Raw genomic sequence first — 57671 nt, 5'->3', positions numbered from 1 at the left:
GCGCGGTGTGAGGGCCCAAACCCATCAATGCGCCAGTGAATATTGCGGTGATAGCTATATTTTTCATGGCGTCCCTCAGTCCTTGGCCAGCGTGTACTGCACCAGGTCGATGTTGCCCATCGCAAACGCCGCCTCGCAGTACGCCAGGTAGAACTCCCAGATGTGCAGGAAGCGCTCATCGAACCCCAGCTGCAGGATCTGTGCGCGCTGCGCCAGAAAGCGCTCGCGCCAGCGCTTGAGGGTTTCGGCGTAGTCCTGGCCAAAGGCAAACTCGTCCACCACGCGCAGGCCCGCGGCCTCGGCCTCGCGGCGGAACTCGCGTGGGCAGGGCAGGCAGCCGCCGGGGAAGATGTACTGCTGGATGAAGTCCGTGGAGCTGATGTAGCGTGCAAACAGGCTGTCGTCGATGACGATGCTCTGGATGCAGGCCTTGCCGCCGGGCTTGAGCAGGCGGTTTACCGACTCGAAATAGGTGGGCCAGTATTCGCGGCCCACGGCCTCGACCATCTCGATGGAGCAGATGGCGTCGTACGGGCCGTCCTGGATGTCGCGGTAGTCCTGCAGGCGCAGGTCGGCCTTGTCTGCGACATCATGCTGCGCCATGCGCTGCTGCGCAAACGCGAGTTGTTCGGTGGACAGCGTCACGCCGGTGAGGGACGCGCCGAATTCGGTGGTCGCCATCTCGGCCAGCGCGCCCCAGCCGCAGCCGATTTCCAGCACACGGTCACCCGCCTGCACGCCCGCCATGCGCAGCGCGCGGCGCACCTTGGCGTGCTGGGCGGTGCGCAGGTCGCCGCCCGCGTCACCCTCGAACCAGGCGGACGAATAGTTCATGGTGTCGTCCAGCCACAGTTCGTAGAACGCATTGCCCAGGTCGTAATGGGCGTGGATGTTCTTCTGGCTGTTGGCGCGCGTGTTGCGATGGAGCAGGTGCTTGATGCGGTACAGCAGGCGGCCCGCCCAGGTGCCGTAGATCACGCCTTCGACCTGCTGGCGGTTGGCGATGAAGAGCTTGAGCAGGTCGGTGAGGTGCGGCGTGGTCCAGTCGCCCGCGATGTAGCTCTCGGCAAAGCCGATGTCGCCCGACTTGAGCGCGGCGCTGCACACCTTCCAGTTCTTGAACGTGATGGCGGCCGACGGACCGTTGCCATGCCCGAAGTGCTGCAGCGTGCCGTCTGGCAGCTGGACCGTGAGGTGGCCATGCTGCAGCCGCTGCAGGAGCCTGAGCGCCGTGCGCGCGGCAGCGGGCGTGCCGGCAGGCAGCGTCTGTGCGGATCGTGGGGCGGTGCGGGGCGCGGTGGTGGAGTTCATGGCGGCAGTCTCGTTGTGCAGGGAGGTCAACGGGTCACGGCGGCGGCAGGCGCCTCGGGCTTGCGATGGAAGCGCACGCGCTTGAGCCACAGCCGCAGCGCGTGCCAGTGGATGCGGACAATGATGGCCAGCGTCATGGCGGGGTAGCCCCAGAGCGCGCGGCGCAATGTCTGTGCGGTGATGGCGTGCAAGGTGCCGCTCACGCTGGTCTGGATCAGCGGGCCGGTGTCGTCGTCGTGGTCGATGCGCACCACGGTTCGGCCCGCGTCCTGTGCGCTGGCCTCGGTGCGCATGAAGCGAAAGCGGTAGCTGCCGCTCACCTCGCAGAACGGCGACACGTGGAACACCTTGCGCGCCTGCTGCTCCACGCCATATTGCGGCGCATCCAGCAGGTAGCAGTGGCGCTCGCCAAAGGTGTTATTCACCTCGACCACGATGGCGCGCAGGCGGCCGTCCGCACGGTGGCAGTACCAGAAGCTCACGGGCTTGAAGGTGTAGCCCAGCACGCGCGGGTAGCAGTGCAGCCAGGCCTCGCCCGTAGCGTCGGTGATGCCTTCGGTGCGCAGCAGCTCGTCCAGCCAGGCGAGCGCACCGCCCTGCGCGGCGCCGCGGCCGTCGCCATGGTCCACGTCATGAAAGCTGATGGCGCCCGCCCGGTTCACGGCCAGTGCGCCCCGCACTTTGGTCAGGCTGCGCATGGGCAGCATCAGGAAAAACGTGGGGTAGGCAAACGCATGCCACGTCGGCCGCAGCCGTGTGTGGCGCACCTGGCCGAAGCCGATCAGGGGCGCTGCGGGTGGGGCCGGGGCGTGGCTCACGCGGCCTCCGCCAGAGGTGTGGGCAGGGCCGTCCGCAATTGCTCGGCCACGGCCAGGCCGGACTTGAGGCCATCCTCGTGGAAGCCATAGCCCGTCCAGGCGCCGCAGAACCAGGTGTGCTGCTGCCCCTGCAGTTGGCCCACCTGCTGCTGCGCGCGGATGGCGGCCAGGTCGAACACCGGGTGGGCGTACTCGTAGCTACCGATCACGTGTTCGGGCGCAATGTCGCGCACCGGGTTCAGCGACACCACCACGGGCTGGGCAAACGGCACGGGCTGCAGCTGGTTGATGAGGTAGTGCAGGCACACGCGGGCCGACTCGCGGCTGCGCTGCCGGGCACGCTCGTAGTTCCACGCAGCCCAGGCGGCACGGCGCGCGGGCAGCACCGAGGTGTCGGTGTGCAGCACGGCGCGGTTGGCCTGGTAGCGGATGGCACCGAGCACCGCACGCTCTTGCAGGGTGGGCTGGGCCAGCAGCGCGAGCGACTGGTCGGAGTGCGTGGCCAGCACCAACTTGTCAAAGTGTTCTGTGTGGCCTGCCGTCACCACGCGCACACCGGCCGCGTCGCGCTCGATGCGGCGCACGGGGGTGTTCAGGCGCTTGTCGGCAATGCCTGCCACGATCTTGTCAACGTAGTGGCGCGCGCCACCGGACACCGTCCACCATTGCGGGCGGTGGCTCACCTGGATCAGGCCATGGTTGTGGCAGAACCGGATCATGGTGGCCACGGGGAACTTCAGCATCTGGTCGGTAGGGCAGCTCCAGATGCAACCCAGCATGGGCAGGAAGTACCAGTCGCGAAACGCCTCACCAAAGCGGTGCTCCTGGAGGAAATCACCCAGCGGCTGCATCAGCGCTGCCTCGGCCTGCTGCTCGGCAATGCGCGTGCACAGTTGGTTGAAGCGCAGCAGGTCGCGCAGCATGCCCAGAAAGCGCGGGTTGACCAGGTTGGAACGCTGGGCAAACACGGTGCTCAGGCTGGTGCCGCTCCACTCCAGCGTGCGCCCACGGCGCAGGGCGCCCGGCACCTGCACAGAAAACGACATGTCGGACTTTGCCGTCTCGACACCCAGCTCGGTCAGCAGACGGATGAGATGGGGGTAGGTGCGCTCGTTGAAAACCAGAAAACCGGTGTCCACGCCATGCGTGACGGATCGACCCGACGCATCGGGCAGCATGACGTCCACCGTGTGGGTGTGGCCACCAAAGTAGTCACCCGCCTCATACAGGGTGATGGCCGCCTGGCCGCGCAATTCGTGCGCTACGGACAGTCCGGAGATGCCGGAGCCGATGATGGCGACTTTCATGGCCGGCCCCCTCTGGCCGGCGCCTGGAATAAAAAAGTTGCGAAGCGTCCCGAAACGAATAAGAGAGGGAGGGAGGAGAAGCGCTCCAGGAGGTCAGTCGGAACCCGGGGGCCCGAAAGGCTTCGCAACGTCAAACTGGTAAGGCGCCCAATGCGCTCTTGCAATCTACTGAGTGGAGTTATACCGCCAAAGTTCCAGCCCGTGGCGTAAAAAAAAACAGCCGTGCGTAACGAAGTCATGGAAATCACCGGAGTTCGGGCGTGGCCAGTTGCTGTTCGATGGCGCGCACCAGACCCTTGCTGCCGGGTGCCGTCAGGCTGGAGTAGCTGTCCACCAGCTGCCCGTTGCGCCCGAGCAGGTATTTGTGAAAGTTCCAGCGGGGTGCACCGCCCGAGAGCTGCGCCAGCTGGCGAAACAAGGGCGATGCCTCCGGGCCCTTGACGCTGCTCTTGGCGAACATCGGAAACTTCACACCGAAGGTGTTTTCGCAGAATTCGGCAATCTGCTGGTTGCTGCCGCTTTCCTGGGAGAAATCGTTGGACGGGAAACCGAGCACCACCAGCCCCTGGTCCTTGTAGCGGGCATAGAGTTCTTCGAGCCCCTTGTATTGCCCCGTGAACCCGCAATAGCTGGCGGTGTTGACGATCAGCACCACCTTGCCGCTGTACTGGCACAGCGACTGCGGCTTTTCATCCTGCAGCCGGTCAAAGGTGTGCTGCAGGGTTGGCGGGCAGGCCTGCGCCTCGCCAGAGTGCGCCGCCGCGCCCGACAGCATCGCTGCCCCGGCCAGGCCCACTGTGCAAAGGATTCTCGTGCAGCGAGACAAGGGTTTTTCGGTGCATTTCATGGAGACTCTCCTGGAATTTGACCATCTCATCATATTTTACACCACTTGGTATTTATTTATACCAAATAGTATTTTTCACAGATACCACTGCGTGCATTGGCCGACACCACCGGTTCTGGCGCAGGGTATGGGACACCTTTCACCACGGTGAAAGCGCAAGGCCACCCCAAGGGCGGCGCAATGGCCGGAGATCGGCCTTGCAGGCTGAGCGCCGTGGAACGCCGCCGCCGATGGCAGGGACCTTGCGTTCAGGGCAGTTTCAGCGAGGCAAGGGAAAAGAAGCGGCCTTTGGACCCACTGCGCAACCCGCGCGGCTTGCACTACACCAGGGCCAGCAAACGGGCCAGGGGCCATTGCGCCCTGACGTCCCGGCAGGCCACCACGCCGGCAATCTTCCAGGCGGCGTGGGAGGTATCACGCGGAATCATCTCGCCCGCGGGCATGCCTTCGCGGTCCATCACCACGGCCACACGGGGCGTCGTGGCCGTTGCGCCGCGCTGCAGCACCACCGCCACTTCCTGGTTGGCCAGCCGGACAAAAGCCCCGGGCGGGTACACGCCCAGTGTCTTTACCAGCGCCGCGCCGGCCTCGTCCACCTGGTGCGCTTCGTCGTAGTAACTGGCCTGCAGGGCGGCAGTGACCGGCATGGGAGAGCGCGCCACGCGGGGGGCCAGCCGGGCGCCAAAGATGTCGGCGCGCTGCAGCAGGCGCGCCATCTGCCGGGCCTCGGATCTTTTGGCCAGCGGGCCTGGCGTGCGCTGGTGATGGCAGAGCACCGCTTCCAGCCACGCAGGGTCTGCAACACCCAGCCTGCGCAGCAACTGCTCGGAGCGGCTGGAGTGGTCTTGCACCGCCTCGATCTGCTGCGAGGTGAGCGGCTGGGACTGCTGGGCCAGCTGATCCTGCAGCTCAGTCATGGCGATATTCATGGTGAGCGCAGCGCTGCCCAGCTGTCGCACCCGCTCGTCGGGCCAGTGCAGCATTTCGCGCGCCACCACCATGCACACGCAGCACACCAGCATGGCGTGGGTGGCGCTGTACATGCGGGTTTCCTGCGCCGAAAGATAGATCAGCGCCAACAGCGTGGCATCGGGCGTTTGCTCGCAGTGACGGGCCAGTTCACTGTGCAAGGACTGAAAGCGCCCATCGAAATCACCCGCCAGCGGCGCGCGCAGCAGCTGGGTGGCGCGCAACTGCCATTCCGGCCAATCGGGCACATATTTGCCGCCGCGTTCGCCGCCGGACTGCGCACCTGCCTGGATCTTCAGCGCGGCAATCTGCCCCAGGGAGGTTTCGGACAGCCGCATTTTTTGCAGCGGGGCGAGGTACGCACGGTGGCTGTCGTCCGATTCGTCCGTGTCCACGCAGAGCCTCAGGCCGCGCGCCACCAGCGCATCGAGTTCGGCGCGGGTGCGAATGGCATCGCCTTTTTGCGCCAGCAAAGCGCCATCCGCGCCACGCAGCTCAAAAGGCAGGGGCTGACCCAACGGGATGGACTCGATGTTCAGGGCAACAAGGCGCATGGTCCTCGTTACATTATCTAACAATCATCCCGTTGGCAAGGACTATGAACGCGCAACGCCGCACGCCGCTCCAAGGTCCCATCTGCGGGGGAAGCCGGTTTTCTGCCCCACCCCGGACTGGATGCCGTCACCGGCGAGGCGGCTCGTGGACGCTCTGCGCAATGGATGCGCCAGTGCACCGGGGTTTCCCCAACGATGAGGCGCTGGCCTTTCACACGGCCGGAAGAATCGGAGCCTCGCCAAAAACCGCATGCCAGAGCGCCAGCACCGCGCTCTGTTCAGCCTGCAGCGCTGGGGGCGTGACCTCGGTGGGCACCTCGTCCAGCCGCGCGCGGTGCTGGACACGCCGCAGTTCGCGGTAAGCGTCGGCGGCGGCGTGCCCCACCCCGGCGGGCAGCAGCCCCACCTGCTCGGCGCGCTGCAGCAACGCGATGTTGCCCACGTTGCCCACCAGTTCAGGGTGCCTGGCGGAATGTGCCAGCACCAGGTACTGCACCGCAAACTCGGCGTCCACCATGCCGCCCGGGCTGTGCTTCACATCGAACTGCCCGTCGCGCGTGCGATGGGCCGAACGCACACGCTCGCGCATGGTCACGATCTCTGCCTTCAACGCAACCGGGTCACGCGGGGAGGTGACCACGGCTTCGCGCACGGCATCAAACCGGGCCTGCAAGGCCGCACTGCCCAGCACAAAGCGCGCCCGCGTCATGGCCTGGTGTTCCCAGGTCCATGCCGTGTTGCTGCCGCGTTGCTGCTGGTAGGCCGCGTAGGCATTGAAACTGGTGACCAACAGGCCGGAGTTGCCATTGGGGCGCAGTGCCGTGTCGATTTCGTACAGATCGCCCTCGCCGGTCTTCACGGTAAGCCAGTTGATGAGCTTGCGCACAAAGGCCGCATAGATCTCGGGGGCACGTTCGTCGTCGTCATCGAATACGAAAACGATGTCGAGATCGCTCCCGTAGCCCAGCTCCTTGCCCCCGAGCTTGCCGTAGCCAATGATCGCGAATTGCGGGGTTTCGCGGTGCCGGTTCTTGAGGCGGCTCCAGCACCACTGCGCGGAAATGCGCAGCACGCTGTCGGCCAGGGCGCTGAGGTCATCGGCCACCTGCTCGACCGTGATCCGGTGCTCCACATCGCGGGCCAGCGTGCGGAAGGTTTCCGCATGCTGCGCGCGGCGCAGCAGATTCAGCAGGGTTTCGTCGTCGTCCTCACCGGTGGACCGCAGCGATGCCAGCCGCAGGGCAAGCTCGCGCTCAAAATCGGCCACGACAAAACGTTCGGCCAGCAGCGTGTCGCCCACCAGCTCATCGATGACACCGGGGTGCTGCACCAGGTAGCGTGCGGGCCATCGGGCAGCGCCCAGCAGGTGCAGCAACTGCTCATGCACCGAGGGGCGCTCCAGCAGCAGGGCCAGATAGCTTTCGCGGCGCAGCAGGGGCTCCAGCCAGTTAACAAGCCGCACGGCGGCTTCCCCGGTGACGCGCCCTTCACCCAGCCACTGGGCCGTGCGCTGGATCAGCCGGAACAGCCGGGCGCGCGCTTCGTCGCGCAGCGCAGTCACGCGGGGATGGGTGCGCCATTCGGCCACGCGTTCCCGAAAACCGGCGGGCAGCTGCTCAAGCAGCCCTTCCAGTTCGGGTGGTGGTGCAGCAACCGCACGCGGCCCGCCGCATCCGCCGCCATTGCACTCCCTCTTGCCATTGCCGCCGAGCAGGGTGTCGAACTCCTGTGCCACCAGTTCACGGTGGGCGTCGAGTTCATGCAGAAAGCCGCAGCAATCGCCGTGGCCCATGGTGCGGGCAATCCAGGCCAGGTCGTCGTCGCGCGTGGGCAGGACATGGGTCTGCTGGTCATCCAGGTACTGGATGCGGTGCTCCACGCGGCGCAGGAACACATAGGCCCGCGCCAGCGCATCGGCCGTTCCCTGGGGCATGAGCCCGGCCTGGGCGAGGCGTTGCAGCGCATCCAGCGTGGGCCGACGGCGCAATTCGGGAAACTGCCCGCCGCGCACCACCTGCAGCAGCTGCACGGTGAATTCGATTTCGCGGATGCCGCCGCGGGACAGTTTCACATCGTTGGCGCGCTCGGGGTGCCCGGCGCTGCGCCGGGAAGCATGTTCGCGGATCTGCCGGTGCAAGGTGCGCAGCGCGTCAAACACGCTGTAGTCCAGGTAACGGCGGAACACGAACGGCAGCACCACGCTGCGCAGCGCCAGCACTTCGGCACTGCCGATGCAGCTGTATGGCGCCACCACCCGGCTCTTGAGCCAGGCAAAACGCTCCCACTCGCGTCCCTGCACCTGCAGGTAGTCCTCCAGTGCCGCCAGCGACACGGCGGCGGGGCCGGAGTTGCCATGGGGACGCAGGGCAAGGTCCACCCGGAAGACGAAACCGTGCTCGGTGGTATCGCCCACCAGGCTGTAGATGATCTTCACCGCATGGGCGAAATATTCATGGTTGGAGATGCGGCCACGCCCCTCGGCGTTGCCGGCCGTTTCGCCGTCCTGCGCGTACACATAGATCAGGTCGATGTCGCTGGATACATTGAGCTCCCGCGCGCCGAGCTTGCCCATGCCGATCACCCACAGGGGCACGGGCTGGCCGTCGGGCCCCTGTGGTGCACCATGGCGGTTGTCGAGTTCGCGGCGGGCCTGGAGGCAGGACTGATCCAGCGCGAATTCGGCCAGCTCGGTGACGGCGCGGGTGATGTCTGCCAGCGGCGCCTGGGCGTCGCAATCGAGCCGGATCAACCGCTCCATGACCAGTTGGCGCAGCACACGCAGGGCGGTGGCGGTGTCGCACCCCCTGGCCTGCAGTGCAGCAAAGGCCTGCGCCATGGTGCCTTTGTGCGGTGCTCCTGCCGGTAGCAAGGCCAGGTCTTGTGCATAGCGCCGGTGCAGGCGCTGGAAGAAGCGGGAGTATTCGGCCAGGTCGGCAGGGGCAGCCGTGCTGCCGTCAGAAAACTCAGAGGAAGAAGTTGACATGGTGGGTCACGCGGGGGGCCGCTGCATACATAAGAACCTGTTCAAAGGACACCGGTTTTCACTGAACCCACCCTGCGGTCGCGGGTCATAATTCCTGCCACATTCAACCCCACCAATGATCGATCCATCCAATCGCCCCACACGCCTGCTGCGATTCGTCGCCGGGTTCGCGCGATGGTCGCTGGGCTGCCTGCTGACCTTGTGGCTGCTGCTGGCCGTGGCGTGGGGTGCACTGCATGGCTGGATTGTGCCGCGTATTGGTGAGTTTCGCCCGCAACTTGAGGCGCAGGCCGCGCGGGCGCTAGGGGTACCGGTGCGCATCGGGTCGATCGCGGCGCGCTCGGAAGGTTGGCTCCCTTCGATAGAGCTGCTGGATGTGGCGCTGCTGGATGCCCAGGGGCGGGCCGCGCTGCAACTGCCGCGCGTGGTGGTGGCCCTGTCTCCGCGCTCGCTGCTGAACCGGGGTTTCGAGCAGCTCTACATTGAGCAGCCCGATCTCGACATCCGCAGGCAGCCAGACGGCCGCATTGTGGTGGCGGGCCTGCGCTTCTCCGAGACCCCGGGCGAGAGCAGCGAGGCGGCAGACTGGCTGTTTTCCCAGGGGGAAGTCATCATCCGGGGTGGCACCCTGCGCTGGACCGATGAGCAGCGCGGCGCGCCCGAGCTGGCGCTGGAAAATGTCGATGTGCTGCTGCGCAACAGCAACTGGCAGCACCACATGCGCATTGCCGCCACGCCGCCGGCCGCCTGGGGCGACCGGTTCACGCTGACCGGGCGGTTTCGCGCGCCGCTGCTGCGCGTACGCGACGGCAACTGGCAGCACTGGAGCGGCCAGCTCTTTGCCGATTTTTCGCGCGTGGATGTGTCCCGCCTGCGCCACCACGCCGACCTGGGCGTCGAGGTGGCACAAGGCCGGGGCGCCGTTCGCGCATGGGCCGACGTACAGCGCGGCCAGATCGTGGGTGGCACGGCCGACCTGGCGCTGACCGACGTCCATGCCACGCTGGGGCCGCAGCTCAAGGCGCTGGCGCTGCCATCCATCGCAGGCCGACTGGGAGCCCGACGGCTGGAAGGGGGTTTGGAGCTCCATACGCAGGGGTTGCAGTTCGAGACCGATGATGGCCTGGTGTGGCCCGGCGGAAACCTGCACCTGCAATACACAGAGGCCGCAGGCAAGGCGCCCGCCCAGGGCGAGCTGCGTGCAGACCGCCTGGACCTTGCCGCCCTGGCCCAGATTGGCAGCCGGCTGCCCATCGGTGCCACCGCCCACACTGCGCTGCAAACCTACGCTCCCCGGGGACTGGTCGACGAAGTGCAAGCCACCTGGCGCGGTCCGTTGGAGGCCTTGCAGCAATACCAGGTGCGCGGCAAGGTCACCGGACTGGCCCTGGCGGCTGGCGAGCGCGAGGCGGGCAACACCATTCCCGGCCTGCGCGGCGCCAGCATGGACATCGACATGAACCACACGGGCGGCAAGGCCAGCCTGACCATCGCGTCGGGCGCCCTGGTCCTGCCCGGGGCGTTTGAAGAACCGGTCCTGCCGCTGGACCAGTTGAGCGCAGAGCTGCGCTGGCAGGTGGAGGGGCAGCGCCTGGCGGTGCAGGCGAGCAATGTACGGTTTGCCAACGCGGACGCGCAGGGTGAGTTGCGCGCCAGCTGGCATACCAGCGATGCCAGCCAGGGCCCCCACTTTTCGCGCTTTCCCGGCGTGATGGACCTTACGGGAACGCTGGTGCGCGCCGACGGCACCCGCGTGCACCGCTATCTGCCCCTGTCCATCCCGGCCGAATCACGCCACTATGTGCGCGATGCCATCCAGGCCGGCAGTGCCAGCAACGTGCAGTTCCGCATCAAGGGCGACCTGAACCATCTTCCCTTCAACGATCCCCGCCAGGGAGATTTCCGCATTGCAGCCCGCGTCAAGGATGTGACCTATGCCTATGTTCCACCCCGGCTGCAACCCCGCGATGCACTGCCCTGGCCAGCACTGACGCAACTGTCGGGCGAACTGGTTTTCGAGCGTTCGTCCATGCAGGTGCGGGGCGCCACCGGGGGTTTTGCCGGCACACCGGGCGTGCGGCTGGCCAAGGTGGAAGCGCAGATTCCCGATCTGTCCCACACCGTGGTCGCCGTCAACGCCGATGCCCGCGGGCCGCTGGCCGAACTGCTGACCATCCTGCGCACCTCTCCGCTGGCGCGCATGACGGGCCACGCCCTCGACCAGGCCAGCGGCACGGGTCAGGCCGATTTGCAGCTGCGGTTGAGCCTGCCGATCTCCGACATCGACCAATCGAAGGTGCAAGGCAGCGTGGTGCTCGCGGGCAATGACGTGCATATCACCCCCGAAACACCGCCGCTGTCGCGCGCACGCGGCACCGTGCAATTTACCGATACCGGCTTTTCCGTGAACGGAGTACAAGCGCACGCACTGGGCGGCGACCTGCGCCTGGAAGGCGGCATGCGTGCGCTGCCTGCCAGTGCCGCCCCGACGGAGTCCGCCATACAGCTGCGGGCGCAAGGCACCGCCACCGCCGAGGGGCTGCAGCAGGCACGGCAGCTGGGCATGCTTTCGCAACTGGCCCGCAGCGCCACCGGCAGCACGCCCTACACGCTGGCGCTGGCATTTCGCAGGGGCATCCCCGAGATTCTGGTCACCACCAGCTTGCAGGGACTGGGGCTGGCGCTGCCCGCGCCGCTGGCCAAGACCGCCGATGCCACGCTGCCGGTGCGCTTTGAGACCCAGGTCGCCCGGGAATCCCTGGGCGCGGTTCCCACAGGCACGGCCATGCCGCCAGTGCGTGACCAGCTCACATTGGACCTCGGCCCGCTGGGATCGGCCAGCTACCTGCGCGAGCACCAGGGCAACCAGACGCGCGTGGTGCGTGGCGCCATCGGCATCGGTCTGGCGGCGGGCGAAACCGCGCCCATGCCGGCGGACGGTGTGGCGGCCAACATCCATTCAGCACTGTTGGATGTGGACGCCTGGGACAAAGTGCTGACCCAGGCGACCACCACCGACGCCGCCACCCCGGCAGCCGGCAGCGCCGGCAGCGCGGCACCGGACTATCTGCCCACCACCTTCGCCGTGCGTGCGCAGACGCTCACCGCGCAAGGGCGCACGCTGCACAACCTGGTGGTGGGCGGCTCGCGGGAGAACTCCACCTGGCGTGCCAACCTCGACGCCGATGAGCTCAATGGCTATGTCGAATACCGGCCTGCGGGCGCCCGGGACAACCCGGCGGGCCGCATCTTTGCCCGCCTGGCGCGCATGAAGCTGCCGCAGAGCGCCGCCACGCAGTTCGAGGCGCTGCTGGATGAGCAACCCGGCACGATACCCGCGCTGGATATCGTGGTGGACGATTTTGATCTGCGGGGCCGCAAACTCGGCCGCGTGGAGATCGAAGCGCAGAACCGGGGGGAAGCGGCCCAGCGCGAGTGGCGGCTGAACAAGTTCAACATCTCGACGCCCGAAGCCAGCTTCACCGGCAGCGGCAACTGGGCGGTGCAGGCCGGTGGCGAGCGCGCGCTGCGCCGCCGCACAGTGATGGATTTCCAGCTCGACATCCGCGACTCCGGCGATCTGCTCGCCCGTTTCGGCATGGAAAACGTGGTGCGCCACGGCAAGGGCCGCATGCAGGGGCAGGTGGCCTGGATCGGTGCACCCATGAGCCCGGACTACCGCTCCATGACCGGGCAGATCAACCTGAACGTGGAGTCTGGCCAGTTTCTCAAGGCAGATCCGGGGCTGGCCAAGCTGCTCGGTGTGCTGAGCCTGCAGGCCCTGCCGCGCCGCCTGACGCTGGATTTTCGCGACGTGTTCAGCGAGGGTTTCGCGTTCGATTTCGTGCGGGGCGACGTACGCATCGAGCAAGGCGTCGCCATCACCAACAACCTGCAGATGAAGGGCGTCAACGCGGCGGTACTCATGGAGGGCAAAGCCGACATCGGCCACGAAACGCAGGACCTGCATGTGGTGGTGGTGCCTGAAATCAATGCCATGACCGCCTCGCTGGTCGCCACGGCCATCAACCCGGTCATTGGACTGGGCAGTTTTCTCGCCCAGGTGTTTCTGCGCGGCCCCCTGATCGAGGCGGCCACCCAGGAATTCCGGATCGATGGCACCTGGACCGACCCGAACATCGTGCGCATTGCCCGGCGTGGCCGGGAGTCTGGCAGCGCCGCCGTGCCTCCGGGTACCGCACAAGGACCCAAGGCGCCTGCCGCGCCTGCAGGAGAGCCCTCATGAAAGTCGCAGCACTGCAGATGGTCTCCGGCACGCAGCGCAGCGACAACCTGGCCATGGCCCGCCGCCTGCTGGAGCACGCCGCAGCCGCAGGGGCCGAACTGGCCGTGCTGCCCGAGTATTTTTGTGCCATGGGGTTGCGCGACATCGACAAGCTGGCGTTGCGCGAAACCCCGGGCGAAGGGGTGGTGCAGGCGTTTCTTGCCCGCGCTGCACAGGAGTTGCAGATGTGGGTGGTGGGCGGCACCCTGCCCATGCAGACCGGTGATCCGGCGCGCGTGCGCAACACCACGCTGGCGTATGCCCCGTCGGGCCAATGCGCTGCGCGCTACGACAAGATCCACCTTTTTCGGTTTGACAACGGGCGTGAGCATTTTGACGAGAGCCGGGTGATCGAGGCGGGGGCTGCACCGGTGCACTTTGACCTGACAGCACGCACGGGCCACACCTGGCGCGTTGGCCTGAGCGTTTGCTACGACCTGCGCTTTCCCGAGCTGTACCGCCTATACGCCCATGCCGGGGCCGACCTGCTGCTGGTACCCAGCGCCTTCACCCACACCACGGGACAGGCCCACTGGGAACTGCTGCTGCGGGCGCGGGCGGTGGAAAACCTGGCCTACGTGCTGGCCCCCGCGCAGGGCGGAGTGCACGAAAACGGCCGCCAGACCTGGGGGCACAGCATGCTGGTGGACCCCTGGGGCCAGATCGTCAACACACTGGCGCAAGGCCCGGGCGTGGTGCTGGGCGACCTGGATGCCGGGCGCGTGCGCCAGGTGCGCACGCAGTTGCCAGCGCTGGAGCACCGCGCCCTGTGACGCTGCCGCCACGCACCCGTACACCCTGGCAGCGCTGGCGCAGCGCCTGGCGCCGGTGGTCGCTCTGGACCCTGCTGGTGGTCCTGGTGGCGTCCATGCTGATCACGCTGGTGTGGCTGGCCGGGCGTTACGAGGCCAGCCAGGTGCAGTCCCGGCTGGAGCGGGATGCAGCAGACGCGGGTTCCGACATCCGCACGGCGCTTTCACGCAACGTGCAGAGCCTGCAGGCGCTCCAGGCGGGCGACCCCGGCCTGCTGGCCTGGGAGGTCAATGCGACCGAACTGCTGCGCCTGCGCCGCGAACTGGTGCGCATCGAGTGGCGGGACAACAACCTGCGCCTGCGCGCGCATGCCCAGACGCCCTACCGCCCCTTGTCGTGGGATGCCGCGAGCCGCGAGGACGCGCATACCGATGCGGCACTTGCCTGCACCAATGCCCGCCGGTTGGGCGCGCCGGCGTATTCGGGCAGCTATTTCCAGCCCCATGGCGATGGCATGGGGTCGGAGATGATGGAGCTGTGCCTGCCACTCAACAGCGCCGGGCGTCCGTCCGGCTTCCTGGTGGCCACCTATTCACTGCAAGAAATGCTGGTGGACCTGGTGGGGCACAACCTGACCCGCAGCCAGGAGGCCTCGTTCACCGAGGCCGATGGCACCCGGCTGGCCGTACTGGGCGCGGCCAGACGCGGCACGCGCATGTTCACGGCCCAGCAGCTGCTCGATCTGCCGGGGACCACGCTGGTGCTGCGCATGGACCGCTGGCACGGTGCACCCAATCTCTTTCCCAACGTGCTGACCGCGCTGGTCACCGCCATGTCGATTGCGCTGGTGACCGTGATGGTGGTGCTGGTGCGGGACAACCGGCGCAGGCTGCGTGCAGAGCGGGACCTGGCGGATGCGCTCGCCTTTCGCAAGGCCATGGAAGACTCCCTGGTGACGGGCCTGCGCGCGCGTGACCTGCAGGGGCACATCACGTACGTCAACCCCGCGTTCTGCGCCATGGTGGGGTTCAGCCCGCAGGAGCTGCTCGGGCAAAGCACGTCCGCCCCTTACTGGCCGCCCGAATATGCCGATGAATACCGGCAGCGCCAGGCCACGCGCTTTGCCGGTGGCATGCCGCCGCGCGAGGGCTTCGAATCGGTCTTCATGCGCAAGGATGGCACGCGTTTTCCGGTGCTCATCATCGAGGCCCCGCTGATCAATGCCCAGGGGCTGCACACGGGCTGGATGAGCGCATTTCTGGACATCAGCGAACAGCGCCGCATCGAAGAACTCTCCCGCGCCTCGCAGGAACGCCTGCAGGCCACGGCGCGGCTGGCCACCGTGGGCGAGATGGCGTCGCTGCTGAGCCACGAACTCAACCAGCCCCTGGCGGCCATTTCCAGCTATGCCACCGGGTCGCTGAACCTGCTCGATTCCAGCGCCCCCGGCAACCTGGAGGATGTGCGCATGGCGATGCAGCACATTGCCCGCCAGGCCGAGCGTGCCGGACGCGTGATCAAGAGCGTGCACGATTTCGTCCGCCGCCGCGACCAGACCCGCGAGGCCGTTCCGCCCCAGGAGCTGCTCGATGCCATCCTGCCCCTCATCAGCCTGCAGGCCCGCAAGCTGGGCGTGCGCGTGCACACCACGGTGGAACCCCATCTGCCACGCACGCTGTGCGACCGCACCATGGTCGAGCAGGTGTTGCTGAACCTGGCGCGCAATGCCATGCAGGCCATGGACGACCCGGCCATCCACCCGCGCATTCTGGACATCCGGGTGCGGCGGGGGGCCTCCAATGCCTACAGCGGGTGGCTGGAGTTCTCGGTCACCGACGGTGGTGTCGGCATCGCACCCGAGGTGGCGCAGCAGCTGTTCACGCCATTTTTCACCACGCGCACCGAAGGCATGGGCCTGGGCCTGAGCCTGTGCCGCACCGTGGTCGAGCAACATGGCGGCTTCCTCGCGTACGAGCCCCATGCGCCGCGTGGTACGGTATTCACCTTCACCCTGCCCGTCTGCCAACCGACCCCGACCTGATGGAACCTGTATCCGACGCTATTGTGTACATCGTGGACGACGATGCGGGCGTGCGCGAAGCGCTGGCCTGGCTGCTGCGCTCTCGCCGCCTGCTCAGCGAATCGTTCGACAGCGCAGAGGCTTTTGATGCGATGCGGCTGGCACATCCCGCGCTGCGCCAGCCCTGCTGCCTGCTGCTGGATGTGCGCATGCCGGGCATGAGCGGCCTGGCCCTGTTCGATGTGCTGCTGGCGCGGGGCGAGCTGCCCGCCATGCCGGTCATCTTCCTGACCGGCCATGCCGACGTTCCCACGGCGGTTGATGCCGTCAAGCGCGGCGCCTTCGATTTCTATGAAAAGCCTTTTTCCGACAACGCACTGGTGGATCGCATCGAGCAGGCGCTGGCGCAGTCGGCAGCCCAGCTGGAACAGGTGCGCCAGCGCAGCAGCCTGCAGGCACGACTGCACGATCTGACCGAGCGCGAGCGCGATGTGATGGACCTCGTGGTCGCCGGCCTGCCCAACAAGCTGATCGCCGACCAGCTGGAGATCAGCGTGCGCACGGTCGAGGTGCACCGTGCGCGGGTATTCGACAAGATGCAGGTGAAGTCGGCGGTGGAGCTGGCCAACCTGCTGCGCACCGGGCCCTGACGGACCACCGGTGCGCCGCTGCGTACCGCTTTAGCCGCGGGGACGCTCACCCACGTAAATTTCAACCCGGCGGTTGCGGCTGCGGCCCTGTGCCGTGTCGTTGGTGGCAATGGGCTGGCGCGCGCCCATGCCTTCGATGGAGATGCGGCGCCCATCAACGCCCCGGCCCGTGAGGTAGTTGCGCGTGCTGGCCGCACGGTCCAGCGACAGCGGGTTGTTCACGGCGTCGCTGCCGGTACTGTCGGTGTGGCCGATGATGCGCACGTCCGTATTGGGATTGTTGCGCAAGCCGTCAGCGAAGCGGTCGAGCACCGGGGCAAAGTTGGACTGGATGTCCGAGCGGCCCACGGCAAAGGAGATATCGCTCGGGATATCCAGCTTGAGCTGGTTGTCCTGCGTCTGGGTCACGGCGATGCCCGTGCCCTGGGTGGCCTGCTCCATCTCGCGCTTTTGGCGCTCCATGTTCTGCGACCAGATGTAGGTGCCCAGGGCTCCCACGCCGGCACCCACCACGGCACCCGTGCCCGCGCGACCGCCCGTGGCCGAACTGAGCACGGCGCCCGCCAGCGCGCCCACGCCCGCGCCCGTGGCGGTGCGGCGCTGGGTATCACTCATCTCGGCGCAACCGGTGGCCAGGATGACAACGGCGGCGACGCCGGAAAGAAGGTATTTGCGCATGGCTAGGCTCCTTGTGAATGATGGGACGGCGTACATATCCGATATTGACTCGGAATTGTGACTCTACGCCTACGCAAGCATATCGGCCAGCCTGCGCGCCTTTTGTAGGACGAAAGCTTGCGAATACCAGCCCTGCATTCATTGCGCGGGCGGGTCGGTGCCATCGTCCGGCGGCGCTTTCAGCTCGCCCCGCTGGCGGCCGGAAAACATCGTCCACCAGACAATCAGCACAAGCACCGCCAACGCCAGCAACGCTTCAAGCAAAATCAGCCCCATGAAATTGACACTCCTGCGCCTTGTGATGACGGCGCTGATTGTAGGAACGCTGGCGGCCTGCTCCACCGCGCCCACGCCAAGCCCCGCGCGGCCCGGGGCCATCCCGGCGCCACCGCCCACCGCAGGCGTGGCCCTGCCGGGCGACACCGCACCGCTGCCTCCGGCCATGGTGCAGCCCAGGAGCCGCTGGGTGCCCGTGCGCTGGGCCGAACTGCCCGGCTTTGCCGACGACGCCCTGCACGAAGCCTGGAACGCCTGGATCAAGGGCTGCGAGCGCCCGGCGCCCGCCTTCGCCCCCCTGTGCGGCGAAGTGCGCCAGCTCAGCATTGCCAGCGCCGAAGAGCAGCGCGCCTGGATGGTGCAGCGCCTGCAGCCCTACCGCGTCGAGACCGCCGATGGCAATGCCGAAGGCCTGCTCACCAGCTACTACGAGCCCATGATCGACGCCGCACGGCAGCCCGGCAACGGCTACACCGTGCCGGTGTACGGCCTGCCCGCCGGCCACGGCGCCCGCAAGCCCTGGTACACGCGCCAGCAGATCGACACCCTGCCCGAGGCCCAGGCCGCGTTGCAGGGCCGGGCGATTGCCTGGCTGCGCGACCCGGTCGAATCCATGGTGCTGCACATCCAGGGTTCGGGCCGGCTGCAGATCACCGAGGCCGACGGCCGCATCACCACCGTGCGCGTGGCCTACGCCGGCACCAACGACCAGCCCTACCAGAGCGTGGGCCGCTGGCTGCTGGACCAGGGTGCGACGCGCGATGCCACCTGGCCGGGCATCCGCGCCTGGCTGGCGCAGAATCCGCAGCGCACCAACGAGCTGCTGTGGAGCAACCCGCGCTATGTGTTCTTTCGCGAAGAGTCCTTGAGCCCGCTGGACGCCCGGTTCGGCCCGCGCGGCGCGCAGGGCGTGCCCCTCACGCCCGGCCGCTCGATCGCCGTGGACCGCCAGAGCATTCCCTATGGCACGCCGGTATGGCTGGCCTCCCGGGGCCCGCAGATCTCGATGCAGCGCCTGGTGATGGCGCAGGACACCGGCAGCGCCATCGTAGGCGCGGTGCGGGCCGACTATTTTGCCGGCTGGGGCGCCGAGGCGGGCGAGCTGGCGGGGCGGCTCAAGCAGGGCCTGCGCCTGTGGGCACTGTGGCCGCGCTGAGCGGGCCACGTCGAAGCGAATCCCCTTGCAGCATCAGCGCTCCATGAGGTAGCGCACCACCTCGGGGGGCGATTCGCCCCGATGGAACGCCAGCTTGCGCTCGCGCAGCGCCACATCCGACGCGGTCACCCGGTCAAAGCGGCGCAGGTGCTCGGTCCAGGACTCGTCCACGATCTGCTCCACATAGCGCGCCGGATCGGCCAGGTCGTGCAGCAAATCGCACGACAGCGCCCCCTGGCGCAGGCGGCTGCGGCGGCTTTCCTGCATGAGGGTGCGAAATTCCGTGGCGCGCGCCGGGTCGATGATGTAGGTGATGGTGACCACCACGCGCCCGGCCTCGGGCGGCGTGGCCGCCACGGGCGCCTTGAAGGCCTGCGAAGGACTCAGGTCCTCTTCCATGTGGCGGTCGGTCACCAGGCGCTGCACCAGGGCCATGGCGACCACGCCCGTCAGCGCGGCCAGCGCCAAGCTGAGGTGCACCGACGCCACCGTGGCCACCTGCCCCCACAAGGCGGCGCCCAGCGCGGTGGCGCCCATGATGGCCATCTGGAAGATCGACATGCCGCGCGCGCGCACCCAGTTGGGCAGGGCCAGCTGGGCCGACACGCTGAGCGAATTGGCCGTGGTGATCCACGCCATGCCCGCCAGCACCATGGCGGGCACGGCCACATAGACATTGGATGCCATGGCCATCACCGCCATGGCGGCTGCCTGCAGCAGCGTGCCCCGGCGCACTAGCACATCGCGCGCCATGGCCTGGCGCAGGCGCGGCAAAAACATGGCCGCCACGATGGCGCCCGCCCCCATGGAGGCCAGCAGCAGCGTGAACGTTCCCGCGCCACCGCCATTCAGCCCCTTGGCCACCAGCGGCAGCAGGGCCATCAGCGCCGTGGCGTTGAGGAAAAACACGGCGATGCGCCATAGCACGGCCCGCATGCGCGGCGACTGGTGCACGAACTGCAGGCCCACGCGCATGGCACTGGGCAGCTTTTCGCGGCCCAGCGGGCTGGGCACATGGGCGCGCTTCCAGCGCATGATCACCAGGCCCGACACCACCGAGAGTACGGCGTTGAGCACAAACACCCAGGCACTGCCGGCGCTGGCGATGATGGCGCCGGCCAGCAGCGGGCCGATGATGCGCGAGGCGTTCATGGCCACGCCGTTGAGGGCCAGCGCCGCGGGCAGCTGCGGACGGCTGACCAGCTCGGGCACGATGGCCGAGAACACCGGCCAGCGCATGGCCAGGCCGATGCCGTTGGCAAAGGTCAGCGCCAGCAGCAGCGGCGCCGTCATGCCGCCGGCCAGCACGGCCACGCACAGCACCAGCGCCACCACCGCCACCCAGAACTGCGTGGCGATGAAGTAGCGCCGCCGGTCCAGGATATCGGCCAGCGCCCCGCTGGGCAGGCCCAGCAAAAAGACCGGCAGCGTGGACGCCGACTGCACCAGCGCCACCAGGATGGGCGACGAGGTGAGTGTGGTCATGAGCCAGGCGGCCGCCACGTCGTTCATCCACATGCAGGTGTTGGCCGCCACCCAGGTGAGCCAGAGCATGCGAAACACCGGCACCGACAGCGGCGCCAGCGGCGAAAGAGAGGCCCGCTGGGCCGCGCTTTCGTCCAGCCTGGCGGTGGCGGCCTCTTCGGCACCCAGGGCGGCCGCCGCCACATCGGCCGGCGACGGGGCGGAATCAGGGGATGGGGTAGGAAAAACGCCGTGGGCGCTGTCGTGGGGCGGCTGTGGAGGCATGGCCCGCCATTGTGCTGCGTAAGGGCGCGGAGCGCAGCGCCCGCCTGCGCGACCCGGAGTGGACCAGGGTCTGGTTTTCGCTGCAATTGGAGCAAAACAGCCTACAGCGCCTTACCAGAAAGCACCTTATGCTATCGAATAAATAGCATTCAGGAGCGCCCGCGCGCCAGGTGCGTGAGCGGCAAGGCGCTGCTGTCCTTCACCTCGCCCAGCGAAAAACTGGTGTGCATGTCTTTCACATTGGGCAGATTGAGCAGCACATCGCGGGCAAACAGCGAGAAGCTGTCCAGGTCGCGTGCCACCACCTGCAGCTCGAAGGTGCCGGTGCCGCTGATGTAGTGGCAGGACACCACTTCGGGGATCTGCCGGATGGCCACTTCCATCGCGCGGGTCAGGTTGCCCGTGCTGCGGTCGGCGTCCAGCCGCACGAAGGCCAGCACCCCCAGGCCGATCTTGTGCCGGTCGATCTCGGCGTGGTAGCCCTTGATGAAGCCTTCTTCCTCCAGCGCCCGCACACGCCGCCAGCAGGGCGCGGCCGACAGGCCCACGCGCTGGGCCAGCTCGGCGTTCGTTAAGCGGGCGTCAGCCTGCAGCTCGTTGAGGATGGCGAGATCGAATTTGTCGAGAGTGTTCACAAAATGGCGACAGAAAGAAAGATCCTTTCTCAGAATAGCCTAAACACGGCACACAACGCAAAGACATATCTGCCACGCAGACATACACTCACCTTCACACTGGAGCCGCTGCCCTAAACGGGCGGATGGCCCCTGCCCCACCGGCCCACAAGGCCCGGCCCTACAAAGAAGCCATTGGAGACATAGCCATGAATGCCCCCCTGCCCGAATCCATCCGCAAGGCACTGGAAACCGTCACGCTCGACGACAAATACTCCCTGGACCACGGCCGGGCCTTCATGAGCGGCGTGCAGGCCCTGGTGCGCCTGCCCATGCTGCAGCGCCAGCGCGACGCCGCAGCGGGCCTGAACACCGCCGGCTTCATCAGCGGCTATCGGGGCTCGCCGCTGGGCACGTATGACCAGTCGCTGTGGGCCGCCAAGAAGCACCTGGCCGCCAACAACATCGTCTTCCAGCCCGGCGTGAACGAGGAACTGGCCGCCACGGCGGTGTGGGGCACGCAGCAGCTTGACCTGTACCCGCAAAGCAAGAAGTTCGACGGCGTCTTCGGCATCTGGTACGGCAAGGGACCGGGCGTGGACCGCTGCTCGGACGTGTTCAAGCACGCCAACATGGCCGGCACGGCCCAGCATGGCGGCGTGATTGCGATCGCGGGCGACGACCACATCAGCAAGAGCAGCACGGCCGCGCACCAGAGCGACCACATCTTCAAGGCCTGCGGCACGCCGGTGTTCTTCCCCAGCAGCGTGCAGGAAATCCTGGACATGGGCCTGCACGCCTTTGCCATGAGCCGCTTTTCGGGCGTGTGGTCGGGCATGAAGACCATCCAGGAGGTGGTGGAGTCGTCCAGCAGCATCAGCGTGGACCCGGACCGCGTGCAGATCATCCTGCCCGAAGACTTTGCCATGCCACCGGGCGGCCTGCACATCCGCTGGCCCGATGCGCCGCTGGAGCAGGAGGCGCGCCTGATGGACTACAAGTGGTATGCGGCCCTGGCCTATGTGCGCGCCAACAAGCTCAACTACAACGTGATCCAGGGCCCCAACGACCGCTTCGGCATCATCGCCAGCGGCAAGGCCTACAACGACACGCGCCAGGCGCTGGTGGACCTGGGCCTGGATGACGACACCTGCCGCCAGCTCGGCATCCGCGTGCACAAGGTCAACGTGGTGTGGCCGCTCGAAGCCACCATCACGCGCGACTTCGCGCAGGGCCTGCAGGAGATTCTGGTGGTGGAGGAAAAGCGCCAGGTCATCGAGTACCAGCTCAAGGAAGAGCTCTACAACTGGCGCGCCGATGTGCGCCCCAACGTGCTGGGCAAATTCGACGAACCCGAGGGCGATGCCACGGGCGGCGAATGGAGCATGCCCAACCCCAGCCAGAACTGGCTGCTGCGCGCCAAGGCCGACCTCACGCCCGCCATCATCGCCAAGGCGATTGCCAAGCGCCTGAAGAAGCTGGGCGTGCCCGGCGACACCATCGCCCGCATGGATGCGCGCCTGGCCGTCATCGAGGCCAGCGAACGCGCCATGACGGAGCTGAAGATGGACACCGGCGAGCGTGCGCCGTGGTTCTGCAGCGGCTGCCCGCACAACACCAGCACCCGCGTGCCCGAGGGTTCGCGTGCCGTGGCCGGCATTGGCTGCCACTACATGACGGTGTGGATGGACCGCAGCACCAGTACTTTCACGCAGATGGGCGGCGAGGGTGTGAGCTGGGTCGGCCAGGCGCCATTCACCAAGGACGCGCATGTGTTTGCCAACCTGGGCGACGGCACCTACTTTCACAGCGGCCTGCTGGCGATTCGCCAGAGCATCGCGGCGGGCGTGAACATCACCTACAAGGTTCTGTACAACGATGCCGTGGCCATGACCGGCGGCCAGCAGGTGGGCGAGCGGCCCGAGGGACATTCGGTGGCGCAGATTGCGCACAGCCTGCGCGCCGAGGGGGTGGTGAAACTGGTCGTGGTCACCGACGAGCCCGAGAAATACCACGGCCGCACGCACCGGCTGGACAGCAGCGCCGTGCGCGCCGGCCACCCCGAACTGATCAACGACCTGCCGCCCGGCGTCGAGGTGTTTCACCGCGACGAGCTCGACCGCATCCAGCGCGAATTACGGGAAATCAAAGGCTGCACGGCGATCATCTACGACCAGACCTGCGCTACCGAAAAGCGCCGCCGCCGCAAACGCGGCTCCCTGGTCGACCCGGCCAAGCGCGTGGTGATCAACGAACTGGTCTGCGAAGGCTGCGGCGATTGCTCGGTGCAGTCCAACTGCCTGTCGGTCGAGCCCGTGGAAACCGAATTCGGCCGCAAACGCCGCATCAACCAGAGCACCTGCAACAAGGACTATTCCTGCCTCAAGGGCTTCTGCCCGAGCTTTGTGACCGTGGAAGGCGGCCAGCTCAAGAAGCCCAGGAAGGAGAAGAAGGGCGACCTCTCGGCGCTGCCCGCCATCCCCGAGCCCGTGCTGCCGGTGGCCGAAAGCGCCTGGGGCATCGTGGTGGGCGGCGTGGGCGGCACGGGGGTGATCACCATCGGCTCGCTGCTGGGCATGGCGGCGCACCTCGAAGGCAAGGGCGTGGTCACGCAGGACGCCGGTGGCCTGGCGCAAAAGGGCGGTGCCACCTGGAGCCACATCCAGATCGCCAACCGGCCCGACGCCATCTACACCACCAAGGTCGATACCGCCAAGGCCGACCTGGTGATCGGCTGTGATTCCATCGTGGCCGCCCACAAGTACACGCTGGCCGTGATGCAGCCGGGCCGCACCTTCGTGGCCCTCAACACGCATGGCACGCCCACGGCGGCGTTCGTGACCAACCCGAACTGGCAGTTCCCGGGCGCCAACTGCGACAGCGCCATTGCGGCGGCTGTGGGCGCAGGCGGCGTGGGCAGCTTCGACGCGGAACAGGTGGCCACGCAGCTGCTGGGTGACAGCATCTACACCAACCCGCTGATGCTGGGCTACGCCTGGCAAAAGGGCCGCGTGCCCCTGACCCTGGCCTCGCTGATGCGTGCCATGGAACTCAATGGCGTGCAGGTGGAGAACAACCAGGCAGCGTTTGAATGGGGCCGCCGCTGCGCCCATGACCTGGCCTCGGTGCAGGCGCTGTTTGCCGCGGCGCAGGTGATCCAGTTCGTCAAGAAGCCATCGCTGGCCGAAATGGTGGGCAAGCGGGTGGAGTTCCTCACCGGCTACCAGAACGCCGCCTACGCAGCCGACTACCAGGCCTTTGTCGACAAAGTGAAGACGGCCGAAGCGAAGCTGGGCACCACCACCCGCCTGTCCGAGACCGTGGCCCGCTATCTTTTCAAGCTCATGGCCTACAAGGATGAATACGAAGTGGCGCGCCTGCACACCGACAAGGCCTTCACGGACAAGATCGCCGCCATGTTCGAGGGCGACTACAAGCTGGTGCACCATCTCGCGCCGCCCCTCGCGGCGAAGAAAAATGACAAGGGCGAGTTGGTCAAGCAGCCCTATGGCCCCTGGATGCGCAGCGCCTTTGGCCTGCTGGCCAAGCTGAAAGGCTTGCGCGGCACCGCCCTGGACATCTTCGGCAAGACCGGCGAGCGCCGCATGGAGCGCGCCCTGATCGGGGAATACCGCGCCTGCATCGACGAGCTGCTGGCCGGCCTCACCCCCGAGAAGCTGCCACTGGCCGTGGAGATTGCCAGCATCCCCGAAGGCATCCGCGGCTATGGCCATGTGAAGGAGCGCCACCTGAAGACGGCACGCCCGAAATGGGACGGCCTGATGGCGCAATGGCGCGGCGGCCAGACGACCGCGCCCCGGCGCCAGGCGGCCTGAACCCGCGCCATGGCCCGCGGCGCCCGGGGGCGGCGCGGGTTGCAACTATCAAAAAGAGAGCATTTGGCGCTTGCCCATCCAGCGCCAAAGGCTCTTTTCTTCAGCAATTGCGACGCTCCCTCGGCAGATCCACCGTGAGCGGCTAACACCCGGCACCGGCTTGGGTCTTAGCCCTTGGGTGCCGGGCGGGGGGCCGCATACAATGGTCTGTTTCGCCCCGGCAGGTGCGTGTCAAGCGTGTCTGCGGCGGGTTCTGTGTGTTTCGACCATCCATTGTGGAGTCCTGTCCGTGTTTATTTCTTCTGCTTTTGCCCAGACCGCTCCTGCTGCCGCCACGGGTGGCGGTGACATCATGTCCTCGCTCACGGGCATGCTGCCCCTGGTGCTGATGTTCGTGGTGCTGTATTTCGTCATGATCCGCCCCCAGATGAAGCGCCAGAAGGAGCACCGCGCCATGATCGACGCCATTGCCAAGGGCGACGAAGTGGCCACGGCCGGCGGCATCATCGGCAAGGTCACGCGCCTGTCCGAAGGTTTCCTGCACATCGAGATCGCCAGCGGCGTGGAAGTGCAGATCCAGCGCAGCGCCGTGGCACAGGTGCTGCCCAAGGGCACGGTCAAGTAAAGATGCACATTCCCCTGAGCGGCTGCGCCGCTTCCCCCTTCTCGCGCGCAATGCGCGCGAAGGGGGACGATGCCGATGGCCTGGCCAAGCCAGTCCCACGGCATCCCTGGCAGGGGTTGGCGCCATGCGCCATGGACAACTGAGTAGAGCGCGATCATGAACCGTTACCCGGTCTGGAAGTACGCGATCCTGGTGATCGTGCTGCTGGTAGGTGCCTTGTACACCCTGCCCAATTTCTTCGGCGAAGCACCTGCTGTGCAGGTTTCGTCCGCCAAGGCCACCGTCAAGGTGGATGCGGCCGTGCAGCAGCGCGTGGAGGAGGTGCTCAAGGAGGCGGGCGTCACCCCCGACCTCGTGACGCTCGAAGGCGGCTCGGTGCGCGCACGCGTGGACACCCCCGACACCCAGCTCAAGGCCCGGGACGCGATCCAGAAGGCCCTGGTGCCCGACCCCGCCAATCCCTCGTACATCGTGGCGCTGAACCTGGTGTCGCGCTCACCGGCCTGGCTCACGGCCCTGCATGCGCGCCCCATGTACCTGGGGCTGGACCTGCGCGGTGGCGTGCACTTCATGCTGCAGGTGGACATGCAGGCCGCGCTGACCAAGAAGGCCGAGTCCTATGCGGGCGACATCCGCACCGCGCTGCGTGACAAGAACATCCGCCACGGCGGCATCAGCCGCGACAGCCAGACCATCGACATCAAGGTGCGCGACGAAGCCACGCAGACGGCAACCCGCAACCTGATCTCCGACCAGTTCCCCGACCTGCAGACCGTCAGCACGCCCGAGGGCAGCGAATTCAGGCTGCGCGCCACCATCAAGCCCGAGGCCACGCGCCGTGTGCAGGAACAGGCGCTCAAGCAGAACATCGTCACCCTGCACAACCGGATCAACGAACTCGGCGTGGCCGAACCCGTGATCCAGCAGCAGGGCCTGGACCGCATCGTGGTGCAGCTGCCCGGCGTGCAGGACACGGCCAAGGCCAAGGACATCCTGGGACGCACCGCCACGCTGGAGGTGCGCCTGGTGGACGAAGGCACCGAAGCGCGCGCTGCAGAAGCCGGCCGGGGCCCGGTGCCGTTTGGCTCCGAGCGCTACCTGGAACGCAACGGCCAGCCTGTCATCGTGAAAAAGCAGGTCATCCTGACCGGCGAGAACCTGACCGACGCCCAGCCCGGCTTCGATGGGCAGACCCAGGAACCCACCGTGAACCTCACGCTCGATGCCAAGGGCTCGCGCATCTTCCGCGACATCACGCGCGAAAACATCGGCAAGCGCATGGCCATCGTGCTGTTTGAAAAGGGCAAGGGCGAGGTGGTCACGGCCCCCGTGATCCGCTCCGAAATCGGCGGCGGCCGCGTGCAGATCTCCGGCCGCATGACCACGGCCGAGGCCAACGACACCGCGCTGCTGCTGCGCGCCGGCTCGCTGGCCGCGCCCATGGAGATCATCGAGGAATTCACCATCGGCCCGAGCCTGGGCGCCGACAACATCGAGCGCGGCATCCACAGCGTGGTCTGGGGCATGGTGGCCGTGGCCGCCTTCATGTGCGTGTATTACCGGTTGTTTGGCGTGTTTTCCACGCTGGCGCTCTCGGTGAACGTGCTGCTGCTGCTGGCCATCCTGTCGATGCTGCAAGCCACGCTGACGCTGCCCGGCATTGCCGCCATGGCGCTGGCGCTGGGTGTGGCGATCGACTCGAACGTACTGATCAACGAGCGCATCCGCGAGGAGCTGCGCGACGGCATGTCGCCCCAGGCGGCCATCCACGCGGGTTACGAACGCGCCTGGGCGACCATTCTGGACTCCAACGTGACCACGCTGGTCGTCGGTCTGGCGTTGCTGGCGTTTGGCTCGGGACCCGTGCGCGGTTTTGCCGTGGTGCACACCATCGGCATCCTGACCAGCATGTTCTCGGCCGTTTTCTTCTCGCGCGGCGTGGTGAACCTCTGGTATGGCCGCCAGAAAAAGCTCAAGAGCGTGTCGATCGGACAGGTCTGGAAAGCAGACGCCGACTCCGCCGTGGCCAAGACCAACTAAAGGAGGAAGACCATGGAATTCTTCGTTCCAGCATCACATGCGCTGCGCGCCTATGAGCTTCCTCTGAAAACTCCAACCAAGGAATAAAAATCATGGAGTTTTTCCGCATCAGAAAAGACATCCCCTTCATGAAGCACGCGTTGGTTTTCAACGCGATCTCCTTCATCACCTTTGCGCTGGCCGTGTTCTTCCTGATCACGCGCGGCCTGCACCTGTCGGTGGAGTTCACCGGCGGCACGGTGATGGAGGTGGCATACAGCCAGCCGGCAGAACTGGCCAAGGTGCGCGAGACGGTCTCCGGCCTGGGCTACCCCGACGTGCAGGTGCAGAACTTCGGCACCGCGCGCGACGTGATGATCCGCCTGCCCGTGCAAAAGGGGGTGACCTCTGCCCAGCAGAGCGAGCAGGTCATTGCGGCGCTGAAGACGGCTGATCCGGCCGTCACGCTGCGGCGCACCGAGTTTGTCGGCCCGCAGGTGGGCGAAGAGCTGGTGCACGGTGGCCTCATGGCGCTGGCCATGGTGGTGGTGGGCATCGTGGTTTACCTCGCTTTTCGCTTCGAGTGGAAGTTCGGCGTGGCCGCCATCATTGCCAACCTGCACGATGTGGTGATCATCCTGGGTTTCTTCGCATTCTTCCAATGGGAGTTTTCGCTATCGGTGCTGGCGGCCGTGCTGGCGGTGCTGGGCTACTCGGTCAACGAGTCGGTGGTGATCTTCGACCGGATCCGCGAGGCCTTCCGCAAATACCGCAAGATGAACACGCACGAGGTGATCGACCACGCGATCACCAGCACCATGAGCCGCACCATCATCACCCACGCATCGACGGAAGCGATGGTGCTGTCGATGTTCTTCTTTGGTGGACCCAGCCTGCACAACTTTGCGCTGGCGCTCACCATCGGCATCCTGTTCGGCATTTACTCGTCGGTGTTCGTGGCCGCCGCCATTGCCATGTGGCTGGGCGTGAAGCGGGAAGACCTGGTCAAGACAGCCAGGAAAGAGAACGAGGATCCGAACGATCCCAACGCCGGGGCCACGGTCTGACACGCTAGCATTGACGCATGGCTGCCCCCCCCCCTTCTCCTCCGCAGCGTCGACTGGCCCGCCAGGCGCGCCAGAAGTTTGTGGAAGGAGTCTGCGCCGGGTTGCCTGATGTGGACCAGGCGGTTCTGGATTTCCTGACCCAGCTGATGTCCCAGACCGGCACGCAGCGCGAGATGCAGTCGCGGCGCGATGCCTGGCTGCTGTACCAGCAGCACCACGGCGACTGGCTGGCGCGCATGGTCAAGGCCCTGCGCGATGCACTGGTTCCCCCTGTCAGCGCGACGCGCGACAGCCGGACCACTGGCGCGCAGTTCGAGTTGCTCAGCGACGATGTGGTGGAGAACAAGATCGCTGCCTCGCGCATGGCGCTCACGATCACCGAACAGGTCAGCCAGCAGTTCGACACGGTACGCCAGCGAACCCAGTCGCTGGAAGGCCAGGACCTCGACAGCAATGACATCCTGCGCCCCGAGGCCGTATGCCTGATCGTCGTCGAGCAATGGTGCGATGCGGGCCTGCAGCGCACGGATCTGCTGACCGTGGTGGACCCTCTGCAGCGCGACCTGGCCAACCTGCTGCAAAAGCAGTACCAGGCTGTGAACGTGTTCTATGTGGAGCAGGGCATCACCCCGCAAAACAACCTGCGGGCGCGCGTGCGTCGGACCGACGGCGGTGCAATGGCCGGCAGCGATGGCGGAGCGGGTGGACTGGCATCGCAGGCACTGGCGCAAACGCGGGGGGCCATGGCCGCAGCGCACGCAGCGCCACCGAGGCAGTCCCAGCCCCAGGGCATGGGAACGGCCTTCGCCACGGGCATGACGCCACTGTCGCGTGCACGCCTGCGGGCACAGGGCATCATGGGCCAGCTGCGGCGGCTGCTCACGCAGCCCGCCACCGGCATTGACCTGGTCCATGCGCCGCCCGCATCGGCGGCGCTGGCGCATGCCCTCACGGCCCACCGCGTCCAGGCGGACACCTATTACAACGGTGTCGCCACGCGCATCGAAGACTACAGCCCCGCCGCGGTGGTCCAGCTGGCGGGCGCAGTCCGGGAGCGATCCACCGAGTTGAAGAAAAAAGCCTCGACGGCAGGAGAGAAGGCCATCATCGAGGTGGTGGCGCTGATGTTCCAGAGCATTCTGGCCGAGGACCGCATTCCCCCCGCCGTGCGCGTGTGGTTCGCGCGCCTGCAGGTTCCGGTGCTGCGCGTGGCGCTGGCCGAACCGGAATTCTTCAGCAACAGCGCTCATCCTGCACGCCAGCTCATCGACCGCATGGGCGCGTGCGTCATGGGATTTGATGCCACCACCATCAATGGCAGCGCACTGGAAGCCGAAATTCGCCGCGTGGTGCAGGTGATCGAACAGTATCCCGAGACCGGGCGCCGGGTCTTTCAGCTGGTGTACGACGAATTCGAGAACTTCCTGTCGAAGTTCCTGACCGAAAAGCAGGCCACCTCGCACCTTGTCAGCGTGGCCCAGCAGGTGGAACAGAAGGAAACGCTGGCCATCCAGTACACGATCGAGCTGCGCACCATGCTGCGCGACATGCCGGTGCGCGACGAGATTCGGGAATTCCTCTTCAAGACCTGGGCCGAGGTGCTGGCCCTCTCGGCAGTGCGCGAGGGCCCACAGCACGCCGACACCATCACATTCAAGCGCACGGCCGCCGATCTGGTGTGGGCTGCCAGTGCCAAACCCCATCGCAGCGAACGGGCACAGGTCATCCAGAGCCTTCCGGGCCTGCTGCAGCGCCTGCGCCAGGGCCTGGTATTGATGGGGGTCCAGGGAGCCGCCCAGGATGCCCAGATCAAGGTGCTGACCGATACCCTGGCCGATGCCTTCCTGTCCAAGACCGCGTCCATTCCGCAGGCCCACATCGACGCCATGGCCAAGCGTCTGGCCAACCTGGAAGACTTCATCGGGGATGCCACGCTGGGAGACATGCCGTTCAATGCCGACAGCATCGAAATGATGCTCGGCATCGACGCCTCCTCCATCCACGTGATTGCCGACAACGGCGCCCCGGTGGACGATGCCATGGTGGCGTGGGCCCAGGAACTGCAGCGCGGTGCGTGGTTCACACTGGACCACAACGGGGCTTCGGCCCAGGTGCAGTACGCCTGGCAGAGCCAGCGCAAGCAATTGCACCTCTTCGCTGCCACGGACGGCAGCAGCTACCTCATCCAGCTGCGCCGGCTGGCGGCCTACCTGCAGTCCGGGCTGCTGGTGGCGCAGGACGAGGAAGGCCTGACCTTGCGCGCCACGCGCGACGCGCTGGCCAAGCTGGACGCCAATCCGGAGCGGCTGCTGGGCTGAGGCACCCCGGCCGGCAGCGCAGGGCCGCTCAGGCGCTGCCCATGCGCTGAAACAAACCGCCCGGCAGCCGGGCCACGGCACCGGCCAGCTCCAGCTCCAGCAGCTCGACCTGCATGGCGGCGGTGTCCATGCCCGTGCGCGCCATCAGTGCATCGAGCCCCACCGGATCGAACCCCATCGCCTGCAGCAATGCGCTTTCGGGCGGATGGGCGGGCGCCGTCCCAGGAGAAGCCGGCAGTGGTGGCGCCGATGCAGCGGGAAAGTGGAGTTCTTCCAGCACATCCTGCACCGACTCCACCAACTTGGCGCCCTGCCGAATCAGGGAATGGCATCCGCGCGACTGGGGTGCATGGATGGAGCCCGGAATGGCGAACACTTCACGGCCCTGCTCCACCGCCAGCCGGGCCGTGATCAGCGAACCCGATGCCAGTGCCGCTTCCACGACCAGCGTTCCCTGCGAAAGCCCTGCAATGATGCGGTTGCGCTTGGGAAAATTGGGCGCCAGCGGCGGTGTGCCCAGGGGGTATTCGCTGATCAGCAGGCCGTGTGCGGCGATGCGCCGTGCCAGCCCCAGATTCTGGCGGGGGTACACCCTGTCAAGCCCGGTGCCGACCACCGCAATCGTGGCGGGGAATGTGGCATCTGCCATTGCGCTGTCCAGCGCCCCCTCATGGGCCGCAGCATCCACCCCCAGCGCCAGCCCAGACACGATGGTCAGCCCCGCCGCATGCAGCGCACGCGCAAACTGCCGTGCGTTGTCCGCCCCCTGGGCCGTGGGATTGCGGCTGCCCACGATGGCCAGACAATGCCCGGTGGAAAAAGGCCGGGCGGCCCACAACGCCGCAGGTCCGATGCCATACAGCACCAGCGGAGGGTCTTCTGTGTCGAGCAGGGCCTCTGGGTAACGCGCATCGCCCAGGGTCAGGAACACCCGCTCAGTCCCGTCTGGCGCCGGCCCCTGAAGCCAGGCCCAGGTGGTCTCCAGTTGCGGCGCCAGGCCCTCGGGAACCTGGCTCAGGGCCCGGGCCTGCACGGGCGTGACGCACTGCCCCAGCGCCCCCTCGGATTGCTGAAAAATGGCGGCAGGAAGACCAAAAGCCGCCAGGAGGCGGCGGGCCGTGCTGTTGCCGACGCCCGGTGTCAGCGTCAGGCGCAGCCAGCCGGAGAGTTCATCGATGTCCATGGTCAGGACAGAGGAAACACACGGGACACCGAGGCCGCAGCATGGCCACCGGCGCCCTCCTTATTCGGGATTGACCAGACGGTCACCCACCCGCACGCCGGTGCGGATTTCCAGAATCAACGCATAGGAAACCCGGTCAAAGGTGCGGAACACCATCACATGGCCATTGCGCTCGCTGGGCAGCTTGATCACCGTCTTCGCGGCATCGGTGCTGTCCTTGAGGCGATCACCCTTGGTCATGATGTGAAGCACCTGGCCGGCTTCCATGCCGTCCTTCGTGCCCCGGTTGATGGCAATGACCTGGTTCTGTGCGGCGTAGGTCACCGAGTTGCCGCCATAAATCGAGACCACCCGCGCATCGACCTCCACCTGGGGTGCGCGTGGCGTATAGCTGACGAAAGCGCGCGCAGGCGCTGGCAGCAGCCGGTCTCCCGCACGAACCTCTTCCTTGGTCGCAGACAGCGCCACGGTGGCGGGCACGTAGTCATACGCAATGCCGCCCTTGCCATTGGCCGATTCTTCCACCGACTCGCCACGCACCAGCTCTGCCTTGCCGACATATTGCGCTTCGTAACCCAGGATTTCACCCGTCAAGGGGTCCTTGAGGGCAATGGCATCCCGGAACACCCGGTAGTGGCGGGATGCACCGGCCTCCATCCGCAGCGGGCTGGATTCATCGCCCCGGGCATAGGCACGGTCGCCGTCGGCCATCAGCACGCGCTCGTCCACGGTGGCCACGATGCGCGGCGCACGCTGGAGCACCTCGGCGTCCACCACCAGCGGCTCCACCAGGAAAGGCTCGATGAGGTGCGGCTTGAGTGTGGGCAGGGCGGTATCGGCCAGGCTGTCGCTGCGCGTGCGGGGTGACACCCGCACCGTGTCAGGCGCGCCGCGGGCGCTGGTGCGCAGGCGCGCATAGCCGCCGTTCTTTTCAAGATGGAGCGTCTGGCCCGGAAAGATCAGATGGGGATTGGGCAGGGCCTGGAGGTTCATGCCCCACAGCTCGGGCCAGCGCCATGGGCGCTGGAGGTACATCCCCGAAATACCCCAGAGCGTGTCTCCGCGTTTCACCACATAGGTGTCAGGAGCCCCGGGTGCCAGCTCGGAAAGAGGAACGCCACGTTCGGCCACCTGTTGCGCCGTGGCACGCTGGCCGCTCGAAACAGGATAGTTCTGCGCGTGAACCGGCACGGCAAGCAAAGCGCCGGCAATTACTGTCAACGCACCCAGGGCGGTTCGCCGCACGCTGGTGAATGCCGTCATGTTGTTCCTTTTTTGATGCATTGTGAAACGCCCCCTCACTGGCGCCGCGATCGATTGCCCAATGCAAGCCGCCGGGCAGATACGTTACAAACCGTCTGAGATTTTCTGCTCAAGCCCTTGATTGGGCAACGAATAATGCACCAGGCGGCTGCAGCGCGGGGCAAAAGTGGCGAAAATAGCGACAGCTTTCACCTTCATTCATGGCAATTCTTCCCATTCTCTGTTATCCGGACCCCCGTCTTCACAAGGTCGCTCAGCCGGTCCAGGCAGTGGACGCCCGTGTCCAGGCGCTGGTTGCGGACATGCTCGCCACCATGTACGACGCCCACGGCATCGGCCTGGCAGCCACGCAGATCGACGTGCACGAGCGCATCGTGGTCATCGATGTCTCCGAGGAGCGCAACGAGCCGCTGGTGCTGATCAATCCGGAGATCGTCTGGGCCAGCCCGGAAAAGCATGTGGGCGACGAGGGCTGCCTTTCGGTGCCTGGCATCTACGACGGCGTGGAACGCGCGGCGGCCGTGCATGTGCGGGCGCTGGATGCGCAGGGGCAGTCGCGCACCCTCGAAGCCGAAGGCCTGCTGGCCGTCTGCATGCAGCATGAGATGGACCACCTCATGGGCAAGGTGTTCGTGGAATACCTCTCGCCGCTCAAGCGCAACCGCATCAAGACGAAGATGCTCAAACAGCAAAGAGAAGCACGCGAGTGAGTACCAACGCACTGCGCCGCCTTGGCATCGGCGCCGGTGCGCTGGTTCTGGTGGGACTGCTGTCGGCCTGTGCCTCGCCGGACCGGGAAAAACCCGGGGCCACCCGCGCCGAAGTGCTGTCGCGGCTGGGTCCGCCCTCCAGTGCGACCGCCCTGGAAGGCGGGGCAGAACGCCTGCTTTACTCCACTCTGCCAGCGGGCCGCCAGGTGTTCCACCTGGACTTCGATGCCGCCGGACGCCTTCAGCGCGTCGAGCAGACCCTCACCTTCGCCCGCTTCTCGGGCATTGCACTCAACGCATGGACCGCGGCCGACGTCGAGCGCAGCTTCGGCCCGCCGATGCTGATCGAGCGGGTGGCCCGCTTTGATGGCGATGTCTGGACCTACCGGTTCATGGACGACTACGAACCGCGCATGGCGCACATCCACATCGACCACGCGGGCACGGTACGCCAGCTGCTCTTCACCGACGACCAGCCCGTGGGCGATGACCGGAACCCCTGAGAGCGATCGCCCGACATTCCTTCATGAACATCATCTTTGCCGGAACCCCCGAATTCGCCCGCATTGCCTTGCAACGCCTGCTGGACGCCGGATTCACCGTCCCCCTTGTCCTCACCCAGCCCGACCGTCCCGCGGGCCGGGGCATGAAACTGCAGGCCTCGCCCGTCAAGCAATGCGCACTGGAGCATGGCATTGCGGTGGCCCAGCCCCGCAGCCTGCGCCTGGATGGCAAATTTCCAGAAGACGCCGCTGCTGCACGCGACGCCTTGCAGGCCGCCCAGGCCGATGTAATGGTGGTGGCCGCCTACGGCCTGATCCTGCCGCAGTGGGTGCTGGATGCCATGAGCGCCGCCTGGCCGCCCGAAGGCGCGAAGGCCCCCTCGGGGAGCGTGGGGGCCAGGGGCCTGGGTTGCCTGAACATCCACGCCAGCCTGCTGCCACGCTGGCGCGGCGCCGCCCCCATCCACCGCGCCATTCAAGCGGGCGATGCCGAGACGGGCGTCACCATCATGCAGATGGATGCGGGCCTGGACACGGGCGCCATGCTGCTGACCGAAAAGCTGGCCATCACCCCCCGCGACACCACGGCCTCGCTGCACGACCGGCTGGCCCACATGGGCGGCCGGCTGATCGTGGAGGCCCTGGAGCTGGCGGCCTGCGGCGGCCTGCAGCCGGTGGCGCAGCCGGCGCAGGGCGTGACCTATGCCCACAAGATCGAAAAATCCGAAAGCACGGTGGACTGGTCGCTGCCGGCCGAGGTGATCGGCCGGCAGATCCGGGCCTTCAACCCTTTTCCCGGGGCAAGCACCACACTGGGCACCGAGACCATCAAACTCTGGGACTATGAACTCCATAGCCATCAGAGCACACCGGACAAGCGCTACGGCCAGATCTTGTCCGTAGACAACACCGGCGTGCTGGTGGCCTGCGGCGAAGGCGCCCTGCGCCTGACCAGCCTGCAGCGGTCCGGCGGCAAGCGCTTGCCCGCCTCCGAGTTCCTGCGCGGCTTCCCGCTGCAACCCGGCATGGTGCTGGGGGCCGAGCCTCCCGCGCCAGCGATCGCGTCCACGGGCCCATGAGCATCGCGTCGGTCCGCCAGACCCTGCGCCACCCGGCGTTTCGCCTGGCCATCACCGACATGGCCGGCACCTCGCTGGGCCTGGCCGCCTGGGCCATGGTGACGGGCGTGGCCATGGTCAAAAGCGGCATGTCGGTGTCCATGGCGATTTTCATGTCACTGGTGGTCTATGCCGGCAGCGCCCAGCTGGCCGTGATTCCGCTGCTGGCCACCGGGGCGCCGCTGTGGGTGGTCTGGCTCACGGCGTCGTGCGTGAACCTGCGCTTCGTGATCTTCAGCAGCCTGTGGCGCAGCTACTTTGCGCACCTGCCGCGGCGCTGGCGCGTGACCATTGGCTACTTCAGCGGCGACGTGATCTTCGTGGCCTTCATGAAGCGCTTTCCGGCACCGCAGCCTGCGCCCGACCAGCTGCCCTATTTCTGGGGCGCCGCCGCCACCAACTGGCTGGCCTGGCAGGTGCCGTCGATTGCCGGCATCCTGCTGGCCAACGCCGTGCCGCTGTCCTGGGGCCTCGGATTTGCCGGTGTGCTGGCGCTGCTGGGCGTGTTGCTGTCGCTGCTGTTCGACCGTGCCACCTGGCTGGCCACGGGGGTGGCCGCCACCGCCGCCATTGCCGCGTTTGCGCTGCCGCTCAAGCTCAACATCCTGGTGGCCATTGCCGCAGCAGTCACCGTGGGGCTGCTGATCGAGGCCGTGGACCGGCGCCGCCACAAACCCGAGGTGCTGCTGGTGCCGGCCAACAGCCGGATCACCGCCGATGGGCTCGAACAGGTCGAAGCGGGCGACGCCGTGGCATTGCGCGAGGAGCAGCATCCATGAACTGGGATGGACTGGAAGCCTTTGTCGCGGTGATCGGCCTGGCCTTGCTCACGGTGCTGACGCGCTCGTTCTTCATGATCCCCGAGCGCGAGCTGCCCCTGCCCGACTGGCTCAAGCGCGGGCTCAAATATGCGCCGCTGGCGGCGCTCACGGCCGTCATTGCGCCCGAGATACTCATGTCGCACGGCGCGCTCATCGCCACACTGAAAGACGCGCGCCTGCCCGCCGTGCTGTGCGCCGTGGCCTACTATTTCTGGCGCCGCGGCATCCTGGGCACCATCGTGGTGGGGATGCTGGTGTACCTGCCGCTGCACATCGGCTGGGGCTGGTAGGCCGGCAGGCCCCGCAGCAGGGCAGGACGGGGCGGGGGCCTAAAATGACAGCCCCGTTACACGTGCCCCCTTCGCGAGCTACTTGCCCATGAACATCCTGCGTTTTTCCGACCTGTGCGCCCAGAACCGAGTCCGTGGTCAGCGCGTCTTCATCCGTGCGGACCTGAACGTGCCGCTGGACGCCGCCGGCCACATCACCGAAGACACCCGCATCCGCGCCTCGATCCCGTGCATCCGCATGGCGCTGGACGCAGGTGCCGCCGTGATGGTGACCAGCCACCTGGGCCGCCCCACCGAAGGCGCGTTCCAACCCGAAGACTCGCTGGCGCCCGTGGCCCGGCGCCTGTCCGAGCTGCTGGGCCGCGACGTGCCGCTGCTCGCCCACTGGGTGGACGGCATCACCGTGGCCCCGGGGCAGGTGGTGCTGCTGGAAAACTGCCGCGTCAATGTCGGTGAAAAGAAAAACAAGGAAGAGCTGGCCCGCAAGCTGGCCGCCCTGTGCGACATCTTCGTGAACGACGCCTTTGGCACGGCCCACCGCGCCGAGGGCACCACCTACGGCATCGCCCAGTACGCCCCGGTGGCGTGCGCCGGCCCGCTGCTGTCGGCCGAAATCGACGCCCTGACCAAGGCCCTGGCCCAGCCCCAGCGCCCCCTGGCGGCCATCGTGGCCGGCTCCAAGGTGTCCACCAAGCTCACCATCCTGCAGAGCCTGGCCGACAAGGTGGACCAGCTGATCGTGGGCGGCGGCATTGCCAACACCTTCATGCTGGCCGCCGGCCTGCCCATCGGCAAGAGCCTGGCCGAGCCCGACCTGCTGGACGCCGCCCGGTCGGTGATGGCCGCCATGAAGGCCCGCGGCGCCGAGGTGCCGATTCCTACCGATGTGGTCACCGCCAAGACCTTCGCCGCCGACGCCCCCGCCACCATCAAGGCCGCCACCGAGGTGGCCGACGACGACCTGATCCTGGACATCGGCCCCCAGACCGCCGCGCGGCTGGCCGCCCAGCTCAAATCGGCCGGCACCATCGTCTGGAACGGCCCCGTGGGCGTGTTCGAGTTCGCGGCCTTTGAAAACGGCACGCGCGAGATCGCCCAGGCCATTGCGCAATCGCCCGCGTTCAGCATTGCAGGCGGTGGCGACACCCTGGCGGCCATCGCCAAATATGGCATCGAGCAGCAGGTGGGCTACATCTCCACCGGTGGTGGCGCCTTCCTGGAGGTGCTCGAAGGCAAGACCTTGCCGGCGTTCGAGATCCTGGAAAAACGGGCCGCTGCGCAGTCCTGAGGTGCGCACTGAACCAAGGCCGTTGCGACGGCCTTTTTTCTGGGCGCTTACACCTTGCCTGGCCCGCCTAAAATTGCGCCCATGACCTTTCTCGACATGCTGCGCAATGCCGCCACCCAGAACAACTCGATGCTCTGCGTGGGACTGGACCCTGAACCCACCCGGTTTCCCACCGGCATGCGCGGCGACCCGCACAAGATCTACGATTTTTGTGCCGCGATTGTGGACAGCACGGCGGATGTGGCCTGCGCCTTCAAGCCCCAGATTGCCTACTTTGCGGCCCACGGCGCCGAAGACCAGCTCGAGCGCCTCATGCAGCACATGCGCTGCAACGCGCCCCAGGTGCCGGTGATCCTGGATGCCAAGCGGGGCGACATCGGCTCGACTGCCGAGCAATACGCCAAGGAGGCGTTCGAGCGCTATGGCGCCGACGCCGTCACGCTCTCGCCCTTCATGGGATTCGACTCCATCGAGCCCTACCTGGCCTACCACGGCAAGGGCGCGTTCCTGCTGTGCCGCACCTCCAACCCCGGCGGTGACGACCTGCAAAACCAGCGCCTGGCCAGCATCGAGGGCCAGCCCCTGCTGTACGAACATGTGGCCCGCCTCGCCCAAGGCCCCTGGAACCGCAATGGCCAGCTCGGCCTGGTGGTGGGCGCCACCTACCCCCAGGAAATCGAACGCGTGCGCAGCATTGCGCCCACGCTGCCCCTGCTGATCCCCGGCGTGGGGGCCCAGGGCGGCGATGCCGTGGCCACGGTGCGCGCCGGCCGACGCACCAACGGCCCCATCATCGTGAACTCGTCACGGGCCATTCTGTATGCCTCGGGCGGCGACGATTTCGCCGCCGCCGCGCGCCACGAAGCGCTGCGCACCCGCGCCGTGCTGCAGGCGGCGTGCGGCTAAGAGGCGCTGCGCAACATACCGGATTGCTATTGATTAAATAGCTACAAACGCCTGATGAATAAGCGCTTCAGGCCTTTTTTATGCCCAACCGCGGTCCCAGCACCACACACGCCAGGGCCAGCACCACGCAGGCCACGCCCGCCCATTGCCAGGCCGTGATGGCCTCGCCCAGCACCCCCATGCCTGCGGCAATGCCGACCAGCGGAACACCCAGGCTGAAGGGTGCCACGCGGTTGGCCGGGTAGCGCTTGAGCAAGGTGGTCCACATCCCGTAGCCCAGCACCGTGGCGGCCCAGCCCAGGTACGCCAGCGACAGCCAGGCCACCAGCGGCACGGCGGCCCAGGTGGCCGGATCGAGCCAGCGGCTCGCATCGGGGTCCAGCCAGAGCGACAGCAGGGTGAAGGGCAGCACCGGCACCAGGCTGCTCCAGACCACGAACGAGAAAGGGTCGTAGCCCGGCGAGGCTTGCTGCGCCAGGCGCGAGACGATGTTCGACGCGGCCCACCAGGCCGCAGCGCACAGCGTCAGCAGCAAGCCGGCCAGCGTGGTGCCCGCCGCGGCATCACCCGGCTGCACATAGTTCATCGCAAAGCACAGCAACCCCAGCCCCGCCAGCACGAGGCCCAGCACCAGCGGCCGGCCGGGGCGCTCGTGCAGCACCGCAAAACCGAACAGCGCCGTGAAGAACACCTGCGTCTGCAGCAGCACGCTGGCCAGCGCCGCCGTCATGCCCATCTGCAGTGCCACAAACAAGAAGCCGAACTGCCCCACGCCCTGGAAGCTGCCAAACAGCAACACCCAGCGCCAGTGCATGCGCGGCGCCCGCACCAGCAGCACCAGGGGCACCGCCGCCCACAGGTAGCGCAAGGCGCCCAGCTGGAAGGGCGTGAAGCTGCGCAGGCCCCACTTCATGGCCACGAAGTTCACGCCCCAGAGCACCACCACCGCCAGCGCGGCCAGAAGATCGCGGCCCCGCATCGGGCCAGGTGCAGCAGGCATTTGCCGCCTTACTGCGCAGCGCGCGCCGCTTCGTCGGCCCAGCGCAAGGCGATTCCCCCCAGGATGCGGCCGGATGGCGATGGTGCGCCACAGCTGGCCAGAAAGCGCAAGGTGATGGAATGCATGCTGGGGGATCTCCGCAAAAGGGACGCCAGACATTATTCACCAGCGTCTGCAGCCTGCCGATAGCCCCCAAGCCATCGAGCAGCTGCCGCCATCGCCTGATGGGAGCCAATACCACTTTGCGCGAGCATCCATGCACTGCGCTACGAATGGTGCAGCCCCGCATGGTTTTGCCGTCTGCCCTGGCCGCCGGCACCGTAGCCGAGCAGGGCCGTGAGGTGGTGGGCGCCATCCGCCGCGTGACCGACATCGTGGGCGAAATCCGCGCCAGATGCGCATTTGAGGCGGTTTTGGGCATTATTTCTCGCTGTTCAACAGCGGTGGCGATGCAACACCCCGTTCGCCTTCCCTTGCCAGCTCTGCCAATTCCACTGCGGTGAACACGCGGGAACGGGTGTGGAAGGCCTTGCCCTCCGGCCCCTCCAGCGAGAGGGTGCCACCCGTTCCCTCGATCACATCGATGATGAGCTGCGTGTGTTTCCAGGTCTCGTACTGCGCGCGCCCGATGTAGAACGGGCAGCCGCCGATGTCGCCCAGGTACACGTCGCCCGCGCCCATCGTGATCTCGCCGGGCAGATAGCAGTTGGCCGCACTGTTGTCGCAGCAGCCGCCCGACTGGTGGAACATCAAGTCGGGGCCGTGCTTGGTTTGCAGAAAGGCCACCAGCTCCAGCGCGGCGGGGGTGGCGATGACTTTTTCGACCATGGTTGTCTCCAGCGTGCGATGCAAAAGAAGCAAAAAGCGGCGCGTTGGAACAACGCGCCGCCAGCAGCGTGTCCTGCGGTTCACAGGCCGTTTCTGGCTAGGCGTCTCCGTCGCAGACAGTAGCAACGCTACGGCAAGACGGAGCAACGACGCCAGGGACGGTCTGTGGGCCGCCGCCCCTCAGAAGAAGCCTAGCTTGTTTTCGCTGTAGCTGACGAGCAGGTTCTTCGTTTGCTGGTAGTGGTCCAGCATCATCTTGTGCGTCTCGCGCCCGATGCCCGATTCCTTGTAGCCGCCAAACGCCGCGTGCGCGGGGTAGGCGTGGTAGCAGTTGGTCCACACGCGCCCGGCCTTGATCGCGCGGCCCATGCGGTAGGCGACATTGCCATTGCGGCTCCACACGCCGGCGCCCAGGCCATACAGCGTGTCGTTGGCAATCGCCAGCGCCTCGGCCTCGTCCTTGAAGGTGGTGACGGCCAGCACGGGGCCGAAGATTTCTTCCTGGAAGATGCGCATCTTGTTGTGGCCCTTGAACAGCGTGGGCTGCACGTAGTAGCCGCCCTCCAGGTCGCCGCCCAGGTGGGCCTGGCCGCCGCCGGCCAGCACCTCGGCGCCTTCCTGCTTGCCCAGGTCGAGGTAGCTCAGGATCTTGGTGAGCTGCTCCTTGCTGGCCTGGGCGCCCATCATGCTGTCGGTGTCGAGCGGGTTCTGGTGCTGGATGGCGGCCACGCGTTTCAAGACGCGTTCCATGAATTGGTCATAGATCGATTCCTGGATCAGCGCGCGCGATGGGCAGGTGCAGACCTCGCCCTGGTTGAACGCGAACAGCACCAGGCCTTCGATGGCCTTGTCCAGAAACGCATCGTCCTTGTCCATCACATCGGCAAAGAAGATGTTGGGGCTCTTGCCGCCCAGCTCCAGCGTGGCGGGGATGAGGTTGTTGGCGGCGGCCTGGGCAATCACGCGGCCGGTGCTGGTGGAGCCGGTGAAGGCGATCTTGGCGATGCGCTTGCTCGTGGCCAGCGGCATGCCGGCCTCGCGGCCAAAGCCGTTGACGATGTTGAGCACGCCGGGCGGCAGCAGGTCGGCAATCAGCTCGGCCAGGATGAGGATGGAGATGGGCGTGGACTCTGCCGGCTTGAGCACCACGCAGTTGCCCGCACCAATCGCAGGGGCCAGCTTCCAGGCCGCCATCAGGATGGGGAAGTTCCACGGAATGATCTGGCCCACCACGCCGAGCGGCTCCTGGATGTGGTACGCCACGGTGTTCTCGTCGATGTTGGAGAGGGCACCTTCTTGTGCCCGCACGCAGCCCGCAAAGTAGCGGAAATGGTCCACGGTGAGCGGGATGTCGGCGTTCAGCGTCTCGCGGATGGCCTTGCCGTTGTCCACGGTTTCGGCATAGGCCAGCAGCTCCAGGTTCTGTTCGATGCGGTCAGCAATCTTCAGCAGGATGTTGCCGCGCGTGGCGGCGTCGGTCTTGCCCCAGGCGTCGCTTGCGGCGTGCGCGGCGTCCAGCGCCAGCTCGATGTCTTCGGCGGTGGAGCGGGCGGCCTGGGTGTAGACCTTGCCGTTGACCGGCGAGATCACATCAAAGTATTGGCCCTTGACCGGGGGCACGAACTGGCCGCCGATGAAGTTGTTGTACCGGGGCTGGTAGGCGATCTTGGCGCCAGCGGCGCCGGGGGCTGCGTAAACGGTCATGGTGCATGTCTCCTGCGAGGGTTGTGTGCATCGGGCCGACCCTGCGGGTCCGTCCGATACCCACCCTCTACTCAAGACGCATGCCAGCACGCGCCGGCGCGTGGGGCCTTGATTTCATTGGAGTTTTTCTGCCGGCCAGGGTGTAGACCTGTCGCGACGGACAACACCGCACTGTGCCGGGCCGCGACACCTGTCACGAACTGGAACAGTTGGCGCCCACCTTGCGCCCATGCCTTTACCCCCCGGCGCATTGAGCTTGCAGCAACTGTCCAGCACGGCCATCGACCAGGCCCTGCAAGCCGCACGCGGCAACCTGTCACAGGCAACGCGCCAGCTGGGCATCAGCCGCCAGACGCTGTACCGCAAGCTGGCTTCACGCACGCATGGATCAGCCCTCAATGCAATAGCTCTCGACGCCTGATGGATATGCGCGAGAAGCCATTTTCATCCAGATATCTGTCCCAAATACGGTGCCAGATACCGCCCCGTGTGGCTGGCCGGGTTGGCCGCCAGTTCCTCGGGCGTGCCCACGCCCACCACGGTGCCGCCGCCCGCGCCGCCCTCGGGGCCCATGTCGATGAGCCAGTCGGCGGTTTTGATGACGTCGAGGTTGTGCTCGATGATGACGATGGTGTTGCCCGCATCGCGCAGCTGGTGCAGCACCTTGAGCAGCAGGTCGATGTCGGCAAAGTGCAGACCGGTGGTGGGCTCGTCGAGGATGTAGAGCGTGCGGCCGGTGTCGCGCTTCGATAGCTCCTGCGCCAGCTTCACGCGCTGCGCCTCGCCGCCCGAGAGCGTGGTGGCCGCCTGGCCCAGGCGGATGTACGACAGGCCCACGTCGAGCAGCGTCTGCAGCTTGCGCGCGATGGTGGGCACGTCCTTGAAGTAGGCGGCGGCGTCCTCGACCGTCAGCTCCAGGATCTGCGCGATGTTCTTGCCCTTCCACAGCACTTCGAGCGTCTCGCGGTTGTAGCGCTGGCCGTGGCACACGTCGCAAGGCACGTACACGTCGGGCAGAAAGTGCATCTCCACCTTCACCACGCCGTCGCCCTGGCAGGCCTCGCAGCGGCCACCGGCCACGTTGAAGGAAAAACGCCCGGGGCCGTAGCCGCGCTCCCTGGCGGTGTTGACCTCGGCCATCAGCTCGCGGATGGGCGTGAACAGGCCGGTGTAGGTGGCGGGGTTGCTGCGCGGCGTACGGCCGATGGGCGACTGATCGACGTTGATGACCTTGTCGAAGTATTCGATGCCCACGATCTCTTCGTGCGGCGCAGGCTCGTCGTGCGCGCGGTACAGCTGGCGCGCCACGGCCTTGTAGAGCGTGTCGTTGACCAGCGTGCTCTTGCCCGAGCCCGACACGCCCGTCACGCAGGTGAGCAGCCCCACGGGGAAATCCACCGTCACGTCCTGCAGGTTGTTGCCCGTGGCGCCCGCCACGCGCAGCGCCTGCACGGCGCCCTGGCGGGCATGGTGCTCGGCCATGCGCTCGGCGCGGCGCTTGCTGGCCTCGGTCTGCGGAAAGCGCGACTTGGCCTTGGCCTCGACCACCGGCGCGGCCGGCTCCAGCACCGGCAGCCAGGGCGTGCGGCGCCGGGGCACGGCAATGGTGCGCGCACCCGACAGGTACTGGCCCGTGAGCGACTGCGCATTGGCGCGCACTTCGTCGTACGTGCCCTGCGCCATCACGCGGCCGCCGTGCACGCCGGCGCCGGGGCCCATGTCGATCACCTGGTCGGCGGCGCGCATCATGTCTTCGTCGTGCTCGACCACGATCACGCTGTTGCCGATGTCGCGCAGGTGCTGCAGCGTGGCAATCAGGCGGTCGTTGTCGCGCTGGTGCAGGCCGATGCTGGGCTCGTCCAGCACATACATCACGCCCGTCAGGCCCGAGCCGATCTGTGACGCCAGGCGGATGCGCTGCGCCTCGCCGCCGGAGAGGGTCTCGGCGCTGCGGTCCAGGCTCAAATAGCTCAGGCCCACGTCGTTCAGAAACTGCAGCCGCGTGGCGATCTCGCGCACCACCTTGTCGGCAATCTCGGCCTTGGCGCCGGTGAGCTTGAGGTCGTTGAACCAGGCATGGGCATCGCTCAGCGTGGCGTGGCTCACCTCATAGATGGCGCGGGCCTGCGCCCCCTCGCCCAGCTTCACATGGCGGGCCTCGCGGCGCAGGCGCTGGCCCTGGCATTCGGGGCAGGGCTGGGTGCCGCGGTAGCGGGCCAGGTCTTCGCGCACCACCACTGAATCAGTCTCGCGCCAGCGGCGCGCCATGTTGGGCAGGATGCCCTCGAACACATGCTTCTTGACGATAGCCTTGCCCTTGGAGGCGCCGCTGTCCATGATGTAGCTGAAGGCGATTTCTTCCTCGCCCGAGCCGTGCAGGATGGCGTGCTGCACGGGCGCGGGCAGTGATTCGAACGGTGCCTCGATGTCAAACGCGTAGTGCCTGGCCAGGCTCTCCAGCATGGCAAAGTAGTAGCCGTTGCGCCGGTCCCAGCCCTTGATGGCGCCGCTGGCCAGGCTCAAGGACGGAAAGGCCACCACGCGCGCCGCATCGAACACCTCGCGCTGGCCAATGCCGTCACAGGCCGGGCAGGCGCCCATGGGCGAGTTGAACGAGAACAGGCGCGGCTCCAGTTCGGCCAGCGCATAGCTGCACACCGGGCAGGCAAATTTGCTGCTGAACAGGTGCTCCTGCCCCGTGTCCATCTCCAGCGCCAGCACGCGGCCGTTGCCTTCGTGCCCGCCCACGCGCAGTGCGGCCTCAATGCTCTCGGCCAGGCGCTGCTGCAGGTCGGCGCGCACCTTCACGCGGTCGATCACCACGTCGATGCTGTGCTTCTCGGTTTTCTTGAGCTGCGGCAGGTTCTCGTGCTCATGGATCTGGCCGTCCACCCGGAAGCGGATGTAGCCCAGCGCCTGCATCTGCGCGAACAGCTCGGTGAACTCGCCCTTCTTCTCGCGCGCCACGGGGGCGAGGACCATGAGCCTGGTGTCCTCGGGCAGGGCCAGCACGGCATCCACCATCTGGCTCACGGTCTGCGCCGCCAGCGGCAGGCCGTGGTCGGGGCAATACGGCGTGCCCGCGCGGGCGTACAGCAGGCGCAGGTAGTCGTGGATCTCGGTCACCGTGCCCACGGTGGAGCGCGGGTTGTGGCTGGTGGCCTTCTGCTCGATGCTGATGGCGGGCGACAGGCCTTCGATCAGATCGACATCGGGCTTGTCCAGCCGCCCCAGAAACTGCCGCGCATAGGCCGACAGGCTCTCCACATAGCGCCGCTGCCCCTCGGCATACAGCGTGTCGAACGCCAGGCTGGACTTGCCCGAACCCGACAGCCCCGTGATCACCACCAGCTGGTTGCGCGGAATGTCCAGGTCGATGTTCTTGAGGTTGTGCGTGCGCGCCCCGCGGATGCTGATGCGCGCCTGCGCCAGGGCATGTCCCAGGTAAAGACCCGGGGGCCCGGAAGGCTGGTCATCGGCAGGACGTTGGGGCAGGGAAGGGTTCACAGTGGGGCGCACGCCAGAAAGCAGAAAAACCCACCATGATAGTGACGCGGGGCATTCCATGCAGGGCGCCGTCCGGGCAGCCTGTGCGCGGATCGCGGACAATCAAACGCTTTATCGCTTCTGCGGCCCAGGCCCACCGGCCCCTTTTGAGCGTGTCTGACATTACCGTGCCCCCCCCAACCTCTTCGCCCACCCCCGCAAACCCCTCCACGGCCATGACGCCGCTGGAACGCCGCTCCAGCATCAGCCTGGCGCTGATCTTTGCGCTGCGCATGCTGGGCCTGTTCCTCGTGCTGCCGGTTTTTGCCCTGGAAGCGCGCAAATACCCCGGCGGCGACGACCCCGCGCTGGTGGGCCTGGCCATGGGCATCTACGGCCTGACCCAGGCCGTGCTGCAGCTGCCGCTGGGCATGGCCTCCGACCGTTTCGGGCGCAAGCGCGTCATCGTGCTGGGCCTGCTGGTGTTTGCGGCGGGCAGCCTGCTGGCCGCGCTGGCCGATTCGCTCACCGGACTGCTGGTGGGCCGGGCGCTGCAGGGCGCCGGGGCCGTGTCGGCCGCCGTCACCGCCCTGCTGGCCGACCAGACGCGCGACGCCGTGCGCACCAAGGCCATGGCGCTGGTGGGCGGCAGCATTGGCCTGATGTTTGCCGTGGCGCTGGTGGCGGCACCCGTGCTCACGGCCCATATCGGCCTGGCGGGCCTTTTTGGCCTGACCTGCGCCCTGGCGCTGGCCGGCGTGGCCGTGGTGCTGTGGTGGGTGCCGGCAGAGTCGGCCGCGCACAAGAACGCGCCGCGCGGCCGCCTGGCCGATGTGTGGCGCCACCCCGATCTGCTGCGCCTGAACCTGGGCGTGTTCGTGCTGCACACCGTGCAGCTGTCGATGTGGGTGGCCGTGCCCGCCATGCTGGTGCAGGCCGGCCTGACCAAAGACCACCACTGGCAGGTGTACCTGCCGGCCGTGGTGCTGTCGTTCGTGGCCATGGGCGGGCTGTTTGCACTGGAGCGGCGCGGCCGACTGCGCGGCGCCCTGCTGGGCGCGATTGCGCTGGTGCTGCTGGTGCAGCTGGGCCTGGGCGCGCTGGCCACCAGCGGCGCCACGCCCACGCTGTGGGTGCTGGGGCCGCTGATGTTTCTGTTCTTTTGCGGCTTCAATGCGCTGGAGGCCAGCCAGCCCAGCCTGGTGTCGCGCATGGCGCCAGCGCCGGTGCGCGGAGCGGCGCTGGGCAGCTACAACACGCTGCAGTCGCTGGGGCTGTTTGCCGGCGGCGCACTGGGCGGCGCGCTGGTGAAATGGGCCGGCGCCCCCGGGCTGTTTGCCGCCACCGCCGCCTTGACCGCCCTGTGGCTGGTGCTGACCTGGCCCCTGCAGCCCGTGGGCCGCAACGCCGGCGGCGGGCACTGAAATATGGCCCTGCCGCAGGCCGTGAGCGCAGCCCCCGGTTGCGGCACAATGCAGCTTTTTGGCGCCTGGAATTCCCTCAAATCCGGCGCTTTCACCCTTTGAAGGCAAAGACACCACCATGGCATCCATCAACAAAGTCATCATCGTCGGCAACCTGGGCCGCGACCCTGAAATGCGCACTTTTCCCAGTGGCGACCAGGTGGCCAACGTGACCATTGCCACCACCGACAAGTGGAAAGACAAGCAAACCGGCGAAATGAAGGAAGCCACCGAGTGGCACCGCGTGGTCTTCAACGGCCGCCTGGCCGAGATCGTGGGCCAGTACCTGCGCAAGGGCTCGCAGGTGTATGTCGAAGGCAGCCTGCGCACCCGCAAGTGGACCGACCAGGCCGGCGTGGAAAAGTACAGCACCGAAATCCGTGCCGATCAGATGCAGATGCTGGGCGGCCGCCAGGGCATGGGTGGCCAGGGTGGCGGCCATGACGACGGCGGCTACGGCGGCGACCAGGGCGGCGGCTACGAAGCCCCCCGCCGTGCACCCGCCCCCATGCAGCAACGCCCCGCAGCACCTGCCCCCCGGCCCGCACCCGCCCCGGTGGCGCAGGCCCCGCGCGCGGCCTCGGGGTTTGACGACATGGACGACGACATTCCATTCTAAAACCTATCAACCACCTATGACAACGGGTGCCTTCTGGCACCCGTTGTCATTTGCATCATCGAGATCAGATTTGGACGGCTCCCACATGACCTGGCTGAATGCCACGACGCGGCTGTCGAGATCTTTGACAGGCGGCCGGCCATGGCGCCGCCACTGCGTAGCAACCCACTGATTTCAAATGATTTTCATGACTCGGCACGAGTTATGCGTGACTTTTCCCGGCGAGGGGTTTCATACCGAAATCTCACATCACCAGGAGAGCTAACATGTTGAAATCAATGTTTGTGGCGGCACTGGCCGCTGGCGTGCTGGCTGCGCCAATCGCAGCAACGGCCACCACCGTGACGCAGCTGATTCACTTCGATGACGCCAGCAACGGCTGGAAGTGGTACAGCGACGTGGATCGAAATTTCCTCTTCGACCCCACCAACCTTCAATCCTCCACGCTCTGCGCCGACTCCACCAACGGCGGCAACGGCAGTTGTGTGATCGAAGGCACGCAAGGCGTGCTGCCATTGATGACGCGTCCAACGACAGGGTCAACGCTCCAAGGCTCATCGAACCAGGCTCCAGATGCCTCAGGGTTCGGGACGTTCACCTTGGATTCGTTCTATTTCCTACTGACGGGCAACGGTACAGGTGCGGAGAATGCCATCACGGTTACAGGCGGCACGGGCACGTTTCCGGGTTCGAATGTGCTGCATAGCTACACCTTTGCCTTGGGCACGAATTGGGATGGCCTTCCGCTACCGGATGTCACGTTCTATGAAGGTGTCAACGCGGGCAACCTGGCCGGCGACTTGTTGAAGAATACCGGCTACATCGCAAGCTTCGGCAACTTGTTCGCGGGCATCACCTGGATGCAGTTCTCGGCGCCGAGCACCGCAGAGGTACGGCTCGACTGCGTCGTCGCCACGTTCGACGGTACCACCACGCAACCCGCATCGGGTTTCAGCAACGGCTGTGGAGGTCCCACCCAAGTTCCAGAACCTGGAACGCTTAGCTTGTTGGCTCTGGCGCTGCTGGGCCTCGGCTTCAAGGGACTGCGCAGGTCCACCTGACTTTCTAGCGAGAGATTCGGGCGCCGGGGTCAATTGCCCCGGCGTCGGTCTATCTGGCGAACCATTGGCAAACGCTGGATAGCGCTTTTGCGGTACGCGCGGACTTGGTGGCTGCGTTCAGTCGGCCGCCCACGCAATCACGCCGCCACCCAGGCAGACCTCGCCATCGTAGAGGACGGCGCTTTGGCCCGGCGTGACGGCCCACTGGTTCTCGGCAAACTGCAGTTGGAACACGCCCCCGTCTTCCGCACCCGAAAGGGTGCACGCTGCGTCCTGCTGGCGGTAGCGCGTCTTGGCGGCATAAACGCCGGGCGCGGGTGCCTGGCCCGCGCACCAGCTCGCGTCCTGGGCATCCAGGCGGTGCGACAGCAGCCAGGGGTGGTCGTGGCCCTGCACCACGCGCAGCACGTTCTTGTCCAGATCCTTGCGCGCCACGAACCAGGGCGCATGCTCACCCACGCCGCGCTGGCCGCGCTCCAGCGCCGCCTTCAGCTCGGCGCCCTTGGCCTTCACGCCGCCAATGCCCAGTCCCTGGCGCTGGCCCAAGGTGTAGAAGCTCAGCCCCACATGCTGGCCCAGCGTGCGCCCCCGGTCATCCTGGATGGGGCCTGGTGCATGGCGGATGTAACGGTTCAAAAACTCGCGGAACGGCCGCTCGCCAATGAAGCAGATGCCGGTCGAATCCTTCTTCCTGGCATTGGGCAGCCCGATTTCTTCGGCAATGCGCCGCACCTCGGTCTTGTGCAGCTCGCCCACGGGGAACAGCGTTTTCGACAGCTGCGCCTGGTTCAGCCGGTGCAAAAAGTAGCTCTGGTCCTTGCTCGGGTCCAGCCCCTTGAGCAGCTCGAACAGGCCGGTGGACTGGTTCTGGCGCACACGCGCATAGTGCCCGGTGGCGATCTTCTCGGCGCCCAGGCGCATGGCGTGGTCGAGAAAGGCCTTGAACTTGATCTCGGCGTTGCACAGCACATCGGGGTTGGGCGTGCGCCCCGCCTGGTATTCGCGCAGAAACTCGGCGAACACGCGGTCCTTGTAGTCGGCGGCGAAGTTGACATGCTCGATCTCGATGCCGATCACATCGGCCACGGCGGCCGCGTCCACGAAGTCGATGTTGGACGAGCAGTATTCGCTGTCGTCGTCATCCTCCCAGTTCTTCATGAAGATGCCGACCACCTCGTGGCCCTGCTGCTTGAGAAGGTAGGCGGTGACGGCGGAGTCCACGCCCCCCGAGAGGCCGACGACAACGCGCTGTTTGGTAGGTGCAGTCATTGGTCTGATTGTATTTTTTATGCACTGGACGGCCTGCGCAAGGTTGGAGAACGCGTACCGGCAAGGTGGGCATGAGCCCCTCGGAACGGAACCATCCCTAAGGCTCAGGCGTTGGGCGTGACGAGGTCTCGGGGGTCTGCCGATGGTGTGGTCGAGCGCGTCGATGTGACGGGCTTCAATGCAGCAGCTTGACCAGGTTGCCCGCAGCCGCCGGGCCGTACTGCTTGACGATGTCCCACGTCTGCGCGACCAGCGGGTGGTCGCGGTGGGCGCTCAGACCCGACAGGGGGTTCAACCGCGTGCCCTTGGCCCAGGCCACCACGGCGGGGTGGACCAAGCGCGCGCGCTCGTGCGCCAGCAGCGCCAGGTAGGCCGTCAGATAGTCGCGGGGCGCATCCCAGTAATGGATCGGCGGGCACATGCGGTTCTTCTCGCCGGTGTCAGCAATGGTGGCCTCGACCACGCCCAGCAGTGCGAAGGGGTAGCAGGCGAAGCTCCAGAACAGCGGCTGGAGAGTCACCCGGTCGGCCTCGAAGATCGGCCGCAGCGGCGGCCGCGCGAGGCCGACGGCGGCGCAATGCACGTGCAGCGTTCCGGGGCCGGTGGGAACCGCACCGTCGTCGAACACGATGCGGTCGCGCTCGATGCGGCGCACATGCCCGCGCCGCACCACGTCGCCGATCTGGCGCAGCAGGGCGAGTTCGGCCTCGCTGACCATGGCGCCATGGCTCATCGTGGGCGCCACGGTGGAGTCCACCCGCAGGAAGAAGCCGTCGGCCTCGAGCCGGGCAAACACATCGTCGGCCGACGTGGCCTGCGCCATGGCTTTCAGTTGCAGGCCAACGCCGGCGAAGAAGGCGGGCAGGCCTTCCGCCGGCTGGTGGAAGCGCCGGTTCAGCCACCACCCTTCGCGTGGCCGGATCCACTGGATGCTGCTGGCCGGCACGCCCTGCGTCAGCAGCCAGACACAGGTGTCCAGCGCCGTCTTGCCAGTGCCGATGATCACGACCCGCTCGGGCGGGTCGGTCACACGCACGACATCGCCTGCGGTCACGCAGCGCACGCCCTCGGCCACCTCGAACGGCGGCGGGCTGGTGGCGGGAATGCGCCCTTCGAGGTAGCCGGTGTCGACCCACTTGCTCCGCACGCGCACCTCCTGCACCGCGCCGGTCAGGCGCGATGTGATGAAGTGGCGTCCGTCGGGCCCGATGGCGTGATCGCTGCAAGGCCGGTGCTGCACGCGTCCGGTCGGCAGGAAGTGCTGGTCCAACACCTGCGTGTAGTACGCGCGCAGTTCGTCGGCGCTCGCCTGCTCGTGGAACCCGGCGTTGACGCCGCTGGGGTTCACCGTGCCACGTCCCAGCGGCACCGACGACACGCCGTAGAACGCGGAGGGCTGGTGCAGGCGCACGAAGGGGTAGGTTTCGATCCAGTGCCCACCTGGCGCGTGGCGGCGGTCCACGAGGGTGACGGTGGCGTCAGAGTGGCTGAGCAAAGCGTCGGTGAAGGCCATGCCGGCCGCTCCAGTGCCGACCACCAGGTAATCCGTCTCGAGAGTTTCACGCATGATCTCTCCTGTGCAGTCCGGTCTGATGCGGAGTCGCACCCCCTGGATCATCGCATTAGATACAGGTCTGCACGCCTTGCCAAGCGGTATGGCAAAGCGCGTCTGCTCAGCGCACTGCCCGTGGCGATGACTCTTCGCTGGTCGCGAGACCTCAGCGTCGGGGCGGCTTCGGTGCGACCAGTTCAAACGAGAGTCGCTGTTGGATGGCCACCCCTCACCCATCTCCGAAATCGCCATCACCCCTGACGCACGGAGGATCGCTCGCATCTCATCCCTCCCAGCGCGGCCGAATCTCCCCCCGTGAAAACGCTCTCCAATTCAATAGACCAAGGCCGCATGGCGTCACTGTGCGACCATCGCTCCCCATGGAACTGCGCCAACTCCGCTATTTCGTCCGCATCGTCGAACTCGGCTCCATGGGCCGGGCGGCGCTGGACCTCGACATGGTGCAGTCCGCCCTGAGCCAGCAGATCAGCCGCCTGGAGGGCGAGCTTTCCACCCGGCTGCTGCAGCGCACGGCCAAGGGCGCTGTGCCCACCGAGGCGGGGCTGGCGTTTTTTCGCGAGGCGCAACTGGCGCTGCGCCATGCCGACCAGGCCGCGCGGGCGGCGCAGCAGGCGCGCCTCACAGGTACGGTGAGCGTGGGCCTGTCGCCCACCACGGCCTCGGTGCTGGGGGTGCCGCTGATGCGCGCCATGCACGAGCGCTACCCCGATGTGCGGCTGCACATGGTGGGCAGCCTGTCGGGCCACCTGTCGAACATGCTCAACGCGCGCCAGCTCGACCTGGCCGTGCTGTTCGACACCCAGCCCGCGCGCCGCTGGAGCGTGCTGCCGCTGCTGGAAGAGCGGCTGTTCCTGATCCGCTCGGCCCAGCGCGGCGTGCGCAAGCCGGCGCTGCGACGCAAGGTGGCCCTGGCACAGCTTGCCGATGAGCCGCTGATCCTGCCCACCGGCCCGCACGGCCTGCGCAGCCGGCTGGATGCGGCCTTTGCCCAGGCGCGCGTGGCGCCGCGCATGGCCATGGAGATCGATTCGCTGGCGCTGCTGATGGACGCGGTGGACATGGGCCTGGGCAGCACCATCCAGCCCTGGGCGGCCGTGGGCCGCTATGCCGATGCGGCAGAGCGCTTTGTGTTGGCCGAAATCGAGGACGGCCCGGCCTACCGCCCCGCCGCGCTGTGCAGCCTGTCGGACGACGAGCTTTCGCCGGCAGCCCTGGCCGCCCGCGTGGTGCTGGGCGACTGCGTGCGCGAGCTGGTGCAGTCGGGTCGGTGGATTGGCGCCACGTTGGCGTAGGCCCGCAGTGCTTCTGGCCTTCTCAAAAAAAGCACCCACCGTTCACGCTGAGCCCGAGCGGTCTGGTGCGAAAGGGCGCGAAACACAGGAGCCATCACGATCCGTGATGGGGCCATGCTGCGCAACCCCTGCGCAAACGGGGGTATTTTTTCTACATTCACAACTCCCATGAATGAAAAGAACTGACCATGACGCCCGATGTGCTCGTGATTGGCGGCGGCAACGCCGCCCTGTGCGCCGCGCTGATGGCCCGCGAGGCCGGTGCCAGCGTGCTATTGCTCGAATCGGCGCCGCGCGCCTGGCGTGGCGGCAACTCGGGCCACACGCGCAACCTGCGCTGCATGCACGATGCGCCGCAGGATGTGCTGGTCGAGGCCTATCCCGAAGAAGAATACTGGCAGGACCTGCTCAAGGTGACGGGCGGCCTGACCAACGAACATCTGGCGCGCCTGGTGATCCGCGCGTCCAGCAACTGCCGCGACTGGATGCGCAGCCACGGCGTGCATTTTCAGCCGCCACTGTCGGGCGCGCTGCATGTGGCGCGCACCAATGCCTTCTTCATGGGCGGCGGCAAGGCGCTGGTGAACGCCTACTACCGCAGCGCCGAAAAACTGGGCGTGCAGATCCGCTACGAAGCGCCGGTGGACCGCATCGAGATCGACAACGGCCGCTTCATCGCGGCGCATTGCACCGTCAACGGCCAGCCCGAGCGCATCACCGCCAGGGCCTGCGTGCTGGCAGCGGGCGGTTTTGAATCGAACCGCGAATGGCTGCGCGAGGCCTGGGGCCAGAACGAGCGCGGCGAGTGGCCGGCAGACAACTTCCTGATCCGGGGCACGGCCTACAACCGGGGCGTGCTGCTCAAGCACCTGCTCGACGACCATGGCGCCGACCGCATTGGCGACCCCACGCAGGCGCACATGGTGGCCATCGACGCGCGCGCGCCGCTGTATGACGGCGGCATCTGCACGCGCATCGACTGCGTTTCGCTGGGCGTGGTGGTCAACCGAGAAGGTGAGCGCTTCTACGACGAGGGCGAGGACTTCTGGCCCAAGCGCTATGCCATCTGGGGCCGCCTGGTGGCGCAGCAGCCAGGGCAGATCGGCTATTCGATCATCGACAGCAAGGCGATTGGCCGCTTCATGCCGCCCGTTTTCCCCGGCGTCAAGGCCGACAGCCTGCCCGAACTGGCGCAAAAGCTGGGCCTGCCGGTGGATACCTTCATGCGAACGCTCGATACTTACAACGCCGCCTGCCGCGTGGGCCAGTTTGACCACACGGCCCTGGACGACTGCCACACCGAAGGCGTCACGCCCGCCAAGACGCACTGGGCGCGGCCCATCGACACCGGCCCGTTCTACGGCTACGCGCTCAAGCCCGGCGTGACCTTCACTTATCTGGGCCTGCACACCGACGACACGGCCGCCGTGCGCTTCCACAACCAGCCGAGCAGCAACCTGTTTGTCGCCGGCGAAATGATGGCCGGCAACGTGCTGGGCAAGGGCTACACGGCCGGCGTGGGCATGAGCATTGGCACGGCCTTTGGCCGCATTGCGGGCACGAACGCGGCGCAGGCGGCTTTGGCATCACAACAGCCTCCAGCGCTTACAGATAAATCACCTGAAGCTATAAAAAATGGAGCGAACCATGCAATCGCTTGAAGCCCTGACGCGCGACGCCCGGGCGCTGGCGAACGGCGAGATCGTGCTGTCGGCCCCCGAAGCCGAAGTGGCGCGGCAGATGCAGATCTGCAATGCCTGCCGCTACTGCGAGGGCTTTTGTGCCGTGTTTCCGGCCATGACGCGGCGGCTCGAATTCGGCAAGGCCGACATCCACTTCCTGGCCAACCTGTGCCACAACTGCGGCGCCTGCCTGCACGCCTGCCAGTACGCACCGCCGCACGAGTTTGCGGTGAATGTGCCCCAGGCCATGGCCCAGGTGCGCGGCCAGACCTATGCCGACTACGCCTGGCCGCCCGCGCTGGGTGCGCTGTACCAGCGCCAGGGGCTCACGCTGTCGCTGGCGCTGGCAGCGGGGCTGGCGCTGTTCCTGGTGCTGGCCGTGGCCTTGAAAGGCACGCTGTGGAGCGCACCCGGCGGCGATTTCTACGGCATCTTCCCGCACAACCTGCTGGTGGGCCTGTTTGCCCCGGTGTTCCTGTTCGTGGTGTTCGCGCTGGGCATGGGCGTGCACCGCTTCTGGCGCAGCATCACGCCCGCCACCAGCGGCGCGCCTTTGAGTGCGCCCGCCGCAGCCGAAGCCACCGACGCCGTGCTGCGCCTCAAATACCTGGACGGCGGCCACGGCGACGGCTGCCACAACGAGGACGACGCCTACACGCTCGCACGCCGGCGCCTGCACCATCTCACGTTCTACGGCTTTCTGCTGTGTTTTGCCGCCACCAGCGTGGCCACGCTCTACCACTACCTGCTGGGCTGGGCGGCGCCCTACGATCTGCCCAGCCTCCCGAAGCTGCTGGGTGCAGCAGGCGGCGTGATGCTGGCGCTGGGCACGGCGGGCCTGTGGCGGCTGAACCTGCGCCGCCACCCGCTGCACGGCGACGCCGCGCAAAAGCCCATGGACCGTGGTTTCATCGCCCTGCTGTTCCTCACCGCCACCAGCGGCCTGGCCCTGTGGCTGGTGCGCGGCACACCGGCCCTGGCGCTGCTGCTGTGCCTGCACCTGGGCGCGGTGATGGCGCTGTTTGCCACCATGCCCTACGGCAAGTTCGGCCATGGCATCTTCCGCACCGCGGCGCTGCTGCGCCACGCGGTCGAAAAGCGCCAGCCCAACCCCATAGGACTGGGCGCGGACTGAACGCCACCTTCATCCCCACCCACCCACGACACCACCACAACCCGAGGAGACCTTCATGAACAAACGCCAATTGCTGCGCGCCACTGCGCTCGCTGCTTCCACTTTGCTGCTGGCCGGCACGGCCAGCGCCCAGGACTTTCCGCCCAAGAAACCCGTCACGCTGGTGGTGGGCTTCGCTGCGGGTGGCGCTGCCGATGCCGCTGCGCGCCTGATCGCCAAGAAACTGGGCGAGAACATCGGCCAGTCGGTGGTGGTGGACAACAAGGGCGGCGCGGGCGGCAACATCGCCCACCAGTTCGTCGCCAATGCGGCGCCCGACGGCACGGTGCTGCTGTTCGGCTCGGTGGGGCCGCTCACCATCGCGCCGCACCTGATGAAGCTGAGCTACGACCCGTTCAAGGACCTGGCGCCCATCTCGGGCGGCGTGAACTTCCCGAACGTGCTGGTGGTGCACAAGGGCGCGGGCGTGAAGACGCTGGCAGAGTTCATCCAGCTCTCGAAGAAGAAGCCCGGCAGCGTGGACTTTGCCTCCACCGGCGCGGGCTCGGCCTCGCACCTGGCGGGCGAGCTGTTCAACCAGCGCGCGGGCGTGGACATGGTGCATGTGCCCTACAAGGGCGGCGCCCCGGCGCTGCAGGACCTGCTGGGTGAGCGCATCACCTCGTACTTTGCCGCGCCGCCCACAGCCATGCCGCATGTGGAAACCGGCAAGCTGATCCCGCTGGCCACCACGGGCCTGACGCGCCCGGCCTACCTGCCCAACATCCCCACGGTGGCCGAGTCGGGCTTTCCTGGCTTCGAGGCGCTGAACTGGTATGCCTTCGTGGCGCCGGGCAAGACACCCGTGCCGCTGCTGGACCGCTGGAACCAGGAGATCGTGAAGGTGCTTCAGGATCCCGGCGTGAAGGAAGCCCTGCTCAAGCACGGGCTCACGCCCCAGCCCACCACGCGCGCCGAGTTCACGGCCTTCATGAAGAAGGAATCGGCCCAGTGGGCCGCCATCATCAAGGAGCGCAAGCTCACGGCAGACTGATTCCGGGAGTGCAACCCGGCGAGGCCCAGGCGGCCTCGTACCCACCCAGCGGCCCCGTCAGAGGGCCGCTACGCCTTGTAAAACGCTCGCGTCGGTATGGATCAGCCCCAGCGGCGCGCGCTGCCCGGCCAGGTAGTCCTGGACGCACTGCAGCACCAGCGGGCTGCGGTGGCGGTCGGCGCTGGCATGCAACTCTTCGAGGGTCATCCACACGGTGCGCACGATGCCTTCGTCGAGCGCGCGCCAGCCATGGTGCGTGCCCAGCGTGCCGGTAAACACAAAGCGCAGGTAGGTGATGTCATCGCCCGTGCGCGTGCGGGTGAAGCGGTTCAGGTACACGCCCACCAGGGCAGCGGGCGCAAAGTCGTGGGCGGTCTCTTCCAGCACCTCGCGCGCGCAGGCGTCGATGGGTGATTCGCCCGGGTCCAGGTGACCAGCCGGGTTGTTGAGCCTGAGGCCGTCGGCCGTGTCTTCTTCGACCAGCAGAAAGCGGCCATCGCGCTCGATGATGGCGGCCACGGTGACGTTGGGTTTCCAGCGGTTTGGCATGGCGCGCATTATGACGACGGGGCATGACAGGCGCCCGATGGGGCCCGCAAAGGCACTTTT

Annotated in this window: 45 protein-coding genes (1 of these 45 only partly in view); 25 read left to right on the top strand and 20 right to left on the bottom strand. The window is 66.9% G+C overall.

Annotation, left to right across the window (positions count from 1 at the left end):
* The 7 genes from BLW02_RS08250 to glnE all read right to left on the bottom strand — a co-directional run.
* A protein-coding gene (locus BLW02_RS08250) for a chalcone isomerase family protein (protein ID WP_092697864.1) crosses the window boundary here: on the bottom strand, nt 1–25 show its beginning. The gene continues 509 nt to the left of window position 1, outside the view; only the first 25 of its 534 coding nucleotides appear in the window; the start codon lies at nt 23–25; the stop codon falls past the left edge of the window.
* A 50-nt stretch (nt 26–75) separates the two neighbouring features.
* Nucleotides 76–1311 (bottom strand): SAM-dependent methyltransferase, encoded by a 1236-nt coding sequence (locus BLW02_RS08245; protein WP_092697888.1) that lies wholly within the window; start codon nt 1309–1311, stop codon nt 76–78.
* Nucleotides 1312–1337: 26 nt separating this feature from the next.
* Entirely contained in the window at nt 1338–2129 is a 792-nt protein-coding gene (locus BLW02_RS08240; RefSeq protein ID WP_026435536.1) for a DUF1365 domain-containing protein, read from the bottom strand.
* Nucleotides 2126–3436 (bottom strand): NAD(P)/FAD-dependent oxidoreductase, encoded by a 1311-nt coding sequence (locus BLW02_RS08235; RefSeq protein ID WP_026435537.1) that lies wholly within the window; start codon nt 3434–3436, stop codon nt 2126–2128. Before BLW02_RS08235 ends, BLW02_RS08240 begins: the two co-directional genes overlap by 4 nt.
* Before the next feature lie 244 nt (nt 3437–3680).
* The gene (locus BLW02_RS08230) at nt 3681–4211 is read right to left on the bottom strand and encodes a glutathione peroxidase (protein WP_139285340.1); all 531 of its coding nucleotides are present in this window, start codon (nt 4209–4211) and stop codon (nt 3681–3683) included.
* A 392-nt stretch (nt 4212–4603) separates the two neighbouring features.
* A complete protein-coding gene (locus tag BLW02_RS08225; RefSeq protein WP_092697862.1) occupies nt 4604–5806 on the bottom strand; it encodes an HD-GYP domain-containing protein in 1203 nt (400 codons plus the stop codon).
* A 211-nt stretch (nt 5807–6017) separates the two neighbouring features.
* Nucleotides 6018–8789, bottom strand: a complete 2772-nt coding sequence (gene glnE, locus BLW02_RS08220; protein WP_092697861.1) for a bifunctional [glutamate--ammonia ligase]-adenylyl-L-tyrosine phosphorylase/[glutamate--ammonia-ligase] adenylyltransferase — start codon at nt 8787–8789, stop codon at nt 6018–6020.
* A gap of 115 nt (nt 8790–8904) precedes the next feature.
* On the opposite strand from glnE, the gene BLW02_RS08215 reads away from it, so the two are divergent.
* The 4 genes from BLW02_RS08215 to BLW02_RS08200 are packed head-to-tail and all read left to right on the top strand — an operon-like array spanning nt 8905 to nt 16497.
* A complete protein-coding gene (locus BLW02_RS08215; protein ID WP_092697860.1) occupies nt 8905–13035 on the top strand; it encodes a YhdP family protein in 4131 nt (1376 codons plus the stop codon).
* A complete protein-coding gene (locus tag BLW02_RS08210) occupies nt 13032–13847 on the top strand; it encodes a carbon-nitrogen hydrolase family protein (protein WP_092697859.1) in 816 nt (271 codons plus the stop codon). Before BLW02_RS08215 ends, BLW02_RS08210 begins: the two co-directional genes overlap by 4 nt.
* On the top strand, nt 13844–15868 hold the full coding sequence (locus tag BLW02_RS08205) for a two-component system sensor histidine kinase NtrB (RefSeq protein ID WP_092697858.1): 2025 nt from the start codon (nt 13844–13846) through the stop codon (nt 15866–15868). Before BLW02_RS08210 ends, BLW02_RS08205 begins: the two co-directional genes overlap by 4 nt.
* Nucleotides 15868–16497 (top strand): response regulator transcription factor, encoded by a 630-nt coding sequence (locus tag BLW02_RS08200; RefSeq protein WP_026435543.1) that lies wholly within the window; start codon nt 15868–15870, stop codon nt 16495–16497. Before BLW02_RS08205 ends, BLW02_RS08200 begins: the two co-directional genes overlap by 1 nt.
* A gap of 30 nt (nt 16498–16527) precedes the next feature.
* On the opposite strand, the gene BLW02_RS08195 is transcribed toward BLW02_RS08200, so the two are convergent.
* Nucleotides 16528–17175, bottom strand: a complete 648-nt coding sequence (locus tag BLW02_RS08195; protein ID WP_026435544.1) for a YiaD family glycine zipper/OmpA-like lipoprotein — start codon at nt 17173–17175, stop codon at nt 16528–16530.
* A gap of 138 nt (nt 17176–17313) precedes the next feature.
* Nucleotides 17314–17451, bottom strand: coding sequence for a hypothetical protein (locus tag BLW02_RS20015; protein ID WP_167544067.1), 138 nt, complete (start codon nt 17449–17451; stop codon nt 17314–17316).
* Between BLW02_RS20015 and mltA the strand changes: the two genes are divergently transcribed.
* Nucleotides 17450–18607 (top strand): murein transglycosylase A, encoded by a 1158-nt coding sequence (gene mltA / locus BLW02_RS08190; RefSeq protein WP_244273649.1) that lies wholly within the window; start codon nt 17450–17452, stop codon nt 18605–18607. The two genes, BLW02_RS20015 and mltA, sit on opposite strands and share 2 nt — an antisense overlap.
* A gap of 33 nt (nt 18608–18640) precedes the next feature.
* Here mltA and BLW02_RS08185 read toward each other — a convergent pair whose 3' ends face one another.
* Together BLW02_RS08185 and BLW02_RS08180 are read right to left on the bottom strand one after the other, a co-directional pair.
* Nucleotides 18641–20356: an MFS transporter gene (locus BLW02_RS08185; RefSeq protein WP_092697857.1), complete on the bottom strand. Its 1716-nt coding sequence runs from the start codon at nt 20354–20356 to the stop codon at nt 18641–18643.
* A 149-nt stretch (nt 20357–20505) separates the two neighbouring features.
* Complete coding sequence (locus BLW02_RS08180) at nt 20506–20991, bottom strand: Lrp/AsnC family transcriptional regulator (protein ID WP_092697856.1); 486 nt, start codon at nt 20989–20991, stop codon at nt 20506–20508.
* 188 nt (nt 20992–21179) lie between these two features.
* On the opposite strand from BLW02_RS08180, the gene BLW02_RS08175 reads away from it, so the two are divergent.
* From BLW02_RS08175 to BLW02_RS08155, 5 genes are all read left to right on the top strand, one after another.
* Nucleotides 21180–24806 carry an indolepyruvate ferredoxin oxidoreductase family protein gene (locus BLW02_RS08175; RefSeq protein ID WP_092697886.1) on the top strand — a complete coding sequence of 1209 codons (3627 nt, stop codon included), beginning with the start codon at nt 21180–21182 and terminating at the stop codon, nt 24804–24806.
* Between the two features lie 289 nt (nt 24807–25095).
* Nucleotides 25096–25431 (top strand): preprotein translocase subunit YajC, encoded by a 336-nt coding sequence (gene yajC, locus BLW02_RS08170; RefSeq protein WP_026435549.1) that lies wholly within the window; start codon nt 25096–25098, stop codon nt 25429–25431.
* Nucleotides 25432–25587: 156 nt separating this feature from the next.
* Nucleotides 25588–27471 carry a protein translocase subunit SecD gene (gene secD / locus BLW02_RS08165; RefSeq protein WP_092697855.1) on the top strand — a complete coding sequence of 628 codons (1884 nt, stop codon included), beginning with the start codon at nt 25588–25590 and terminating at the stop codon, nt 27469–27471.
* A gap of 92 nt (nt 27472–27563) precedes the next feature.
* Nucleotides 27564–28517, top strand: a complete 954-nt coding sequence (gene secF / locus BLW02_RS08160) for a protein translocase subunit SecF (protein ID WP_026435551.1) — start codon at nt 27564–27566, stop codon at nt 28515–28517.
* A gap of 17 nt (nt 28518–28534) precedes the next feature.
* Complete coding sequence (locus BLW02_RS08155) at nt 28535–30835, top strand: DUF1631 domain-containing protein (protein ID WP_092697854.1); 2301 nt, start codon at nt 28535–28537, stop codon at nt 30833–30835.
* Nucleotides 30836–30863: 28 nt separating this feature from the next.
* Here BLW02_RS08155 and dprA read toward each other — a convergent pair whose 3' ends face one another.
* Together dprA and BLW02_RS08145 are read right to left on the bottom strand one after the other, a co-directional pair.
* Nucleotides 30864–32018, bottom strand: a complete 1155-nt coding sequence (dprA, locus tag BLW02_RS08150; protein WP_092697853.1) for a DNA-processing protein DprA — start codon at nt 32016–32018, stop codon at nt 30864–30866.
* A gap of 60 nt (nt 32019–32078) precedes the next feature.
* A complete protein-coding gene (locus tag BLW02_RS08145; RefSeq protein WP_092697852.1) occupies nt 32079–33281 on the bottom strand; it encodes a LysM peptidoglycan-binding domain-containing protein in 1203 nt (400 codons plus the stop codon).
* A gap of 200 nt (nt 33282–33481) precedes the next feature.
* Between BLW02_RS08145 and def the strand changes: the two genes are divergently transcribed.
* The 7 genes from def to pyrF all read left to right on the top strand — a co-directional run bounded on the left by def (nt 33482) and on the right by pyrF (nt 38917).
* Nucleotides 33482–33991 (top strand): peptide deformylase, encoded by a 510-nt coding sequence (gene def, locus BLW02_RS08140; RefSeq protein WP_092697851.1) that lies wholly within the window; start codon nt 33482–33484, stop codon nt 33989–33991.
* The gene (locus BLW02_RS08135) at nt 33988–34494 is read left to right on the top strand and encodes a hypothetical protein (protein WP_244273648.1); all 507 of its coding nucleotides are present in this window, start codon (nt 33988–33990) and stop codon (nt 34492–34494) included. Before def ends, BLW02_RS08135 begins: the two co-directional genes overlap by 4 nt.
* A gap of 23 nt (nt 34495–34517) precedes the next feature.
* Nucleotides 34518–35573: a methionyl-tRNA formyltransferase gene (locus BLW02_RS08130; RefSeq protein WP_092697850.1), complete on the top strand. Its 1056-nt coding sequence runs from the start codon at nt 34518–34520 to the stop codon at nt 35571–35573.
* On the top strand, nt 35570–36391 hold the full coding sequence (locus BLW02_RS08125) for an AzlC family ABC transporter permease (RefSeq protein ID WP_092697849.1): 822 nt from the start codon (nt 35570–35572) through the stop codon (nt 36389–36391). Before BLW02_RS08130 ends, BLW02_RS08125 begins: the two co-directional genes overlap by 4 nt.
* On the top strand, nt 36388–36723 hold the full coding sequence (locus tag BLW02_RS08120; RefSeq protein ID WP_092697848.1) for an AzlD domain-containing protein: 336 nt from the start codon (nt 36388–36390) through the stop codon (nt 36721–36723). The genes BLW02_RS08125 and BLW02_RS08120 overlap by 4 nt, the downstream gene beginning before the upstream one ends.
* Nucleotides 36724–36811: 88 nt before the next feature.
* Nucleotides 36812–38011: a phosphoglycerate kinase gene (locus tag BLW02_RS08115; RefSeq protein WP_092697847.1), complete on the top strand. Its 1200-nt coding sequence runs from the start codon at nt 36812–36814 to the stop codon at nt 38009–38011.
* Nucleotides 38012–38092: 81 nt separating this feature from the next.
* Nucleotides 38093–38917: an orotidine-5'-phosphate decarboxylase gene (gene pyrF / locus BLW02_RS08110; RefSeq protein ID WP_092697846.1), complete on the top strand. Its 825-nt coding sequence runs from the start codon at nt 38093–38095 to the stop codon at nt 38915–38917.
* 67 nt (nt 38918–38984) lie between these two features.
* On the opposite strand, the gene BLW02_RS08105 is transcribed toward pyrF, so the two are convergent.
* From BLW02_RS08105 to exaC, 3 genes are all read right to left on the bottom strand, one after another.
* Nucleotides 38985–39917 carry an EamA family transporter gene (locus BLW02_RS08105; RefSeq protein ID WP_092697845.1) on the bottom strand — a complete coding sequence of 311 codons (933 nt, stop codon included), beginning with the start codon at nt 39915–39917 and terminating at the stop codon, nt 38985–38987.
* Between the two features lie 420 nt (nt 39918–40337).
* Nucleotides 40338–40745, bottom strand: coding sequence for a DUF779 domain-containing protein (locus BLW02_RS08095; RefSeq protein ID WP_092697844.1), 408 nt, complete (start codon nt 40743–40745; stop codon nt 40338–40340).
* A 180-nt stretch (nt 40746–40925) separates the two neighbouring features.
* The gene (gene exaC / locus BLW02_RS08090) at nt 40926–42449 is read right to left on the bottom strand and encodes an acetaldehyde dehydrogenase ExaC (RefSeq protein ID WP_092697843.1); all 1524 of its coding nucleotides are present in this window, start codon (nt 42447–42449) and stop codon (nt 40926–40928) included.
* A gap of 229 nt (nt 42450–42678) precedes the next feature.
* Here exaC and BLW02_RS08085 point away from each other — a divergent pair, with 229 nt between their 5' ends.
* Entirely contained in the window at nt 42679–42870 is a 192-nt protein-coding gene (locus tag BLW02_RS08085; RefSeq protein WP_425285656.1) for a helix-turn-helix domain-containing protein, read from the top strand.
* Between the two features lie 23 nt (nt 42871–42893).
* Here BLW02_RS08085 and uvrA read toward each other — a convergent pair whose 3' ends face one another.
* Nucleotides 42894–46016 carry an excinuclease ABC subunit UvrA gene (gene uvrA, locus BLW02_RS08080; protein ID WP_425285655.1) on the bottom strand — a complete coding sequence of 1041 codons (3123 nt, stop codon included), beginning with the start codon at nt 46014–46016 and terminating at the stop codon, nt 42894–42896.
* A gap of 155 nt (nt 46017–46171) precedes the next feature.
* On the opposite strand from uvrA, the gene BLW02_RS08075 reads away from it, so the two are divergent.
* From BLW02_RS08075 to BLW02_RS08065, 3 genes are all read left to right on the top strand, one after another.
* Complete coding sequence (locus BLW02_RS08075) at nt 46172–47359, top strand: MFS transporter (protein ID WP_092697842.1); 1188 nt, start codon at nt 46172–46174, stop codon at nt 47357–47359.
* Nucleotides 47360–47477: 118 nt separating this feature from the next.
* Entirely contained in the window at nt 47478–48017 is a 540-nt protein-coding gene (gene ssb, locus BLW02_RS08070; RefSeq protein WP_092697841.1) for a single-stranded DNA-binding protein, read from the top strand.
* Between the two features lie 266 nt (nt 48018–48283).
* Nucleotides 48284–49078, top strand: coding sequence for a PEP-CTERM sorting domain-containing protein (locus BLW02_RS08065; protein WP_092697840.1), 795 nt, complete (start codon nt 48284–48286; stop codon nt 49076–49078).
* Between the two features lie 117 nt (nt 49079–49195).
* Here the strand turns inward: BLW02_RS08065 and mnmA are convergent, their stop codons facing one another.
* Together mnmA and BLW02_RS08055 are read right to left on the bottom strand one after the other, a co-directional pair.
* Nucleotides 49196–50368, bottom strand: a complete 1173-nt coding sequence (gene mnmA / locus BLW02_RS08060; RefSeq protein WP_280140370.1) for a tRNA 2-thiouridine(34) synthase MnmA — start codon at nt 50366–50368, stop codon at nt 49196–49198.
* A 154-nt stretch (nt 50369–50522) separates the two neighbouring features.
* A complete protein-coding gene (locus tag BLW02_RS08055; protein ID WP_092697838.1) occupies nt 50523–51914 on the bottom strand; it encodes an NAD(P)-binding protein in 1392 nt (463 codons plus the stop codon).
* Between the two features lie 365 nt (nt 51915–52279).
* Between BLW02_RS08055 and BLW02_RS08050 the strand changes: the two genes are divergently transcribed.
* From BLW02_RS08050 to BLW02_RS08035, 4 genes are all read left to right on the top strand, one after another.
* Nucleotides 52280–53212, top strand: a complete 933-nt coding sequence (locus BLW02_RS08050) for a LysR family transcriptional regulator (RefSeq protein ID WP_092697837.1) — start codon at nt 52280–52282, stop codon at nt 53210–53212.
* Nucleotides 53213–53400: 188 nt separating this feature from the next.
* Nucleotides 53401–54873: an FAD-dependent tricarballylate dehydrogenase TcuA gene (gene tcuA / locus BLW02_RS08045; protein WP_092697836.1), complete on the top strand. Its 1473-nt coding sequence runs from the start codon at nt 53401–53403 to the stop codon at nt 54871–54873.
* Entirely contained in the window at nt 54860–56029 is a 1170-nt protein-coding gene (tcuB, locus tag BLW02_RS08040) for a tricarballylate utilization 4Fe-4S protein TcuB (RefSeq protein ID WP_092697835.1), read from the top strand. Before tcuA ends, tcuB begins: the two co-directional genes overlap by 14 nt.
* 55 nt (nt 56030–56084) lie before the next feature.
* A complete protein-coding gene (locus tag BLW02_RS08035) occupies nt 56085–57062 on the top strand; it encodes a Bug family tripartite tricarboxylate transporter substrate binding protein (RefSeq protein ID WP_026435572.1) in 978 nt (325 codons plus the stop codon).
* 57 nt (nt 57063–57119) lie between these two features.
* Here the strand turns inward: BLW02_RS08035 and BLW02_RS08030 are convergent, their stop codons facing one another.
* Nucleotides 57120–57611 carry an NUDIX hydrolase gene (locus BLW02_RS08030; protein ID WP_026435573.1) on the bottom strand — a complete coding sequence of 164 codons (492 nt, stop codon included), beginning with the start codon at nt 57609–57611 and terminating at the stop codon, nt 57120–57122.
* Nucleotides 57612–57671: the final 60 nt, after the last annotated feature.

Origin of the sequence: Acidovorax soli, from assembly GCF_900107605.1 — a bacterium.
Lineage (GTDB): Bacteria > Pseudomonadota > Gammaproteobacteria > Burkholderiales > Burkholderiaceae_C > Acidovorax > Acidovorax soli.
Note: the sequence above shows the minus strand (reverse complement) of the source record. Positions and strands in the feature narration are given on the sequence as shown.

Excerpts from the sequence above, each read along its gene's own strand:
- BLW02_RS08245 (WP_092697888.1), bottom strand. The coding sequence starts at position 1,311 with ATGAACTCCACCACCGCGCCCCGCACCGCCCCACGATCCGCACAGACG.
- BLW02_RS08235 (WP_026435537.1), bottom strand. The coding sequence starts at position 3,436 with ATGAAAGTCGCCATCATCGGCTCCGGCATCTCCGGACTGTCCGTAGCG.
- BLW02_RS08230 (WP_139285340.1), bottom strand. The coding sequence starts at position 4,211 with ATGCTGTCGGGCGCGGCGGCGCACTCTGGCGAGGCGCAGGCCTGCCCG.
- BLW02_RS08225 (WP_092697862.1), bottom strand. The coding sequence starts at position 5,806 with ATGCGCCTTGTTGCCCTGAACATCGAGTCCATCCCGTTGGGTCAGCCC.
- glnE (WP_092697861.1), bottom strand. The coding sequence starts at position 8,789 with ATGTCAACTTCTTCCTCTGAGTTTTCTGACGGCAGCACGGCTGCCCCT.
- BLW02_RS08215 (WP_092697860.1), top strand. The coding sequence starts at position 8,905 with ATGATCGATCCATCCAATCGCCCCACACGCCTGCTGCGATTCGTCGCC.
- BLW02_RS08210 (WP_092697859.1), top strand. The coding sequence starts at position 13,032 with ATGAAAGTCGCAGCACTGCAGATGGTCTCCGGCACGCAGCGCAGCGAC.
- BLW02_RS08200 (WP_026435543.1), top strand. The coding sequence starts at position 15,868 with ATGGAACCTGTATCCGACGCTATTGTGTACATCGTGGACGACGATGCG.
- BLW02_RS08195 (WP_026435544.1), bottom strand. The coding sequence starts at position 17,175 with ATGCGCAAATACCTTCTTTCCGGCGTCGCCGCCGTTGTCATCCTGGCC.
- mltA (WP_244273649.1), top strand. The coding sequence starts at position 17,450 with ATGAAATTGACACTCCTGCGCCTTGTGATGACGGCGCTGATTGTAGGA.
- BLW02_RS20015 (WP_167544067.1), bottom strand. The coding sequence starts at position 17,451 with ATGGGGCTGATTTTGCTTGAAGCGTTGCTGGCGTTGGCGGTGCTTGTG.
- BLW02_RS08185 (WP_092697857.1), bottom strand. The coding sequence starts at position 20,356 with ATGCCTCCACAGCCGCCCCACGACAGCGCCCACGGCGTTTTTCCTACC.
- BLW02_RS08175 (WP_092697886.1), top strand. The coding sequence starts at position 21,180 with ATGAATGCCCCCCTGCCCGAATCCATCCGCAAGGCACTGGAAACCGTC.
- secD (WP_092697855.1), top strand. The coding sequence starts at position 25,588 with ATGAACCGTTACCCGGTCTGGAAGTACGCGATCCTGGTGATCGTGCTG.
- secF (WP_026435551.1), top strand. The coding sequence starts at position 27,564 with ATGGAGTTTTTCCGCATCAGAAAAGACATCCCCTTCATGAAGCACGCG.
- BLW02_RS08155 (WP_092697854.1), top strand. The coding sequence starts at position 28,535 with ATGGCTGCCCCCCCCCCTTCTCCTCCGCAGCGTCGACTGGCCCGCCAG.
- dprA (WP_092697853.1), bottom strand. The coding sequence starts at position 32,018 with ATGGACATCGATGAACTCTCCGGCTGGCTGCGCCTGACGCTGACACCG.
- BLW02_RS08145 (WP_092697852.1), bottom strand. The coding sequence starts at position 33,281 with ATGACGGCATTCACCAGCGTGCGGCGAACCGCCCTGGGTGCGTTGACA.
- def (WP_092697851.1), top strand. The coding sequence starts at position 33,482 with ATGGCAATTCTTCCCATTCTCTGTTATCCGGACCCCCGTCTTCACAAG.
- BLW02_RS08130 (WP_092697850.1), top strand. The coding sequence starts at position 34,518 with ATGAACATCATCTTTGCCGGAACCCCCGAATTCGCCCGCATTGCCTTG.
- BLW02_RS08125 (WP_092697849.1), top strand. The coding sequence starts at position 35,570 with ATGAGCATCGCGTCGGTCCGCCAGACCCTGCGCCACCCGGCGTTTCGC.
- BLW02_RS08120 (WP_092697848.1), top strand. The coding sequence starts at position 36,388 with ATGAACTGGGATGGACTGGAAGCCTTTGTCGCGGTGATCGGCCTGGCC.
- BLW02_RS08115 (WP_092697847.1), top strand. The coding sequence starts at position 36,812 with ATGAACATCCTGCGTTTTTCCGACCTGTGCGCCCAGAACCGAGTCCGT.
- pyrF (WP_092697846.1), top strand. The coding sequence starts at position 38,093 with ATGACCTTTCTCGACATGCTGCGCAATGCCGCCACCCAGAACAACTCG.
- BLW02_RS08105 (WP_092697845.1), bottom strand. The coding sequence starts at position 39,917 with ATGCCTGCTGCACCTGGCCCGATGCGGGGCCGCGATCTTCTGGCCGCG.
- BLW02_RS08095 (WP_092697844.1), bottom strand. The coding sequence starts at position 40,745 with ATGGTCGAAAAAGTCATCGCCACCCCCGCCGCGCTGGAGCTGGTGGCC.
- exaC (WP_092697843.1), bottom strand. The coding sequence starts at position 42,449 with ATGACCGTTTACGCAGCCCCCGGCGCCGCTGGCGCCAAGATCGCCTAC.
- BLW02_RS08085 (WP_425285656.1), top strand. The coding sequence starts at position 42,679 with ATGCCTTTACCCCCCGGCGCATTGAGCTTGCAGCAACTGTCCAGCACG.
- uvrA (WP_425285655.1), bottom strand. The coding sequence starts at position 46,016 with ATGGAATGCCCCGCGTCACTATCATGGTGGGTTTTTCTGCTTTCTGGC.
- BLW02_RS08075 (WP_092697842.1), top strand. The coding sequence starts at position 46,172 with ATGACGCCGCTGGAACGCCGCTCCAGCATCAGCCTGGCGCTGATCTTT.
- ssb (WP_092697841.1), top strand. The coding sequence starts at position 47,478 with ATGGCATCCATCAACAAAGTCATCATCGTCGGCAACCTGGGCCGCGAC.
- BLW02_RS08065 (WP_092697840.1), top strand. The coding sequence starts at position 48,284 with ATGTTGAAATCAATGTTTGTGGCGGCACTGGCCGCTGGCGTGCTGGCT.
- BLW02_RS08055 (WP_092697838.1), bottom strand. The coding sequence starts at position 51,914 with ATGCGTGAAACTCTCGAGACGGATTACCTGGTGGTCGGCACTGGAGCG.
- BLW02_RS08050 (WP_092697837.1), top strand. The coding sequence starts at position 52,280 with ATGGAACTGCGCCAACTCCGCTATTTCGTCCGCATCGTCGAACTCGGC.
- tcuA (WP_092697836.1), top strand. The coding sequence starts at position 53,401 with ATGACGCCCGATGTGCTCGTGATTGGCGGCGGCAACGCCGCCCTGTGC.
- tcuB (WP_092697835.1), top strand. The coding sequence starts at position 54,860 with ATGCAATCGCTTGAAGCCCTGACGCGCGACGCCCGGGCGCTGGCGAAC.
- BLW02_RS08035 (WP_026435572.1), top strand. The coding sequence starts at position 56,085 with ATGAACAAACGCCAATTGCTGCGCGCCACTGCGCTCGCTGCTTCCACT.
- BLW02_RS08030 (WP_026435573.1), bottom strand. The coding sequence starts at position 57,611 with ATGCCAAACCGCTGGAAACCCAACGTCACCGTGGCCGCCATCATCGAG.